This is a genomic window from Algoriphagus boritolerans DSM 17298 = JCM 18970 (genome assembly GCF_900108085.1).
Classification (GTDB): Bacteria; Bacteroidota; Bacteroidia; order Cytophagales; family Cyclobacteriaceae; genus Algoriphagus; species Algoriphagus boritolerans.
The window spans coordinates 1-47,574 of the sequence record NZ_FNVR01000034.1; the positions used below are offsets into that span (position 1 = coordinate 1).

A 47,574-nucleotide genomic window follows, 5' to 3' on the forward strand; every position below is an offset into this window, starting at 1 on the left:
GAACGGTATAAAATTGAAGCCAAAAACGGAGAGTTAAAAAACGCACATGGATTTGGAAGGGCAATAGCTTACGGGATAAATAACATGGAAATGCAAGCCGCCATAGCTTTATTCACCGTCAATGTTAAAAGAATCTTAAAACTAGCCCAGTTATAATCAAAAAATAGTTTACAATCGCTGAAAATCATCAAAATTAGCTCAGTATAGGCTTTTTATAGAGAAAATTTAAAAGCAAGTGGCGAAAAAAAAGAAAGCGACTAAGTCACTCTTGTCCGTGACCTAATCGCTCTCAAAATTTTACCTTCAATTTTAGCTACTTTTTCAGTGGCCTCCTTTTTGAGAAGGAGCTTCTAAGTACCCAGAGCCGGAGTCGAACCGGCACGAGTGTAACCTCATTGGTGTTTGAGACCAACGCGTCTACCAATTCCGCCATCTGGGCATTTCAATCTTTCCAGTTCCTTGCTGAACGGGCTGCAAATATGAGTACAAAAATGATTTCCTACAAACTCATTCCCCGACTTGCTGCATTTTTTTTGAGCTGAATGCCTGAGGCTTTTCTGAAAAAAGAGCCTTGGTAAAGCTCCAGACAGATTTAAAAAGCTCAGAATCACGGTACTGGTTCAGTGCTGCTTCGCTTTGCCAACGGCTATAGGTCATGAAAATATTTTCTGAATGATAATCCTGCCAAAGTTCCAGATGCTCACAACCGGGAAAATTCCGAATCGACTTCTTATTCGCTTCAAAGTTCTCTAAAAAAGCCGGAACCTCTTCTGGTCTAAAAGTCATCCGTACAATTCGTGTCAGCATTATCCTCCAAAATTAATGTAGACTACACTGTCCTGCTTTAGCCCCAGGAGATTTCCTCCATGACCGTGGTTGATGCCGATTTCCAAGATATTCAAACTGTTGAAAAAAGCAAACGGATCACCAGCTTCTACCTGATCATAGCCGGTTTGTAATTTATCCACCGACTCCCGGCCAAACTGGATCGTAAACTTTCCCGGATTCAGCTTTTCAAAAACATCCCTTCGGATATTGGTCAGGAGATTTCCGTAGCAATCGATTCGGATCACATGGCCAATGATATGTTCCCTTGTCGCTTTTGCCTGTCGGGACATCAGTTTTCGGAAATTAGTCAATGGGCCTCCAAAATCCTGTATTGCCGCCCCGCTGGCAACTTTAGCAGCAACGGGAGCCAAAATGTCGCGAGTTGGGAACGTGGAATCCTTCAGATGCATGTCTGCGAACTTTACGAGAATTCCGGGATCTTGATCAGCCAAAAGACTAAGAATTCCATTATTTGGGCCGACAAAAATGTGTTCTTCCAGCTTGATACCTATGTAGCCATGCGTCATCGCGCCTGTGGTATTGATTCCGACCAAGTGAACGGTCCCTTTCGGGAATTCACGGAAAGTGGACCGAAGTACAAATGCCGCATGTTCGATATCATAGGGCACTATGCTATGCGAAATATCAACGATATTCAACTGGGGGTTGATTGAAAGCATTTTGGCTTTCACAGCCGGAACGTAGTAATCTTTATCCCCAAAGTCAGAGAGGAATGTCACCAATGCCATACAAGCAAGTCTATTAAAATTGTGTAATTTTGTTTGAGGGGAGCGAACAAAAATAGAAATTTTATTCTTTAGCATTCAAGGTAAACCTAAATCAATAAACAAGTTTGGTAGAAAAAGTAATCACCCTAGAAAATGTACCCTTGGCGGAGTTTTTGGGCACGGCCAATGAAAATATACGCCAGATTTCTCAGGCTTTTCCCCAAAGTAAAATCGTATCAAGAGGAAACGAGATTCGCATTCAGGGCGGAGCGCCTGAGATTTTGCGGATTAACGATTTGATCAATTTACTTTTGGAGCACTTTGACCGATTCGGTCACCTCACCCCGGAAAACGTCAAGGATTATTTGGACATCGAAGGGATTCCCTTTGAGGAAGTGAACAGAGATCAGGTGATTGTCTTTGGAAACAAGGGTTTGGTGATCAAACCCAAATCTCCCAATCAACGAAAACTCGTCGAGGCAGCCATGAAAAATGACTTGGTTTTCGCCCTTGGACCCGCCGGAACGGGCAAAACCTACATCGCAGTTGCCTTGGCTGTTCGGGCTTTGAAAAATCGAGAAGTAAAGCGAATCATCATCACCCGACCTGCGGTGGAGGCAGGAGAAAATTTGGGTTTTCTTCCGGGAGATCTCCAGGAAAAGCTCGATCCCTACCTGAGACCAATCTATGATGCGCTTCAGGATATGGTGCCACCCGAAAAACTAAAGTACTATCAAGAAACGCGTGTGATTGAAATTGCTCCATTGGCTTACATGCGAGGCCGGACACTACACGATGCATTCGTCCTGTTGGATGAGGCACAGAATACGACTAGTGAGCAAATCAAGATGTTTCTCACCCGAATGGGTCCGAACTCCAAGGTGATCATCACCGGTGATCAAACCCAGGTGGATTTGCCTGTAAGGCAAAAATCCGGACTGGCCGAAGCGCTACGGATTCTAAAAGATGTCAAAGGAATCGGAATTGTCAGCCTGAGTGGAAAAGATGTCATTCGTCACAAACTCGTCAAAGCAATCATCGAAGCCTACGAGGTCAGTCAGGAATTGGAAGATCAGAGAAGACATGAAGCCAACAGTCGAAAAAATAACGGATGAAAGTTCGCTTCAGCTGGCTTTCCAAATCCGGAGGCTTGTTTTTGTTGTCGAGCAAAAAGTGCCCGCTTCAGAGGAATACGATGAGTTTGAAGGAGTTTCTTCGCATTTTTTAGCCAAGTTGGATGGAAAGCCAGTCGGGACAGCCCGATGGCGATTTACTAACTACGGGGTGAAGATGGAACGTTTTGCTGTGGTGAAAGAAGCACGGGGAAGAGGAGTTGGGCAAGCTTTGGTGGAGGCAGTTTTGGAAGACGTAGATTCTAATCCGGATGCAGCCGGAAAAACCAAATATCTTCATTCACAACTTACAGCGATATCCCTTTACTCCAAATTTGGTTTTGAAAAAGTGGGAGAAATGTTTGAGGAGTGTAATATCCAACACTACAAGATGGAATTGGCCTAATCCTTGACTTAACTAAATAAACCAACTCGTAAATTTTATGAAAAAACATATTCTATCACTTTTCATCGCGATGGCCTTGTCGATGACGGCATATTCTCAGCAGGTCATCTCATCTGCGGGAAGTTCCAATCCCAACCTTGGGAATTTTGAAAACGAAGTCAAATTCAACTTTCTCAATCTGATTCTCCTAAGTTCGTTTGAGGTGGGTTATGAGCGTTTTCTAAGTGAAAATCATTCGCTCGACCTTCAGCTTCATATCAATGACAGATTCGGCTATAATCTGGAAAATGACGGCAGGAAATTTAAAACTAATTCCTTCCAAGCGGCGATGAATTTTTATTTCGGAAATAATCCAAACGGGAGATTCCATGTTTATCCACTTTTGAAATTCAGATTTGGCGATTACGAAGATCCATCTTCAGGGACGATTAGCTCCACAGACATGACAGCATTCATTTTAGGTGCCGGTGCAGGGTATAAGTGGGAAGTTTCCGAGCATTTTGCTTTTGGACCTTATGCAAGTGTGGCCAGAAATTTCAGCCAAACCGTATCCAATAAGTTTACGGGAATCGAGCTAAATGCCGGTTTCAGTCTCGGGTATAGATTTTAAACTACACATAAAAATAAATTTAAGAGCCTGGTTTGGGCTCTTTTTTTTTGCCTGCTTTTTCCTAACTTAATCTTAAATTTTTTGGCGTATGAGATTTTCCGACTACCCATTTTTGAGATATCTGCCCTTTTTGATAGTAGGGGTTCTTTTTACTCGTGTCGAATTATCGATTCCAATTCCTGTTTTGATCGGTACCGTGATAGTGTCGTGGGGTTTGTACCTGGTATTGATAGTTCAAAAAGTTGGTCAGAATTCGTTGTCTTCCGCGTTTTTGGGCTATTTCTTGATTTTTTCGCTTGGGTATTCACTCACACTATTGCAAAAAGAGCGGGCAGCTGCTTCAAAGGATGAAAATCTTGGTGACTCAATATCCTATCTGGCACGGGTGACTAAACACGATGTCGAAAAGCCTAACTCATTTGAAAATCAACTTGAAGTGATCGCAACTTTGGAAAGTATGGGCTGGAAAAAGTCTCATGGGAAGGTGCTGGTTTATCATAAAAGTAAAACACCGCTTATTCCCGGTCAGGTCATTTTGGTAGCGAATTCACCGGACAGAATTTCATCCCCTACTTTCCCCAATGAATTTGATTATAGTGGATTTCTCGAAAGAAAGGGCATCCACTACCGACAATTTATCGGGGAGAAGTTTGAGGTTTTTGATTCTTCGGAAGTCAATTCTTTCACTTACCGATTAGCTAATTTTAGGGAAAAACTGCTTGGAATAATTGAGGCAAAAGTACCCAATCGAGCCTCTCAGCAGATAGCCGCGGCGCTACTTTTGGGACAAAAGGAAAATCTGGACAAGGATATCAAAAATGCCTACGCTGAGACCGGAACAATGCATATTCTGGCAGTTTCAGGCCTGCATGTCGGGATTATTTATGCGATTTTGCTTTTTCCGCTGAAAGGAATCCGGATCAAATCATCCCAAAAGAGAATTTACTTGACGACCGTCATTCTGTTGATTTGGGTTTATGCGATTTTGACCGGTTTTTCGCCTTCGGTAATTCGGGCTGCTACGATGTTTTCACTTTTCACTGTCGGACAGATGCGAAAGCGGTGCCCCTCTTCCTTTAATATTCTGGCCTTTTCGGCAATGGTCATGATTACTTTGGACCCGACGGTCATTTACGAAGTCGGATTTCAGCTGTCCTATGCTGCAGTGGCCGGAATTCTTTTAATTCAGCCGTTGATTGTACGATTTTGGCTTCCACCAAATCGGGTTTTGGAATATTTATGGCAATTGACAGCGGTAAGTATTGCTGCTCAGCTGACGACTTTTCCACTCTCAGTTTACTATTTTCATATTTTCCCAACATATTTTCTGATAGCTAACCTGTTCATCATTCCGCTCTCATTTGTGGTGATGTCGGTTGGCATTTCATTCTTGGCTTTAAGTTGGATTCCTTTGCTTGGTGCTGGTCTAGGTGGGATGGTCAGTGGGCTGATTTGGGTTCAAAACTGGATTACCCACACGATACAGCTTTTTCCCGGAGGAAACATGGAGCGATTGACGATCACTTTTTCGGGGATGCTTTTGGTTTGGGGTATGTTGATCATTTGGGCAAACTGGGAATTTGGCAACCGTAAAAAGCTAGTCTACCTGATGATTTGTCTTTTTTTGGTGTGGACTGGAGATCGGTTTTTTCGAGAATTAAACCGACCGGAGCAGGAGTTGCTGATTTTTTCGGGGGAAAAGGGAATTTTGCTGGACTTCAAACTTGGCAACCGGTATTTTTCTTGGAATGAAAGTTTCCCTGCCGAACAAATCAGCTTTTCGGTTGATCCAAATCGGATTGCTGAACATCGGCCCCATCTGATTGATCCCATCCTTGCGTTCGCAGATGATTCACTGACTCACTTTTCGGTTTGGAATTTTGATTTTAATCCGCGCTCCAAAACTTTCTACTGGAAGGGTCAACATCCCAAACAAATCGAGGAAATCTCATCTTTGAAGGTTAGGCAATTGACACAATCAGATTCCTTAAAGGCAAGTATTGCAGCTTTTCGGGTAGTTTTCTGATTCGTAGCTTGTCAGTGGCGATTTATGCCTGTAATTTATCCCCTCAAAGCCCTACTCAACTTATGGAGAACCCTATTCTTACAAGAATTGAAAACCAAATAGGATTCATCACCCTGAATCGACCTGAAAAACGAAATGCATTAAGCCCGGAATTGATCGGGCAATTAGCTTCTGCTTTTAATGTATTTGAAAACGAACCGAGGGTGAAGGTTGTGATTTTGGAAGCCGAAGGCAAGGCTTTTTGTGCAGGAGCGGACTTGGATTACATTCAGCAGATGCAGCATTTTTCCTTTGACGAAAATCTGGCAGACAGCAACCGGCTCAAATCACTTTTTGCACAGATTTATGAGTTCCCCAAGGTAGTAATTTCCCAGGTTCAGGGGCATGCCTTGGCCGGTGGCTGTGGATTGGTGACCGTCTGTGATTTCGCATTTGCAGCTCCGGAGGCACTTTTCGGTTACACGGAGGTGAAAATCGGATTTATTCCGGCCTTGGTTTCGGTTTTTCTTTCCGAACAGATCGGGCAGGCAAAAACAACAGAAATGCTGCTTTCGGGTGAGTTGATTTCCTCCTCCAAATCGGTGTCGCTCGGATTGATCACTGAAGTGGTGGAGCGGGAGTTTTTGGAGAAAAGGACCCGGGAGTTTGCAGAAAAGCTTGCGACAGCTAATTCTCCGTTCTCCATGCAGGAAACCAAGCGATTGCTACGGAGTTTGGGGAAAGCGGAGCGGGATCGAGCTTTAGATTTGGCTGCTGAAGCCAATGCCAAAGCCCGGGGCCACGCGGATTGTGTGAAGGGTATCGCGGCGTTCTTGGGCAAATCCAAACCGAGCTGGTAAGTGAAAGCCGACCTTTATCAGATTCTACGAAAGGTATTTGGACTGGAGGAGTTTCGTCCGGTGCAGAAGCAAGTCATCGATTCGGTGATGGAAGGGAAAGATACGCTTGCGCTTTTGCCGACAGGTGGAGGCAAAAGTCTGTGCTATCAAGTGCCGGGATTGGCCAAAGAAGGAATTTGCTTGGTGATTTCACCTTTGATCGCTTTGATGAAAGATCAGGTGGATAACCTGAAAGCCAAAGGAATCAAAGCTTCTGCGATCTATTCCGGGATGAGTTACCGGGAGATTGACACGACGCTGGACAATTGCATCTATGGCGATTTTAAGTTTCTCTACGTTTCGCCTGAACGCTTGAAGCAGGAGCTTTTTATTGAGCGATTTCGGCAGATGAATATCAATCTGATCGCCGTGGATGAGGCGCATTGCATTTCCCAATGGGGCTATGATTTCCGTCCTCCCTACCTGGAAATCGCCGCTATCCGGATTTACCATCCCAAAGTAAATGTCATTGCTCTGACTGCCTCAGCAACACCCCAAGTCTGTGTGGACATTGTGGAAAAGCTTGAAATGAAGGCTCCCAGAGAGTTTCGTCAGAGCTTTTCCCGGAAAAATCTCAGCTACAGTGTAAGACTGGTTGAAAACAAACAGGAAAAAGGAACCGAAATTCTCAAGCGAATCCCCGGAACTGCCATTTGGTATGTACGAAATAGACAGGCTACGCATCAAATTGCCAAAGCCCTCATGCAGTTGGGTATATCAGCGGCGGCTTATCACGCCGGTATGTCCAATGCTGACCGCGCTAATCGGCAGGAAGCCTGGAAAGCAAATAAAGTGCGGGTGATCGTTAGTACCAATGCCTTTGGAATGGGGATTGACAAGCCCGATGTACGGGTAGTGATTCACAGTGATCTTCCCGAAAATATCGAAAATTACTACCAAGAGGCGGGTCGAGCAGGACGGGATGGTAAGAAGGCTTTTGCTGTATTATTGGCCAATGAGCAGGATTTTGAGTTGCTTCTCAACCGATCCGCTATGGTTTATCCCCCTATTGATTTTCTGAAGCGGGTTTATCAATGCCTCGCCAATTATTTTCAGCTTGCAGTGGGAAGTAATATGCTCAGCAGCTTTGACTTTGATCTTTCTGACTTTTGCCATACGTACGAGTTGGCTGTTTTGGAGACTTTTTATGCCATGAAAGTGTTGGCAGAAGAAGGTTTTGTGGAGGTAAATGATAGCTTTTTCGTCCCTTCAAGAGTACATTTTAGAGTCGATCCCCGCCGATTGTATGAAGTTCAGATCGCTTACGCAAAATTCGATCCCGTAATCAAAATGTTGCTCAGGACTTACGGAGGAAATCTTTTTTCCGAATACATCAAGATTCAGGAAGGTAAGTTGGCCAAATCCCTGGAAATGCGGGAATCAGACCTGATCAAAACACTTCAAGGCATTCAAAAGCTGGAAGTGATGGATTACGATCAGCGTAAAGATCAGCCGCAACTTACTTTTCTGACGCATCGATATGATGCCGGAAAACTCCCATTTAATCATCAACGGATCAAAGCCAGGAAGGAACTGACCCTGCAAAAGGCCAAAAGTATGGTCGAATATGCACAGCAGAGTCGGATCTGTCGCACGCAGTTTATTCAGGAATATTTCGGAGAAAAGACAGATGAGGTCTGCGGAATCTGCGATGTGTGCATCGAAATGAAGAAAAGTAAAGCCCCCCAAACGCAGGAAGAACGATTGAAAGCCAGGGTGTTCGAAACCTTAGCGGAATTTGGGGAGTTATCAGAACAGGATTTGTTAGAAAAGATGCAAAAACCTGCATCCCAATCAAATCTCAAGTTAATTCGGAATTTGGTTGATTTAGGCCAAATTTTCAGATCTTCGGACGACATCCTTTCTTTACAATCACATGAGTAGTTTTCTCGATGACCTTTTCAAAAAAGTATTTAAGCCGACTGAGCAGGGGCCTATGAAGGTCAAGGAAAATTTCACAGTGAAAGAAATCGATCAGGCAGACTTGGATTCCTGGATTGGATCGGAGGAAGCAAAGCAACTATTTGCGTTGGTTTACAAAAACTACCACTTCAAGCGGACAGGAATCAATAATCGGCCGGAAGTTCATATTTTCAATTCTCCTTATGCAAATGGATTTGCGCTGAGTTATGAAAAACCCTTGGATCCAAAATCATTTTCGAGGCTTTTCTTGGCTTTTAGTCAAAGGCTTTTAGCTTTGGGATATGAGCAAGTTTCGCTTGATCGGAAATTGGAAGAAATCAATGATCAGGTGAAGGTCACCGAAAAGTTTTACTTCAAGCCTCCGTTACAGGTTCCGGCTGCAGGGAAATTGATTTCGCAGCTGTTTGGAAATGTCGCGCTGGAGAAAGTTATTGTTGACAATAGACCCAGTTATATCAAATTACTGGCGACAGTTTATTCCGATCGCCTTTATCAGGATGCCAAGCCCTTTGACCAATTGATGGATGGGATATTTGAAAAACACTAAAATGGACAGAAATACCTTAAGAAACCAATTAGAAATTTATCGCACACCCTACGAAGAAGAATCTGCATTTATTTCGGATTTTTCAGAGTTAACTTTGGATGATAATGCCTACCTCAGGGAGCGTTTAGAAGGTCATTTTACTGCTTCTGCCTGGATTGTCAATAAAAGAAGAACCCATACGCTATTGACTTTGCACCGTAAATTGGGCCGTTGGCTTCAGTTGGGAGGACATGCTGACGGAAATGAAAATCTGATTGAGGTGGCACTCAAAGAGGCCAAGGAAGAAAGTGGGCTGAATTCCTTGCACTTGGTTGATTCCACGATTTTTGATTTGGATAAGCACATTATTCCAGAAAGGCCTCACGTTCAAGAGCATTTTCACTATGACGTTCGCTATCTGTTTGAGGCAGATATCAACGAAAAGCTGATCCTGAGCGATGAAAGTATTTCCTTGGCTTGGATTACATTCGATTCCGTGGTGGATATGATCGGCTACAATCCGTCCATTCTTCGGATGCTCGAAAAAACCAGTAAATCAGAAATCCTGCTTTGATGGAAGTGCAAGATCCTGCAAATCTAAAGTCTCTATTCCCTTTTTCTACGCCCATTCAGATTCGGTTTTCTGACATCGACGGTTACCTGCATGTGAACAATGGGATCTATTTCAGCTATTTTGAGCATGCGAGGGCTGTTTTTCTCTACCAGGTGTGCGATTGGAATGTGATGACTATCGGTACGGTCGTGGGCCGAATCGAGATCGATTACATCCGTCCGATTCATTTGGAGGATCAGGTTGAAGCCTTGGTTAAATGCACCCGGATCGGCAATTCTTCCTTTGATTTGGAGCAATTCCTCATCGGAACGGACAGCAAGGGAGTGTCTCAGGTTTTTGCCAAATGCAAATGCATTATGGTTTCGGTGGAGATGAAGACCATGAAGCCTGTTTCTGTTCCTGAAGAATATCGGTTGAAGCTGGCCGTGTCCTAAATTGCATTTTCCCTATCTTTGCCGAAAATTTACGCTGTGAAGAACCTTTGGATTTTGGGCTTGCTTTGTGTGAGCCTTTTCGCCTGTAGCCCTAGTGAGGAAGAACTGCTGAAATCAGGAATTGAGAAAATGGATGCGCAAGCTTGGCCTGAGGCGGTGACTTATTTCGATCAGCTTTTGGAGAAAAATCCAAACAATGCTATCGCACTAAATGCAAAAGGTGTCGCACTTTTTCAGCAGGGGAAAATCCAAGAAGCAATTCCTGTTTTTGATCAGGCAATTCAGGCGGATTCGACCAGTTACAAAGCTTGGTTTAACCGGGGAAATGCAAAAATGGCCCTGGAAAATTACAAGCAAGCACTGGCAGATTTCAATATTGCCACGGCATTGGATGCAACACAAACCGATATTTATTTCAATCGGGGTACTGCTTTGCTGAATATGGAGGAATACGAAGATGCAATGCTTGATTTCCAAACCGTCCTTCAAGCCAATCCCAATCAGGCCGAGGCTCATTTCCGTAAAGCGAAAGCTGAATTGGGAATGAACGATCCGATTCATGGGTTGGAATCGCTCACCAACACCGTCAACCTCGATCCTAAAAATGCCGAAGCCTACTACCTGCTCGGTGTGACACGCATGAGCGCTTTGGGTCAGAAAAATGAAGGTTGTGCAGATCTGAAAATGGCGCTTTCGCTGGGCTATGCAGAGGCACAAACTTGGATCACAGATTTTTGCGAATAAATGGCTGAAATCGGGAAAGATATTGAGAAGGCAAAACTGCTGCTACAGGAAGGAAAGTTAGTGGCCATTCCGACCGAAACAGTCTATGGGCTGGCAGGAAATGCGCTCGATGCGGAAGCTGTGGCCATGATTTTTGAGACCAAAAACCGACCCGCTTTTGATCCCCTGATCCTGCATACTTCCTCGATTGAGCGCGTGGAGGATTTTGTTTCTTCTTTTCCTGAGAAACTTAAAGTATTGGCAGAAAACTTCTGGCCGGGACCCTTGACTTTGCTTTTGCCGCGGAAACCGATCGTTCCCGATTTGGTGACCTCCGGCTTGGATCGGGTTGCTATTCGGGTTCCGAATCATCCCCTGACCTTGGCTTTGCTCGAATCTCTTGATTTCCCTTTGGCAGCCCCGAGTGCCAATCCTTTTGGCTACATCAGTCCGACTGCGCCAGTACATGTGGCGGCACAGTTAGGTGAAAAGATTCCTTACATTCTCGATGGAGGAGCCTGTGAAGTAGGTTTGGAAAGCACGATTGTGGGAATAGAGGAGGATGAAATCGTGATTTATCGATTGGGTGGATTGGATATTTCTGAGATCGAAAAACTCGTTGGACCAGTTAAAATCAAAGATCACAGCTCTAGTAATCCTGCTGCCCCAGGCCAATTGGACAGTCATTATGCCCCGAGAAAGCCGTTTGTTTTGGGCGAATTGAAAGAATTGGTGAGTGAAAGTTTGACTAAAAATGTTGATTTCTCAGTGCTAAGTTTTTCTGATTTTTTTCCTGAGATTTCAGCTGAAAGTCAAATTGCGCTTAGTCCAGAGGGAAATCTACTCGAAGCTGCGAAAAACCTTTTTTCTGCGATGCGAAAGCTGGATGAAGGAAAATCAACAGTTATTTTGGCAGAATTGCTGCCTGAAGAAGGCCTTGGACGGGCAATCAATGATCGGCTGAGAAGGGCGGCTGTTAAGTAGTAGGCAGTCGCAGTCATCAATTGATCAATGTTGAGCGAAGTTGAAGCCTGGCATAGTATTCATTTGCAGTTGCTAATTTTTCAATTCTGCAATCCGGCAGGGCGGACAAGATCTTCCAGTTTTTCAATCCATTCAATCGATTACGGAAATTCAAATCAAAGATTTAGCAAAATGAAGAGACACAAAAGTCGACTTTTGCCCGAAATAGGCTTAAATTCAGGCTCTTTTTAAGAGAAAAATTTGATAACCCATTAAACTAATCTTATGAGTTCAACCGTAAAAAATGTCGATAGCCTTAATTTTGCAGGTAAAAAAGCCCTTGTCCGAGTGGACTTCAATGTCCCTTTGAATGAGGATTTTACTGTTTCGGATGATACCCGAATCCAAGCGGCAGTTCCAAGTATCAAAAAAATTCTAAAGGACGGAGGTTCGGTCATTCTGATGTCTCACCTTGGCCGCCCAAAAGGAGGTCCTGAGGAGAAATATTCGCTCAAACACATTTTGTCAGCCGTAGAAACGGCTCTGGGCACCAAGGTTCAGTTTGCTTCAGATTGCATAGGAGAAGAAGCTGAACGTAAAGCTGCCGGATTGAAAGCAGGCGAAGTGTTACTTTTGGAAAACCTTCGATTTTACAAGGAAGAAGAAAAGGGCGATAAGGATTTTGCAAAAAAATTGTCCAAACTCGGTGACGTTTACGTCAATGATGCCTTTGGTACAGCTCACAGGGCACATGCTTCCACGGCAGTGATTGCTGAATTTTTCAAAGACAAACTGGCCGGATACCTGATGGAATCTGAATTGACTAATGCAGATAAGGTTTTGGGCAATCCGGAGAGACCTTATACTGCGATCATGGGAGGAGCAAAAATTGCGGACAAAATTTTGATCATCGAGCGATTGCTGGAGAAGGTTGACAACCTAATCATCGGTGGCGGGATGTCCTACACTTTTTCCAAAGCGCAAGGTGGTACAATCGGAAATTCCCTTTTGGAACCCGATAAGATAGATTTTGTGCTGGAATTGATGAAAAAGGCAAAGGCGAAGGGAGTGAATCTTATTCTGCCTGTCGACACAGTCATTGCAGATGAGTTTTCAAACACTGCTAATCAGGGAATGGCAAAAAATGGCGAGATTCCTGATGGCTGGATGGGATTGGATATCGGGCCAAAAACCCGAGAACTATTCGGAAAGACCATTCTGGAATCCAAGACTATCCTTTGGAATGGTCCAATGGGTGTATTTGAAATGGAGTCATTTGACAAAGGAACCAAAGCAATCGCTGAGTATGTGGCTGAAGCTACCCGCAACGGTGCCTTCTCGCTGATCGGTGGTGGAGATTCCGCTGCAGCTGTGAATAAGTTTGGCTACACCGATCAGGTTTCTTATGTCTCCACTGGTGGAGGGGCATTGCTTGAGCACATGGAAGGAAAAGTACTTCCTGGAGTAGCTGCTTTGGCGGAGTGATTTAAAAGTGAAATAAATCCAGACCCTTCAGGCTTTTGAAACCTGTCAGGTCTAAAAAGGAAAGGCCAGCTTCTTAGTTGGCCTTTTTCATTTTGGACAAGTTTAAAATTCAATCTCCACCATCACCGGAAAGTGATCCGAAGGGTATTTTTTCCCATAATTATCTGTCAGTATTCCATGTCGGTTAACCTGTATTTTTCCCTGCACAAAGATGTGGTCAATGATGCCGTCCGGCATTCTTTCCCAATCAAATCCTGTAAAGGTTCCGGCAGGACCATAGGAGGGAAGTTTTGAGACTAAGCGCGCATCTTTCCAACTCGGATCAGCCAAGATGGTAGCGTAGGCGGCATTGTCTGGGGTGACATTAAAATCTCCTATCCAAATTACCGGAAGTTTTTCAAGGTTGATCTCCTGGATTTTTGATGCAACCAACTTGCTGCTTTCCTCACGGGCTTGCTGTCCGATGTGGTCGTAGTGAATGTTAAAGACATAAAATCGGGCTCCATCTTTGGACTTGAATCTTCCCCAGGTACAAATACGATTGAGCGATGCATCCCAGCCCTTGCTTGGAATTTCCGGTGTTGGGGAAAGCCAAAAGGTACCGGAGTCTTCCAGCTGATACAGTTTGGGATCATAGTGAATGGGGGAGAATTCTCCTTTTTCCTTCCCGTCATCCCGTCCGACTCCGATGGATAAATAGCCCAAGCCCTCATTGATTTGATTTAATTGGTGGACAAGCGTTTCTTGAGTTCCAAACAGGCCAATTTGATGAAATCGGATCAGACTTAACACATGGGGTAATCTGTCTTTCCAGAGATTTCCCTCATCTCCGGGGTTATCCCAGCGAATATTGAAAGTGGCGATTCGGTGGCTTTGCGCCAGCAGATTTTCTGAAAAACAAAAAATCAGGACAATAGCTAAAAAGAGGGTTGAAATTTTCTTTTGGGACATAATTCAGGAACTATTTCGTGGAAAATGGCTTAAACTGTTTAAAGTTGCATGCTAATTTGAAGAAATGAAATCGAGTGCAAGAAAATGTTATTGGCGGAAGGTACTTTTCTCATACGAGATTCCATCTGGCCTTTGAAAATCAAATTGTAAAAGATGAAAACCTTTTATCCAAAAGACCTTAATCCTGTAGAGGTTCAAAATCTGCTTCAAGGTGCAGTGGCACCCCGCCCCATTGCTTTTGCAAGTACGGTAGACAAGGCAGGAAATTTAAATTTGAGCCCTTTCAGTTTTTTCAACATGTTCAGTGCCAATCCACCGGTTTTGGTTTTTTCTCCTTCGCGTCGTATTCGGGACAATACCACCAAGCATACGCTGGAAAATGTTTTGGAAGTACCTGAAGTGGTGATACATATTGTAGGCTATGACCTTGTGGAGCAGATGTCACTTGCAAGCACCGAGTATCCTAAAGGAGTCAACGAATTTGAAAAAGCGGGATTGACGCCTGTCAAGTCTGAGCTGGTTTTACCACCGCGGGTGAAGGAAGCCGCAGTGGCATTGGAATGTACCGTGAAGGAGGTAAAAGCTTTGGGAAATGGTGGTGGGGCCGGTAATCTTGTCATCTGTGAGGTGATTGCCATTCATATCAATGAGTCAATTCTGGATGAAAAGGGAGTGATTGATCCTTTTAAATTAAGTCCCGTTGCCAGACTTGGTGGAAGTTGGTATTCCAGGATTACTCCTGATTCGCTTTTTCAGATTCCAAAGCCGCTTACAAACCTTGGAATGGGCGTGGATGCAATCCCGGAAGTGATCCGAACGAGTCCTATTTTGACAGGAAATAACCTGGGAAGACTGGGGAATGTGATGGAGTTGCCTTCGGAAGAGGAAGTGCGTAATTTTTCGAATTCTGAAGAAATTCAGGAAATGCGAAGCCGATTTAAGAATGATCCGGAATCTTGGCTGGACCATCTTCATTTGAGAGCAAAGGAAGAGTTGGAAGCTGGAGATGTAGCCACTGCTTGGAAATACCTGCTCCAGAAGCAATAAAAAAGAAACCCTACAAAAATCGAATTCTTTAAGGGCTTTTAATACTAAACTCTCCAAGGGTTTCAGATCCCTTGGAGAGTTCTCAAATTTATTTGATAACAATGTCCTGAGGCATTCTCACCTGAATTCCCTGGTAGTTCTGAAGATTTTTGACTTTTTCGATTAAGTGGTAGTTTTCTCCCAACTGAGCCTGTAGGATTCTTGTCTGTACTTTATCTCCAAAGGAGCTAAAGAATTCTTCAAACCAGGGCTTTTTAGCTGGGTAATAAACCACACGATAATCGTCACCTGCGTCGATTTTGCCAGCGGCGATTTCTATGGCTGTATCTAGTCCGCCAAGAATATCCACTAATCCTCTCTCTTTTGCCTGAGTCCCAGTCCATACGCGTCCTGAAGCTACTTTTTTCACTGAATCGACATGCATTCCCCGACCTTCAGCCACACGGGAAATGAAGGTTTCATAGCCATCTTCGATGCTGGATTGAATGATTGTTCGTTCGACCTCAGTCAGGTCTCTGGCTGGATTCATAAAGTCAGAAAGCTGACCGGTGGATACGACGTCTGTTGTCACGCCAAGTTTATTGTTGATCAATTCCTTGACATTAAACCAAAGTCCGAAAATGCCGATCGAGCCTGTGATTGTATTCGGCTGAGCCACAATGGTATCCGCCGGAGCGGAGATGTAATATCCTCCTGAGGCGGCGACTTCACCCATGGATACGATGAGCGGTTTGGCTTTTTTGGCCTCGGTCATTTCCCTCCAAATTACGTCTGAGGCTACGATCGATCCTCCCGGTGAATTCACACGAAGGACGATGGCTTTGATATTTTCGTCTTTTCTCGCTTTGCGGATTTCTTTGGCAAATTTTTCAGAACTTATCACCCCATCTGCACTTCCGCCCACGATCTGACCTTCTGCAATGATTACCGCAATTCTGTTTTTTGAGGTAATGTTTGTTGATTTTACAACCGAACCCAAATCAGTGGCATTGATGGTCGGGATATCATCATCTTCTCCCAAGCCAAGTTTTTCCCGAAGCTTAGCCTGTACTTCATCTTCATAAGCAAGAGCGGTAGCGAGCTTGTAAGTGACAGCATCCTCAGGCTTCCGAACCAACATTTCATTATTGGTCCGTTTTAGACTGTCAAGTGCTATTCCACGTGATTTCGCAATTTCAGCAACTGCAAGATTATTGATATCGTCAAGGAAAAATTGAGTTTGAAATCTGTTTTCATCACTCATTTTATCCAAAATGAAGGGCTCTACGGCACTTTTGAATTCTCCTACTCGGAATACTTCCGGCTTGATCCCGACTTTTTCAAAAAAACCTTTGATGAATACGGTTTCAGAAGAAAATCCATTGAAATCTATAGCCCCAAGCGGATTCAGGTAGATTTCATCTGCCACTGAGGCGAGAAAATAGCCCCCTTCGCTGTACGCTTCGTCGTAAGTGAGGATAAACTTTCCGGATTCTTTGAAATCAATCAGCGCCTCTCTCAATTCAAGAAGGCCGGCCTGGCCTGCCAGGATTAATCCCGTATTCAGGTAGATTCCCTTGATGTTTTCGTTGGTTTTGGCCTCAGCGATGGCTTTTTTCAGGTTGACAAGACCGGCACTCCTATCTCCCCCGAAAGGATTGCCAAAAGCCCCCAAATCAAGGTCATCTTCCACAGTTCGCTCTACCAGCACCCGTCCATTCAGGTCCAAATGAAGTACCGTGTTTTCTTTAACAGAGACTTCCTGATCCGACGAAGCTGCAATTATTCCAATGATGCCAAAGAACACCAACGTACTGAGAATGGTAAAAATGAAGAGGCCGACGATTACGGCCAATACATTGCCTAGAAATTTCATGATTATAGAATTTGAATTCGAAATTTGCCCTTTTTACCTGACCTTTACAATTGTAAAAGTGACAAACGATGCAAACTGAGGTTGTATTAAGTTTAGGAGGAAACAAAGGTGATCGGGAAAAGTTGCTTTTTCGGACAGTCGAATTGCTCCATGATCATTTTCAAGTATTCAAAGTTTCGAAAATCTACGAAACGGCTGCCTGGGGTAGTGTGGCCAAAGGTGATTTTTTAAATCAGCTAGCAGTAATTTCTACAGCGTTTGATCCTGAAGAGGTGCTTGAAATCATTCAGGAAATAGAATCGGATCTTGGTCGGACGCGCGAAGAGCTTTGGGGCGACCGGACGATGGATATTGATATTTTATATTTTGGAAAAGAGATCATTCACTCAGATCGCCTGAGAATTCCTCATCCTTTTATTGCTGAGCGGAAATTCGTTCTGGTTCCTTTGTGCGAATTGCTTCCCTCTATGGTTCATCCGATTACAGGTAAGAATTCCCTTCAAATGCTTGAAGAATGCAGGGATCAGAGTGGGGTGAATGTATGGGTAAAATAGCTTTTGCAAAGCGAGTATAAAAAGTAAAATCCCGCCTAAAAGCGGGATTTGGAGGTTTTAGATGCTGGATACTTCCGCTTCCGGATGGATTTTTTTGACTAGACCCTGGAGAACTTTTCCCGGGCCACACTCGACAAACTGAGACGCTCCGTCTTTCACCATGTTTTGCACAGACTGCGTCCACTTGACAGGCGCAGTCAATTGCATGATCAGGTTATTTTTGATCACTTCTACATTGGAGACTGCTGTGGTACTCACGTTTTGGTACACAGGGCAGGTGGGCGAGGAGAATTCGGTCTCTTCGATCGCTTTTTGGAGTTTTTCCCGTGCAGGTTCCATCAGTGGAGAGTGGAATGCACCTCCCACAGGCAAGGGCAATGCACGTTTGGCGCCTGCTTCTTTCATTTTGATGCAGGCCACTTCGATTCCTTTGTTTGATCCGGAGATTACCAGCTGACCCGGGCAATTATAATTGGCCGGAACGACGATTTCGTCGGTGATTTCCTTACAGATTTCTTCAACCTTTTCGTCAGACAATCCCAATATCGCTGCCATGGTGGAGGGATTGATTTCACAGGCTTCCTGCATCGCAAGTGCGCGCTGGTAGACGAGCTTAAGCCCATCTTCAAATGCCAGCGCCCCATTGGCTACCAAGGCTGAGAATTCACCGAGGGAATGACCTGCTACCATGTCCGGAGCGAAATCAGGTGTGGTTTTGGCGAGAATTACAGAATGTAAGAAGATGGCCGGTTGCGTTACTTTCGTCTGTTTCAGTTCTTCCTCCGAGCCGTCAAACATGATGTCGGTGATTCTGAAGCCCAATAGTTCATTTGCTTTTTCGAAAAGCGCTTTGGCTTCAGTGTTTTCTTCGTAAAGTGATTTTCCCATTCCCGGGAATTGGGCTCCTTGGCCCGGAAAAATGAATGCTTTCATCGGCTGAATTTTGTTTGGTGTGCAAATATAGGGCTTTTCTATTTTTTAGATTTTGGAGTAGAAAAAATCAAAATCGATAATGAAATACCCCATAAAAATATCCAGGGATTACAAAAACTTCGCTTTTTCTTCGGGACTTGGTAACCGACAGGTGTTTTTTTTACCAAACCAGCGGTAGCGGTTTTTTCCTATCCAATCATAAATGCCGTCCCGTAGACTTGAGGGTAAAAAAATAAGTAAATAAAAAAGTGGCCAAAGCCCCGGGAGGTTTTTGGCAATTTTCAATGCAGCAGTGCTTCTGAAATAGACCTGACCGTCTTCGATCAGGACTAGGGAGTCTAAGTATTCCGAATTGACCTCAAACCTTGAGAGCAGCTTTTTCCCTGCTTCCTCTTGCAATGCTCCCACCAAAAACCGGTTCTTTTTATCCCTTTTAATGATAAAGTCTATGGAAGCATTGCAGAGGTTACATACTCCGTCAAAAAGGATGACAGATTTTCCCGAAATCATCTGAGAATTTGAATAGTACCTTTTAATTCACGTTCGCGTTGAGTAGGGTCAAGGACATCAAATGTGACTTTTCCGGAATAGAAATAAGTGCTCGCAGGGAGTTCATTACCATTTTTGTCTCGTCCATCCCAACGAATAAAGATGTCATTTTCGTTGGATTCCAGGCTGTTGTAGCTGAATACCTCGGTGCCCCAACGGTTTACAATGAAAATCTCAACTCCTGTGACGAATCTTGGGCATTGGGAGAAAGGATTGTCAAAGGCAATGAAGGTGTCGTTGTTTCCATCGCCGTTTGGAGTGAACGCATTCGGAAGATTATATACCGGACAGTTGTCCACGCAGACTACATTGCTGGGTTCGCTTTCATTGCCTGAACGATCTACTGCGGTGATGTAATAGCATCCACGATAATTGGGGAGATTGGTAATAATGGTATTCAGATTCAAGGATGAGAACTCCCGTACCAGGTTGAAGACACCTTCTTCACCATCGGGAGTAAAGTAAAGCCGATATCCGCTCAGTTCATCATCACAGTCCCCTGAAAAATCAGGTGTCCAGCTCAACTCGTGCTCAAAAAGGTTGCTATTGCATGGTTGCTCGGCTACATAAGCTGCGCATTCAGGTCCTTCAAAAGTCAAAACAGGAGGACAGGGGAGCCTGTTGTCATCCGGCATAGCACAGGTGATTTGTGATTTGTTTTCCAATGGATAAACCAATCCCGCCACATTATAGGCGCCTTTGGTGATGACATAATAGCAATATTCCAATTCTTTGATCAGTGGAACACCATTGAAGCTACCGTCGTCCAGATAGGTAAAGCCATCCTGAGTTACATCTACCTCAGCAATTTTCACAAAAGTATCCGCATCCGAGGCTTCGGCATCCGTTCTGTTGCGGTAGACTTCATGTTTGAATTCTCCGATTTGATTGTTCCAAGGGACATTGAAAGTCCAATTAAGCTCAATAGCCTCGTTGATGATCGTAGGCTCTAGCCTAACAGATGAAGCGGAGGAAGAGGTATCAATTTTTGTATTGTTATCAAGCAAAACGACCAGGTAGTTATAGACCAGGTTTTCGGTATTCAGCCCGGTATCCGTAAACAAAGTATCTGAAGTAACTCCCAGTGAAATTTGATTAGTCTCTCCTGTAAAACCTTCACTTCGAAGTAATTCATAGGTATATGGACCTGGAAATTGGACCTTGTCAATGTCATAGGGGGGAGTCCATTTTACAAATATTTCACCCGAGTTGGTGTCCGTTTCTTCAACACTGACATTGGTGATGATCGGCACATCTACATCGATGGTGATGCAAATTTCCTCCGAAACGATACTTTCACCGGATCTTGGCTCTGGGAATCCTGCCACCAAACGGTAGCAATAGGTATTACCTGGAGCCAAACCTTCGCCCCCATTCAGATCATTGAAGGAGAAAGTCTCCATATCGGTGATACCAATTAATTCATAGCCGGGACGAATTCCTGTTTCACAGCTATCAGGTTGGTAAGGATCAGAGTTGATCCTTCGCCAGATCTGCATTTCATTGGCTGAACTGGCGCATACATAGGGATCCCAGTTTAGCTCTGCGTTTCGTCCTTGCAATTGTTCGATTTCATTCCATACCGGAGGTGGTCCTACGACTTTAATGCGCCAAGTTTTGATGTCTACTAATTTGGGTCCTGATCGAGGTTGATCGGTGATTCGGACACGCACTTCATATTCTCTCGCTCTGACGTGGTTGCAGACCGTTTGCCAAGTAAAATCCACGATGCCAGGCTGTGGTTGGAATTCATTTTCGGGATCATAAGAAGCGGGAGAAGTGGTGATTTCCATGGGCTCGCCGAAGACTTCAATTTTGATGGGGTCTCCGTCGGGATCGGAACCTTGGATGATTTCTTCGATTAAGGTCCCTGCCTCGACGCAGAGATCGGGAGGCAGTATCAGTTCGGGTCTTCTGTTATTTGAGTTTTCGATGATGATCTGCATATCCCGAATTACATATCCGATTTCCTTGAAAACACCATCTATTTTGCGCCATTCAATAATTTTAAATGCCACATTGAACTGACCGGCAGTTCCAGGAGCATCCCAAATGAGATCACCAAAGACTGGATCAATACCAAAAAGTGCAGGTGTAGCCCCTGATTCTTGACTGGTGCTAAATTCCGGCACGTCGGGATCACGGTAATTGTTGACATTTCTTTGGAATGCCTGCTTAGGGGTTTCCAAACGATAAGAAAGGCTATCCCCATCCGGATCAAAAGCACCGGGGTTGTGAATGTAGCGGACATTTACCGCACCATTGTCCACAGGAGGAATTGTCAAAACGGGAGAATTATTTATCCCAAAAAATGGGTCAATATTTATTTCAGTTTCTACATAGAAAGGCGTATCCACTGAGTTGTCCATGTTTAATGTCAGGTCATTCCGATTGAATTCCTGAAACCGGATTTTGTATTTTCCGGGGCCTTGAAAGGTGTGTGTGATGACAAAGGTGTTTTTTTCGATTTGGTCTCCAAGATCTTCTACCAATGAAAAATCGCTTTGTGTATTTAGTTGTTCTTCTCTTCCGTCCCCAAAGTTGATCGTTCCCGGACCAAATACCACACTGGATCGGGTATCGGTATAACCAACCACGGTAATTCTATACGTGAGCGTCTGAACTGAGATCCGCTCCGCAATGATTTCTCCTGCTCGAATGTGCGTGGCATAAGCTGCTGAGGTACCTAAAATCAGGTAAATGAAAAAGATTCCGAGGGAAAATTTGAGCTTCATAGTTGGTTGACTTTGATAATACTTCTTCTAAAAACGAGGAGAAATCCTAATTGTTGATTCGTCGGGAATGGAAATTCATTTTAACCTATACGAAATAACCGGAAGTAAGGAGATTTTCACCGAAAATTCAAACAATAAAAATAAACCAGCTGTTTACTTCATGATTTTGAAAGGGGCTAAAAGACAAATCAATTGACTATTTAGAACCTTTTAAAATAACAGAATGGAATTCGATCGCATTGTTTGCTACCTGATCCGCACGTAAATTTGGCAGCATAAAATTTAAGACTTTCGTTCTAAACTAATCGCAAATCTGTATGAGTTGGGTTACCAAAACCTTAAACAGCACCTTGGGCAAAAAACTACTGATGGCCCTGACTGGATTGTTTCTGATTTTATTTCTTGTGGTTCACCTGGTCGGAAACCTTCAGCTTTTGCTACCCGATGAGGGCGAAGCTTTTAATAAATATGCCGAGAGCATGGCAACAAATCCCTTTATCAGAGTAGTGTCTATCGGAAATTTTGCTTTCATTCTTCTTCATGTGATTTATTCCATTTTGCTGACCCGGCATAATAGAAAATCCAGACCGATTGGGTATGCGGAGAGTGCGGCCTCGACCAATAGTACATGGTCTTCCCGCAACATGGGAATATTGGGTACTGTTATCCTGATTTTCTTGTTGGTTCACCTGAAGGGATTCTATTACGAAATCAAATTTGGGGAAATGCCCTTCATCGATTATGAGGGTGTTAGTTACAAAAATGTTTTCGCCATTGTTGCCGCAGCCTATTCCAATGTGTTGTATGTAGCATTCTATGTGGTGTGTATGGGTTTCCTAGCTTTCCACCTCTCTCATGGTTTCGCCAGTGCTTTCCAGACGCTGGGATTAAACCACGTGAAGTATTCTCCATTGATTAAGAAAGTTGGAATTGGATTTTCAATTCTTGTTCCAACCTTATTTGCGCTGATTCCAGTTGTGATGTATATCCAATCGCTTTGATTGGGTGAAAAATATAGTTGTAGTTAAATAAATCTGACGTAGATGATACTAGATTCCAAAATACCTGCTGGTCCTTTGGCAGAAAAATGGACAAAGCACAAGTTTAACAGCAAGTTGGTCAATCCGGCAAATAAGAGAAAGTACGAGGTCATCGTGGTGGGTACAGGTTTGGCAGGGGCGTCTGCTGCTGCTTCGCTTGCGGAGTTGGGTTACAATGTCAAGGCATTTACATTTCATGACAGTCCTCGAAGAGCGCACTCTATTGCTGCTCAGGGTGGAATCAATGCTGCCAAAAACTATCAAAACGACGGAGACTCAGTATTCAGATTATTCTATGATACCATCAAGGGAGGAGACTATCGTGCACGTGAGGCCAATGTCTACCGACTTGCAGAAGTATCCGTTAAAATTATAGATCAGTGTGTGGCGCAAGGTGTTCCTTTTGCCAGAGAGTATGGTGGGCTCCTTGCCAACCGGTCTTTCGGTGGGGCGCAGGTTTCCCGAACTTTCTATGCACGTGGTCAAACAGGACAGCAATTGCTTTTGGGTGCCTATTCAGCACTTAGTCGTCAGGTGGCCAATGGGAAAGTAAAGCTTTACCCGAGATCAGAAATGATGGATGTGGTCATGATCGATGGCCATGCCAGAGGTATTGTGACGCGAAATTTGATTACAGGTGCAGTGGAAACCCACTCAGGCCACGCAGTTTTACTCTGCACAGGAGGCTACGGTAACGTGTTTTATCTTTCTACTAATGCAATGGGTTCCAATGTAACAGCGGCTTGGAGAGCTCACAAGCGCGGTGCCTACTTTGCGAACCCTTGCTTTACTCAGATCCACCCGACCTGTATTCCAGTTTCGGGTGACCATCAGTCCAAATTGACTCTGATGTCCGAATCACTCAGAAATGACGGTCGTGTGTGGGTCCCTGCTACCAAGGAGACTGCTGAGAAACTCAGAAAAGGTCAGGTGAAAGTAAACGACATCAAAGAAGAGGACAGGGATTATTTCCTGGAGCGAAAGTATCCATCCTTTGGAAACTTGGTGCCTCGTGATGTGGCTTCCCGAAATGCAAAATATGTCTGTGACGAAGGTAGAGGAGTCAACGAAACCGGAGAGGCAGTATTTCTGGACTTCCGTGAGGCGGTCAAGCGTGATGGTAAATCAATCATCGAATCCAAGTATGGAAACCTCTTCGATATGTACAAGCAGATCACAGGGGAAGATCCTTATGAAGTTCCGATGATGATCTATCCGGCTGTTCACTACACGATGGGGGGACTTTGGGTAGATTACAACTTGATGACGACTATTCCTGGTTTGTATGCTTTGGGAGAAGCTAACTTCTCTGATCACGGTGCCAACCGTCTCGGTGCCTCAGCGCTGATGCAAGGCTTGGCCGATGGATATTTTGTGATTCCGTATACAATAGGCGATTATTTGGCGTCTACTCCGCCAAAGCCGGTAGATACTACTCATCCTGAGTTTGAAAAGGCAGCGGCTGAGGTTAAAAGTAGAGTGGAGCAACTTCTGAAAATCAAGGGGAAAAAGACAGTCGATTACTTCCATAAAAAATTGGGTAAAATCATGTGGAATGAGTGTGGAATGGCTAGATCTGCCGAAGGTTTGAAAAAGGCAAAAGCTGAAATCAAGCAATTGAAAAAAGATTTCTGGTCAGATGTGAAAGTGCTTGGAACCAATGAAGAGCTGAATCATTCCCTTGAAAAAGCACACCGGGTGGCAGATTTTATCGAATTGGGTGAATTGATGATCGATGATGCCCTCAGCAGAGAGGAATCTTGCGGAGGCCACTTCAGAGAGGAATACCAAACTCCGGAAGGAGAAGCGCTACGGGATGACGAGAACTTCGCCTACGTTGCGGCTTGGAAATACATGGGTGAAAATCAGGAAGAGGAGCTTTACAAAGAGCCTTTGATTTTCGAAAACGTAAAGCTTACCCAGCGTTCTTACAAATAATCTTAAGACAAAAATTCATAGCAATATGCAATTGACTTTAAAAATCTGGAGACAAAAAAACGCATCGGACAAAGGTGGTTTTGTAACCTATCCAGTAAAGGACGTTTCCAAAGACATGTCCTTTTTGGAGATGTTGGATGTGCTGAATGAAGGATTGATTGAAAAAGGAGAAGATCCCGTTCATTTTGACCACGATTGTAGAGAAGGTATCTGTGGGACTTGTTCGCTGTATATCAACGGCAAACCCCATGGCCCGCTGCAGACGACTACCTGTCAGCTCCACATGAGATCATTCTCAGACGGACAGACCATCACGATCGAGCCATGGAGAGCCAAAGCCTTTCCGATTGTGAAAGATTTGGTGGTCAACCGATCTGCTTTTGATCGAATCATTCAAGCGGGTGGCTATGTGTCCGTAGGGACAGGTGGTGTGCCTGATGCCAATGAGATCCCAATTCCTAAAAATATCGCCGATCTGGCAATGGACGCAGCTCAATGTATTGGTTGTGGTGCCTGCGTAGCAGCCTGTAAAAATGCATCAGCGATGCTTTTTACCTCTGCCAAAATCTCCCAGCTTGCATTGCTTCCTCAGGGTCAAGTAGAGCGTAAAACCAGAGCAGAAAAAATGGTGGCTCAGATGGATGCAGAAGGTTTCGGAGCATGTACCAATACAGGTGCTTGCGAAGCAGAATGTCCAAAAGGGATTTCGATTACAAACATTGCGCGAATGAACAGAGAGTATTTCTCTGCTGTATTAAGTAGCGAAAACATTTAATTTCGATAAATTCAAAATGAAAGCCAGACCTAAGGTCTGGCTTTTTTTTTCATTATTCTAAGACAAAATTGAATTAATATATCATTTTATCCTTATAAACAGAATAAAATTGGGTTTAATCCTTAAAATTTTTAACTTTGAAAAATTATATTTTAAAATCAATTTGAGTCAAATCCAAAAAAGTAATGCATTTCATAGATCTGGGGATCTTCATAGCCTACATGCTAGCCATGCTCGGTGTAGGATATTATTTCATGCGAAAAAACTCCAGTCAGGAAGATTACTACGTAGGTGGGCGTTCGATTGGTAGCTGGCATATCGGTCTATCGGTAGTTGCTACGGATGTAGGTGGTGGCTTTTCGATAGGTTTAGGAGGATTGGGATTTGCGATGGGGATTTCGGGTTCCTGGATGCTTTTCACCGGTTTAATTGGAGCTTGGTTGGCAGCTGTGATTCTTATTCCACGAGTAAAATCGGATTCTGCATTTGCCCGTTTTTTCACCTTCCCACAGATTATGGGTCATCTTTTTGATTCTGCTGCTGCCAAAGTAGCCGCTGTCATTTGCTTTTTGGGCTATCTCGGATTCACTTCCTCTCAATTGTTGGCAGGTGCCAAACTCGCCTCCGGTACATTCGAAGGAATAGACCTGCATACGGCACTTTTGATCATGGGAGTAATTGCGGTTGTGTACACGGTGATGGGAGGTCTCAAGGCGGTGATTTATACCGATACGATCCAATGGATTATCTTAATGCTGGGTTTGATGCTGATCGGTATTCCAATGGCTTTCTCCTATGTGGGTGGTTGGGATGGAATCACCCAGACATTGCCTCCCGAATTCTTTTCATTTACCAATCTTACTTGGCAGGATCTCGTCAATTGGGGGATTACGATTATCCCGATTTGGTTTGTGGGAATGACCTTGTATCAGCGAATTTTTGCAGCCAAAGAGGTGAAATCAGCCAAGAAAGCCTGGTTTATCGCAGGACTTTTTGAATGGCCCATTATGGCTTTTTTGGGTGTTTCTTTGGGACTTCTTTCCAGAGTAGCAGTAGACCAGGGTGTGCTGGAAGGATTTACAGCGACTATGGACCCCGAAATGGGACTTCCTGTCCTGCTAAGTCAGATTTTGCCTGCCGGGATTTTGGGATTAATGATGTCGGCCTACTTTTCTGCTGTACTCTCGACGGCTGATTCTTGCTTGATGGCTGCTTCAGGCAATCTTTCCACAGATCTGATCGGAAAATATTTAAAAAATAAATCCCACAAACAGGAAGTACGCATCAGTCAAATATTGACCCTGGGAATTGGAATACTGGCAGTGGTGTTAGCTTGGCAAATGACAGAAGTGCTCAGTTTGATGCTGTACTCGTACGCCTTTATGGTTTCAGGATTACTCGTGCCTGTGATCGCGGGGCTTTTCTTCAAGCAGAGAAATCCTAAAGCGGCAGTATCCTCCATGATCTCCGGAGGAATGGTTACTGCTGGACTTACAGTTTTAGAAATACCTTTGCCTTTGGGATTGGATCCCAATTTTTTTGGGATTTTGATCTCACTTATCGCCTTTTGGGCAGTAAATAAAATTTCAAAAAATGACAAAAATCACGACTATGACCACACTAGAGACACTCTCAGCGATAGATAATGCAACTTTTCTCCAAAAAAATGAGATCGCTGATTTCCTTTTTGATCACCTGGGAAAATATGGAGATCCTAAGGAAGATATCATGAAATGCCTGGATTATGCCTTGGACGCCGGAATGCAGGCTGGAGGCTTTGTGATTTTGGCTAGAGAAGATGGGAAGATCTTAGGAGCGCTTGTGATGAATAAAACCGGGATGTCCGGTTACATCCCTGAGAATATTTTGGTCTACATCGCAGTAGACGCCCATCAAAGAGGAAAGGGGATTGGTGGGCAACTCATGGATATGGCAATCAAAATGGCAAATGGGGCCGTTGCACTGCACGTGGAGGCAGATAATCCAGCCCGCAAGCTGTATGAGCGATTGGGATTTACCAATAAGTATCTGGAAATGAGACTAAATCGGAAATAATATGGCTACTTTAAAATTAAATCTCGAAAAGCTCAAAGTTAATTTTGAGTTTCTGAAGGAGCTTTTTGATCAGAAGGATGTAAGCTGGGGAGTTGTTTCTAAGCTACTTTGCGGGAATAAGCTGTTCCTTCAGGAATTGATCAATCTTGGCATAAAGGAGATCCACGATAGTCGAATTTCCAACTTGGCAATGGTCAAACGGCTCAACCGATCTGTTCAGACGGTCTACATCAAACCGGTTTCGAAGAAAAATGTGTCCCAAATGGTGGAGTTTGCCGACGTCAGCCTAAACAGTGAATTGGAAACGATCCGGATGATCAGTCAGGAAGCAGTCAGACAAGAAAAACTGCACAAAATCATCATCATGGTCGAGACGGGAGATCTTAGAGAGGGAGTTTTGGGCGAAAACTTGGTGGATTTCTACGAAGGGATTTTTGAACTGCCAAATATCGAGGTGATTGGGCTCGGAACCAATCTGAACTGTCTCAACGGGGTAATGCCCAGCACAGATAAGCTCATCCCGCTTTCGCTTTACAAACAGATCATCGAGTTGAAATTTGGAAAAGAGATTCCCTGGATTTCAGCGGGCACCTCGGTTACCATCCCGCTTATGCTTTCTCACCAGCTTCCAAAAGGAATCAATCATTTCAGAGTGGGGGAGACCTTGTACTTCGGAGTGGATCTGGTCGAGGAAAAAATCATTGAGGGAATGCATGGTGACGTGTTTGAACTCGAATCAGAAATCATTGAACTCCAGGAAAAGCCGCTGGTACCGATTGGTGTTTTGGGCACCAATCCCCAGGGAGAAATTGCCGAAATTGATGAATCTCTCTACGGAAAGACCTCATTTCGGGCAATTTTGGATATAGGATTACTCGATGTGAACCCCAAATATTTGATTCCAAATGAGTCTGAAATCGAAATTTTGGGAGCTAGTTCTGATATGTTGGTCGTCAATCTGGGAGAGAATAAAAATAACCTAAAAGTAGGTGAAACACTGAAATTTAAGCTAAAATACATGGGGGCTTTAGCTTTGATGAATTCCAATTATATCGAGAAATCGGTAATTTGATCAAAGATTGTTTTCAGGACTAAGTCCTGCTCTTGGCATTGTTTTGGGAATCCAATACTTGAAACAAACCCAAGTAGACATGAAAAAAATATTTTTGGTACTCTCAATCGTAACTTTGCTGGGTGTCAATGCTAAGGCCCAATCGGGGATTGGAATCAGAGGTGGTGCCAGTTTCTTCAATTTTGGAGGAGAAGATGTTTCCGAAAACGACTACACCAACCGCGCGGGATTTCATGCGGGTATTTATGCAAGTATTCTCGGTGCCGGACCTGTCTCCATCGAACCCGGCGTTTACTATTCAGTCAAAGGCACTCAAAATGATGATATTGCAAATACACGGGCGATATTGGATTACGTGGATGTGCCGGTTTTGCTCAGGCTAAAATTTGGTGAGGGATTCAATGTTTTTGCCGGACCTCAAGTGTCCTTTTTGACCAATTCCAGGTTTGAGGGAGATTTTGGTGGATCCACCCTATCGCTGGATACCGATTCGATCAAGGATACCGATGCAGGACTGGTCTTTGGACTTGGCTATAATCTTCCTAAAGGATTGAATATTCAAGGTTCCTATGACTATGGAATGACTCCACTATTCAAAAATAGTGACGCTGATGTATATAACAGGGGCTTTAAAGTCTCCTTAGGCTATACTTTTTAATTTGAGCGTTGGATTGAAGGGGTTGCGAAAGTGGCCCCTTCTTTTTTTCTTATTCCATATTGGAAATCCAGGCTTTGATCAATTCAAGGCCTTTTTTGTCTACTGTGGTCCGGCCTAGTTCAGGCATTGCAATCCCGGCCTGAGTAGAATTCATTCGATGAACCAGAATAGATTCATCAGGTTTACCGGGAACAATATCAAATTTGAAACCTCCTGCACCACTTCCAGCTGCAACCGGTGTTTTGTTAATGCCCAGTTTCATTGGATCTTTTTGATCATAAGTGAGAAAAAGTCCGGATGTACTCGCCGGTCCCTCGGCACTATGGCAATGTGCACAATTAATGTCCAAGTAGGCCATCGCCCGCTGGGCTAAAGCCTGACTTTCATCCTCGTAGTTGACCATACCGGGATGCTTTGAAGCCCCTTTAAAACCTTCCAGTTTTCCTGTTTCTGTCAAGAACTCCAATTGATTGGACGGGCTTTGGACAAAGTCAAGACTGTGGTTCAAATGCTTGGTTTGAAAGCCAATCGGTGCCATGATTTCATTTTTATTGTGGCAGCCTTTGCACTGGTTTTTATTTGGGACTAGGTAGCTGACTAGTTGTTGTTTTCCCTGGAGATCCACATACGAGATCTCAAATTCCCCACCGATTACTTTTAGGACAGCGTCCGACTGACTTTCGTTCCAGACATAAGGATAGGCTTGCCAACCATTTTCCTCACGGATCATCAGGCGGGTTTCGATAATTCTCCGGTCACCCTGGGGATTGCGGAAATCCGCTGGGTAAAAGAAGTTTTTTACCAAGACAGAACCCAAAGGAAGACTTAGATCGTCTCCTTCCAGTTGTGCTTTTTCTCCCTCCGGGATATACACAAATCTACTTTTGAAGGCATTGTCTGTAAAAAGTGAGGAGGCCGGTTGGTAAAAGATGAGGTCCGCAACAGGCTTAAGGTTTTTAATGTCTCCTTCAAAAAAACCATAAGTCGAAAGCCTGAGATAAGGGAAAATCCCATCGGCAGTCTCTTCTTCCAAGACTGTTTCCGGACTTAAGGACTCTTGTTGGACTTGCTTTTGACAGGAGAAGAAAAAAATCATCCCAACCATCAGGTGGCTGATGGTAAAAATCCAATTTCTGTTTCCAAGATTCTTGCTCTTCATTTCGCAATGTTTAAAGTGCTGCCAGCCGAGAAACTTCTGTTTTCACTTCAACCTTACAGTTTTGAAAGGGTTGGTACTCCCTGAATGAGTCAATGTTTTCTTCCCCTTCTGTCAAGACAAATCTGGTGAATCGAAGATTTTCGATTTCAGGTTCTTGTATGCATACTCTCATGGGATTCATGTCGATGGTTGTACCCGGTTTTTTGTCCCAAATCCCATCGTAGATGATATCTTGACTTTTGCCAAATCCATAAGCATTATATACCAAAACCAGCTTTCCCAGTTCTCGTGAGAAGTCCGGGAATTGATACCAATTTCGCTCGTAATGATTGTCATGGACATAGATGTCAGTAGTGTAAGGAGACCAATTTGGAGCCTCTGCCGGGAATCCGGTGATCTGATAGCTTGCGATGGCGATGCCGGTAGTTTTATTTCGAAGAATCCGATTTCCAAAGACTTCCACCTCTTTGGCTGCAAGCAGTACAATTCCGGACCCCGGCGGAATCATCGTGACGGTGTTGCCATTAGGTCCGTCTCCAAGGGGAGTTGCAAAATTTTCATGATTATTATCGATGACATCATTGTCGTAAATTTTGGTGCCTTTTCCATCGGATTTTGGGAGTCCGGGAAGGTTGAAAACCAGGATTCCTCCGGCATTGTCCCGAGCTGTATTCCCAAATACTTCGGCGTTATCGCAGTTTTCGATTTCGATTCCGGCAACATTTCCGAAGGCAAGCGAATTTTTGACTACGATATTTTCCGATTGGCCCACATAGATTCCGGCATCTTTGGAGTGAGAGGCGATGCATTCATCGATTAGGACATTCTTGCATTGGACAGGATAGATGGCATAGGTGCCATTTTTGGATTTGTCCCCATTGGTCCAGGTGACATTGATTTTCCTGAACGTCACACCATCTGCGTGTTGCGCTTTGATTCCATCTCCGGGGGCATCTTCGATACTTAGATCCTCAATGCTGATGTCATTGCCGACCAGTTTTATGCCTTCTCCACCGGTCTTTAGATTTCGGAAAGAAATTACTGTTTGATCCATTCCGGCTCCTTTGATTTTGATTCCGGATTTGTTGTCGAGAATCAATTGGGTTTTCATTTCATAGAAGCCGGCCGGAATATCGATCGTGCTTGAATCTTCTGCCATGATGAAAGCTTCAATTAGTTTATCGACTTCATCTTGGGAAACCCGCGTCAATTTGGACGAATCAAAGGATTGCTCTGTGGTACTGCTTCCGCAGGAAAAGAATAGAAGCACTGCGGTTATTCCTACGAGTGATTTCAGATAATTTCTCATAGTATTTTGGGTTTAAGGTGTTTTTTTACAAACCTACCGTTAAACTAAAGAAGAATCTTTTGAGAAATGTCAATAAATCAAATTTTTGCTCTGATCCGGCTGAGTGTTTCGATACTCATGTCAAGGTAAGACGCAATCTGACCTACTGATGCCCGCTGAATGATCTTTGGCCGATACTCCATCAGGTCGAGGTAGCGGTCACGAGCTGATTTGAATTTTGTGAAAATTAGCCGCTCCTCCAAGGTGATGTAGTACTGTTCAAGGATCAGTCTGTAGGTTCGCTCCAGGTCGCGATGTTTTTCAAAAAGCCCCATAAGCGATTCATACTTGATCCTTGCAACCTTTGTCTTTTCCATCGCCTCGATATTTTCATAGGAAGCTTTTCTGGAAATGAACGAATGCATTGCCGTCAAAAACTCTCCTTCCAATGAGAAGGAGACCGTAATATCTTTGTTTTCCCGAGTGTAAAAGCTTCTCGCCGAACCCTCTGTGATAAAGTACAGGTGATTGCACACCATTCCTTCCTGTTCCAGCAAGCCACCCTTTTCTACAAAAACCGAATCCAATTCCTTTTCGAAAGCTTTTTTTGCACCATCACCCAGGTCAGGAAATTGGTCAAACATATTGAAGTTTTTTCTCATAGCGGATTTAAAAAAGTTGAGGTTAAAACAAGAAATGGATAATCTTGCGTTTGTTAAATGTAATTTATAAAGATTTGATTCATGAGAAAAATTTTGATGGTATTCTTTCTGGTCGGATTGGCGGCCACAGCACAGGCACAGTTTGGGCTAAGGGCGGGTTTTAACTCTGCTAATTTCTCTGATACCGATTTTGATGCAAAATCAGGGTTTCATTTAGGTGCTTATTACACGATCGGTTCCGGTTTTCTGGCATTTGAGCCTGGACTACAATATTCCCAAAAAGGGTATCAGGGAACAGAAGCCGGCACCGGAAGGTCCGTGGATGAAAAGTTGGGATACATCGATATCCCGGTCTTGGCTCGATTAAACTTGATTCCTGCACTCAATATTTTTCTAGGTCCTCAGGCCTCCCTGTTGCTTTCCAGCGAATACAAATTGGGGGAGGATGTGTTTGACAGCTCAGAGGCGATAAGAGGCTATGATCTTGGTGGGGTCGTGGGTGCTCAGGTAAAGTTACCTATGGGACTGAATGCTCAGGCGAGCTATGACTTTGGGTTCACCTCACTTAACTATTATAATGTGGATGTGAAAAACCAAGTCTTCAAGATTTCCTTGGGATATACATTCGGAGGAAGTTCAGGAGATTAAGTGTTTCAAGATCCCGACTTACCGGTCGGGATTTATTTTTTAATCCGGTTTGGGTTCTCCTCGATAAAGGATTTCCAGCCTTCATTTCTGCCTCGGGTCTGAAGTCTTCCCTCATGAAAATGGTGACAGAGCGCAACTGCGAGCGCATCGGTAGCATCCAGCATCTTCGGTAGCTCAGTTAGGCTAAAAAGAGTCTGAAGCATCGCTGCCACTTGCTCCTTGGATGCATTTCCATTTCCGGTGACTGATTGTTTTACTTTCTTTGGTGAGTATTCGGTAATCGGGATTTCACGTGCCAAAGCCGCCGCCATCGCCACTCCCTGTGCACGCCCCAGTTTCAGCATGGATTGCACGTTTGCACCATAAAAAGGTGCTTCCAATGCCATCGTATCAGGCAGGAATTCATCAATAATCCCAGTCACCCGCTCAAAGATCTTTTTTAGCTTGAGTTCATGGGTTTCGTACTTTTTCAGGTGGATGACACCGTATTGGAGGACTTTATATTTTTTGCCTTCGGTCACGATCAGCCCGTAACCCATGACATTGGTACCAGGGTCAATCCCAAGTATGATTTTTTCCTTTGGCTCTTTTTTCTCTTCTTTACTCACCTTCGCAAGTTAGCCGAAAAGATGATCAGTTTTTACCTCCTTTGGACCGGATGCTATGTTGTTTTGCTCAGCCGACTGTCTGAAAAGTGGCTAAAATTCAAACCAAAGGCTACTATCTCCAAGGAATTCCCCTCGGTGACCTTACTGATCCCTTTTAGAAATGAACTGGGAAACCTGCCGGATCTTGTCAAGGAATTCTCTAAAATCGACTACTCCGAACTGAGAATTATCCTTGTCGATGACCATAGTGAGGATGGGTCGTTCGACTTTTTACTGGAAAAGTTTCATTCCGATCACCGGGTCAGAATTCTTCAAAGTCCGGGAGTTGGGAAAAAGGAAGCCATTGAATTTGGCCTCGATGCTGCAGATAGTGAGCTGATTCTTTGCTCCGATGCGGATTGTAGCTTTTCAAAAGTTTGGGTAAAGGAAATGGTGACGCCTTTTTCTGACCCTAAAGTCCAATTCGTGGCTGGACCGGTCATCAGCATCGGGCGAACTCACTTTTTTCAGAGATTTCAGCAGATCGAGTGGTCGAGTATTTTGCTCCTTACCCAGTATTTTTTCAGTCAAAAGCGGCCACTCATGTGCAGCGGAGCCAATCTTTGCTATCGAAAGTCGGCCTTTGAAGCGGTGCAAGGCTACGACCAAAACCGACAACACCTCTCAGGGGATGATGAGTTTTTGCTTAAAAAGATCTCCGCACATTTTGGAGGACAAAGTTGTGTTTACCTTCCGTTTTTGGAAAACCTGGTGTATACCAAGCCTCAAGAGTCCTTTTCTTCACTTCTCAATCAGCGGATACGATGGGCTGGAAAGTGGAAGGTCCATCGGGACCTTGTGCATGCACTTTCTGCCTTTTTCTCCTTTTTAATCCAGGTTATATGGGTTGGAACCGTGTTTTTGTTGAGTTTGGGCAGTTTTGGGGTGTTGACTTTTTTCACAGTCTGGGCTGTAAAAGTGCTGTCGGAGAGGAGGACCATGGGAAAAGTCCTCCGGGGGTTTGAATTGGACTTTTCTCTTATCGACTTTCTCAAAACCGGAATTATTCATCCGATTTATGTCATTTTTGTCGGGCTTGGGGCTGTTCGCGGAAAATTCACCTGGAAGGGTCGTAGCAATTGAAGAATCCTTAATTTAGCCTTTGAATTGAAAACTATGAGTGACGAGGAATTTGACCTGCTTGATGAGCTGTACTTTGTTCAGAATTATGATTTCATCAAAGAATCCTTGGGATGGGAGGATGAATTGCTTTTAAAAACGCTGAATTCACTTTATCAAAATGGCATGATCAAATGCCTGACCACGCCTGATACCGAGCGATTCGATGCAGTGGACGTTTTTTCCGAAGGAAAAAATCTCTTCTACTTAGCCACAAAAAAAGGCCTTATGGCCCATAACACCCTATAATCCTTGATCGACGAGACTTACAGATACCAACGAAAAGAACTTGAACTCAAAGCCCTCCTTGAGATCACACAGGCTATCAACGAAAATCAATCGGAAGGAACCTTAGTCAATATTTTCAAATTCACCTGTCTTGTCCATCTTGATATCAAATCGCTGATTTTATATGTTTTAAATAAAGATGTCTTTGAGCGAAAGATTTCCCATGGAGTGAAACGAAAAGTGCCGGTAACACTAGACTCTGAGTCCATAATTGACAAAAAAGAATCCGGTCAGCTTCAAATTCAACTCAGCGAGGAATATACCTTTGAAGAACTGGAAACCTACCTTCCGGTCTATCACAAGGATAAAATGCTTGCAATTCTTTTTATCAAAAGAAAATCTGCGGAAATGGAGTTGGATTTGGACTTCACCCAAGCGCTGGCCAATATCCTGGTGGTGGCATTGGAGAATAAACGATTTGCACGAAGGCAGCTGGAGCAGGAGGTGCTAAACCGGGAAGTGGCGATTGCGTCTCAAGTTCAGCAGATGCTTTTCCCCTCCTCACTTCCAAATACGGATGCACTGAAAGCCAAAGTCACCTATTTCCCCCATAACCTAGTCGGCGGGGATTATTATGACCTCATCCAAAAATCCGAGGATGTGCTTTATTTCTGCATTGCGGATGTCTCGGGCAAGGGGATTTCGGCGGCATTACTGATGTCAAACTTTCAGGCGGCATTGAGAACCTTGCTGCGAAGTGATGCGGATTTCAAAGTAATCATTCATCAGCTGAACTATACCCTGATTGAGAATACCAAAGGAGAGCGGTTTATCACGTTTTTTCTCGGAGAGTATAATCGTAAAACAAAAAAGCTTCGCTATGTGAATGCCGGTCACAATCCACCGATTCTCTGTTGGGAAAATGCCATGAAAAGCGAGCTTCTTAAAGCAGGGACGACAATCCTTGGTGCTTTTGATGAATTGCCGTTTTTGGAAATCGGAGAGCGGGAAAAGCTTGATAATTTCACGATACATCTCTACACCGATGGCTTGACAGAGTCAATGAATCCGGAAGAAGAGGAATTTGGGGAGGAACGATTTCAGAGGTTTGTAGACAACCACTTATGCGTAAATCCAGAGGATTTTCACCGGGAATTTTTTGAACAGATGCAGGCATTTACCCAACAAGTACCCTTGCGTGATGACCTCACGCTTCTCAGCCTTAGATTTCGGTAAATCATGGTATGGCACACTGTTCCTAGGGCTGTTCAACTGGCTTTTCCCAAAAGAATTTGGAGTGGTGAAGATTCAGAAAATCAGGTTTTCCTCACATTTGATGATGGACCGGTTCCCGGAGTGACGGATTTTGTCTTGAATGAACTGTCCAAGAGAGATCAGAAAGCCACTTTTTTCATGGTAGGGGATAATCTAAAAAAATATCCGGATTTGGGAAAAACAGTTTTGGACTCGGGTCATCGGATCGGTAATCATACCCATAATCACCTGAACGGGTGGAGAACTTCCAATGCGAAATACCTCGAAAACATTCAGGAGTTTGATCAGGAATTGGAAAATTCACTGGGTATCCATACCGACTTATTTCGTCCACCTTACGGATTGATCAAGAGTACTCAGGCTAAAGCTGTCCTGAAATCCAAAAGGCTGGTCATGTGGAATATGCTATCCGGAGATTATGATCAGCGGATCGAGCCCTCTAGGATTTTGTCCAAAAGTATCAAGAATACCAGATCAGGAAGTATTGTGCTCTTTCATGATCAGCAGAAAACCAAAGAAACTATTCGTGAGATTCTGCCGGAATACCTTGATTTTCTGAAGGAAAGTGGATTGAAAACCAGCCTTTTGTAAAGATGATCTGGGCAGGATTTTTCTCAGGAATATTGGTGATCCAATACATTCTTCTATTGATTTTGTTGAAAGCAAACTGGAAGAATTATTTCGTCCAGAAAAGCAAGAAGCCTAAAGTGACGGTATTGATAGCCGCTCGAAATGAAGAAAAGTACATTCCAAGATTACTTCGGAGTTTGGAATTGCTCGATTACCCTGCCGAGTTGCTTGAAATCCTCATTGCCGATGACCAAAGTGAAGATAAAACGGCTCAAATCGCATCGGATTGGGTGAGGTTGTCGGATAACAGAAAACTCATTACGATAAGACCGGATCAAGGAAATACGAAGCAACTGAATGGTAAAGCAAATGCACTGGCTATTATGAGTGAGCAAGCCTCAGGAGCGTTTTATTTTTTTACCGATGCAGATTGCGAAGTGCCCAAAGACTGGATCAAAGAAGGAATCAACTGTTTCGATAAGGATACAGGACTGGTGATAGGGATCACTCAAGTCAAAAGCAGAAGTCTGTTTGAAAAAATGCAGGAGATTGACTGGTGGAATACCTTGGGTATAGTCAAAATCGTAACAGACTTGGGCCTGCCTACCACCGGACTGGGCAATAATATGGTAATCCGAAAAAAGGCCTATCATGCCTGTGGTGGATTCGGGAAGATTCCATTTTCACTGACAGAAGACCTTGAAATATCCAAAGCAATCCACAGCCTTGGCTTTAAAATCAGACACCAAGTCAGTGAAGCTTTTCTGGTCAAAACCAAAGCCGAAAAAGATTTAACGGCGCTTCTCAAGCAGCGAAAGCGCTGGATGGCAGGTGCGATGACACTTTCCTTTTCATGGAAAATCATCCTGGGCCTTCAGGTTGCATTTTATCCGGCAATCTTGGCCCTCATTGGAATGGACTGGGGGATTGGATTGTCAATTTTAGTGATTAAAATACTTTTTCAAAGTCTGTTTGTGCATATTTTCTCCGGAAAAGTAAGACAGCAAACAGACTTTTGGGCATTGTTTCTCTTTGAATTTTACCAGATTTGGAACTTTAGCCTGACGATTCTTTATTACTTTTGGCCCGGGCAAATAGAATGGAAAGCCCGAAAATACCCATGAACCTCATAGAAACCCACGCGCATATTTATTCTTCTAAGTTTGATTCTGACCGGGATGAGGTCATCGATGAAATCAGAAAAGCAGGGATTGAGCGAATTTATATGCCCAATGTGGATGTAGAGTCAATCGACCGCATGCTTGAATGTGAATCGCGGTATGGTGATATGTGCATTCCGATGATGGGAATGCATCCCTGCGATGTCAAGGAGGATTTTGAGCAGGAGCTCTATGTGATGGAAGATTGGCTCAATAAGCGATCATTTGCGGCTGTAGGTGAAATTGGGACAGATCTGTATTGGGATAAAAGCAGCTTTGAACGACAAAAGGAAGCGCTGACTATTCAGCTGGGTTGGGCAAAAGAAAAGAACTTACCCATTGTATTGCATTGTAGGGAATCCATCGATGAGACGATTGAGATCATAGAAAAAGCTCAGGATGGCTCCCTCACGGGTATTTTTCATTGTTTCACCGGTTCATTGGATCAGGCTAAAAGGATTATTAAGCTGGGGTTCCTGCTGGGCATAGGAGGAGTTTCTACCTATAAAAATGGAGGACTTGATCAGGTAATTCCTTTTATTGGATTAGAAAATCTGGTTTTGGAAACTGACACTCCCTATTTGGCTCCGGTTCCTTACAGAGGCAAAAGAAACACACCGGCTTATTTACCTGTAATCGCCCAACGGGTGGGGGATTTGCTTCAGATCTCTTCGGAAGAGGTAGCGATGATTACCAAAAAAAATGCGTTGGATTTATTTAAGGAAATCATTAGATGAATTATAAAATTGTCCGCCTCAATACCGGTTTGAAAACAGCAAATACAGCTTCTGTTTTGATTATTTACACCGGTGGTACGCTTGGCATGGCCTATGATGAGTCAGGGGCACTAGTTCCTTTTAATTTTGGTCAGATTCTGGAGAAGATTCCGATTCTTTCCAATATGGATATAGCGATTACAGTGATCTCATTTCCCGAGCCAATCGATTCATCCAATGTCACCATGCGGCATTGGATAGATATGGCCTACATCATTTATGAGAATTACGACAGCTATGATGGCTTTGTGGTTTTACATGGGACCGACACGATGGCTTATTCTGCTTCGATGTTGAGCTATATGCTTCAGGGACTTAATAAACCGGTAATTTTCACTGGTGCGCAGTTGCCGATATCGGCGATGCGGTCGGACGCGAGGGAGAATTTGATGACCTCTTTAGAAATTGCTACTGCAAAAATTAATAATATACCCATTGTGCCTGAGGTTTGTATATTTTTCAATCACATGCTTTTACGGGGAAATCGATCCAAAAAAGTTCAAAGCATTCATTTCGATGCTTTCGAATCCGAAAATTACCCTTCGCTTGCGGAAGCCGGAATTGTAATCGACTATAATATGAATGCGATACGTCCGTTTGACCCCAAGCGTAAATTGGTCAAAATGAATCATTTGAATAATAGGGTAATGGTTCTCAAGTTGTTTCCCGGGATAACGGATAAGATCATGGACGCTTGCTTCAACATCGATGGTCTCCGTGGAGTAGTCTTGGAGACCTATGGTTCCGGCAATAGCCCATCAGAGGCTTGGTTTATGAAATCTCTGGATAGGGCGATAAAAAGGGGCCTGATCATATTGAATGTCTCGCAGTGTAACGGTGGACGAGTGATCCATGGTCGATACGAAACGAGTAAGGAATTGCTTGCCGTTGGTGTAGTAAGTGGGGCAGATATGACCACCGAAGCTGCTGTGACCAAGATGATGTTTTTATTGGGACAGAATTATACCCGGGATGAAATATGTTTTAAGCTGACCCAGTCCTTGGCGGGAGAGATCACCGTCTGATTTTCTTGGAATTTTGAGTATCAGTTTGGAAACGGCAGGAATAATAATTTTCTTTGCACTCCGATTCTCAAATCATCGAAAATCAGATACAGAGAGGTGTCCGAGTGGCTGAAGGAGCACGCCTGGAAAGTGTGTATACCCCTCAAGGGTATCGAGGGTTCGAATCCCTCTCTCTCTGCGATAAACCAGCTTTGGCAACGAGGCTGGTTTTTTATTTTTTAGGTAAAAGTGGAATGACAGTGTTTATTGTTTATTATTTGTAAATTCGTAAAAGGTGTTATAGCAGCATACCCTTGGAAAAAATAGTTTGCTCAACCTGCATTTTAAATTCAAAAAGTCCTTTACAGATAGAAAAAAGAAATTTCTTTTCGACGAAACCGTAAAAAGGGTTGGTTTAATTGGTAAAAAATAGATAAGCTTGGGACTTCATATAGGTATTTTCATGCATTTGCTAAAAAACACCATTATATTAAAACCATGAGTGGTTTTTCTGAATTTGAAAAAATAATTTCAACATTCCATTCATGTAAAAATTGCCTTAAATTTGATTTAAACAGGGGAATCATTCAAAAAAGTTAAAAGACGCTCTTGTTTTTTGAATTTAAAAAATCATAACTTTAAAACTCGATTTTAATCTGGAAACCATTTAACCTTTATCAAAAGTCTAATTCAAAACACATTATGAGAAAGTTAATCGCTTTGTTCATGCTCGCAGGTATCATGTTTGTTCCTGTCTTTGCTAACGCACAAGATGCACCAGCAGATACTGCTGCTACAGAAGAAGTAACCCCAGCACCTGAACCTGCTGCTTCACCAACTATTGTTGACGACGAGATTGTCGCTGAGGAACAAAGCTTCCATCAGGTGATCAAAGAAAAATTCATTGAAGGTGATCCCCTTTACATGACCCCGGTATTGATCTGTTTGATCCTAGGTCTTGCGATTGCTTTGGAAAGAATTATTTCCTTGAACTTGGCTACTACCAATACCAAGAAATTGATCTTGAAAGTGGAAGATGCATTGTCAACAGGTGGTATTGAAGCTGCTAAAGACATCACCAGAAACACTAAAGGTCCTGTTGCTTCAATCTTTACTCAAGGCCTAATGAGATACTCTGAAGGTATTGAAATGGTCGAGAAATCAATCATCGCTTATGGTTCCGTTGAAATGGGTCGTTTGGAAAAAGGCTTGGTTTGGATCTCCCTATTTATCTCCCTAGCTCCGATGTTGGGTTTCATGGGTACTGTGATCGGTATGATTGCTGCATTTGACGCGATCGAGGCTGCGGGTGATATTTCTCCTTCATTGGTTGCGGGAGGTATTAAAATCGCTCTCTTGACTACAGTTGCTGGTTTGATCGTTGCGATTATCCTTCAGTTGTTCTACAACTACCTCGTGTCAAAAATTGATTCTTTGGTTAACGACATGGAAGATGCTTCTATCTCTTTGGTAGACGTATTGGTTAAGCACAAATTGACCGGTAAGTAATCCGTAAGTCATCATTTTTGTCTAAATCAAATCCAAAAAAATTAACTAAGAATCGATACTATGGATACTTATGATATCATGCTCTATGTGAGCTACGTCTTAGTGGGAATCGGAGCGGTATTTTCCATTCTACTTCCACTTATTAAATCACTTGACGATCCTAAAAGTTTGCTAAAAACCGGACTTGGGGTATTGGCGATTTTGGTTCTATTCTTTATTTGCTACAGTATCTCCAGCAACGAAGTATTGCCAAAATTCGAGAGTGATCCGTTTAATCTGACCCCTGCCATGTCTCAAATGGTGGGCGGTTTGATGATCACCACGTATGTATTGACAATCGTTGCCATCGTAGGCATCGTGATTACAGAACTCAACAAAGCTATCAGGTAACAAAATGGCAAGAAAGAAAACCAGAACGACCACGGAGGTAAACGCAGGTTCGATGGCTGACATCGCTTTCCTGCTTTTGATCTTCTTCCTCGTTACGACTACGATCGCTTCGGATAAGGGTATTTTAAATATTCTTCCTCCGAAATTGGATCCAAATGTTCCTCCACCTGATATTCAGAAAAATGAGCGAAATATTTTCAATATTTTGATCAATGCAAATGATGATCTGTTGGTAGAAGGTGAATATAGAAGAACTCCTGAAGCTTTAGATCAGGATATCAAAGACTTCATTTTGAATTTTGGTGCACCTGATGAAGAGGCAACAGCCTTATTCAATTCTTTACCAGCTTCACTTCAGGCCAAAGCACTCCGTCGGCCTGAGTCTTCCGATCATCCCGGAGAAGCAGTAGTTTCTATCAAAACAAACCGTGGTACAAGCTATGAGCTTTACTTGGAGGTTTTTGATCTTGCTAAGAAAGCCTACTTCGAGATTTACGGGGAACGAGTAGGTTTGACAGCCGATGAGTACCGGGCACTGACCGGTGATGACGAGGCCTCAAAACTCCTTCAAGATAGGGGTAAGGAAGGTATCCCGATGGCAATTTCCATTGCAGAACCAGATAAAATAGGAGGAAACTGATATGTCTAAGTTTAAGAAAAAACCGAAAGCTGATCCAGGTGTTTCGACAGCCTCCCTTCCAGATATTGTATTCATGCTCTTGTTCTTCTTTATGGTGACCACTGTGTTAAGAGAACAGGACTTACTGGTGGAGCAAAAAATACCTCAAGCTACTCAGCTTCAAAAACTTCAAAATAAAACCTTGATTTCCTATTTGTATATTGGAAAGCCAAAAAATACAGGTTTGTATGGGTCTGAACCGCGAGTTCAAGCAAATGACGTCTTGATTAGTGCTCCTGAAATCGTCCAGTGGGTCAATCAAGAGCGGGATATGCTTCCTGAGGCGGATAGAGGATTAATCACAATTTCTATGAAAATAGACAAGGATGTTAAAATGGGTCCTATCTCTGATGTTCAGACTGAATTGAGGAATGCCGACGCCCGAAGAGTGCTCTATGCTTCCACAGGAAGAGTAGTCAATTAACGATTCAATTTCTATATTTAAAGCCATTCGCCTAGCGGATGGCTTTTTTGTTTGGGAAAAAATGAAACTAACGCTAACGAATAAAAATAAGGTTCAGGGTGCATGGGCCATGTATGATTGGGCCAATTCTGTCTATAGTTTGGTGATCACTTCCACGATTTTTCCGGTGTATTACAATAGTGTCACCAGGGGAATTGACGGTTCGGATAGCGTTGATTTTTTTGGATTTGAGGTTGTCAATACGGTTTTGTACTCCTATTCAATTTCTTTTTCTTTTTTGGTAATCGCAATTTTGTCTCCCTTACTTTCAGGTATTGCTGATGCCTCCGGCAAAAAGCTATTTTTTATGAAGTTATTCGCTTATCTGGGGTCAATTTCCTGCATTGGATTATTCTTTTTTGATGGCAATAATCTGGAATTTGGAATAATATGCAGCGTCCTAGCCAGTATTGGATACGCTGGAAGTATCGTTTTTTACAATGCCTATTTACCTGAAATCGCAGCCGAGCATGAATATGATTTCCTTAGTGCTCGCGGATTTGCCTTAGGATATATTGGGAGTGTGATTTTGCTGGTATTTAACTTGCTTATGATTCAATCTCCGGAGTCGTTTGGAGTGCCGGAGGGTAGTTTTGCACCACGTTTCTCTTTTTTGATCACAGGACTGTGGTGGGCCGGATTTTCTCAGATACCATTTCGAATGCTACCCAAAAATCCATACAAAAAAAATATTCAAAGTAGGTTCCTGCTAAAGGGGTATCAGGAAATCCAAAAGGTCTTTTCACAGGTCAAACAAATTCCTGTGATGAAGCGCTTCTTGGTAGCATTCTTTTTTTATTCTATGGGAGTACAGACTGTGATGTACTTGGCAGCTTCATTTGGAGATAAAGAATTGGGATTGCCCGGTGATCAGTTAATCCTTACCGTGCTGATTATACAGTTTGTTGCCATCGCTGGGAGTTACCTTTTTGCTTTTGTTTCTAAGCTTTATGGAAATATAGCCAGTTTGATGATCATGGTGTTGATATGGATTGGGATTTGTGGCGCAGCATATTATGTTTATACTGTTTACGAATTTTATGCCTTGGCATTTGTTGTCGGGATGGTCATGGGTGGAATTCAGTCCCTTTCCCGATCTACTTTTTCGAAACTGATTCCTGATGAAACTACCAAACATGCATCGTTCTTTAGTTTCTATGATGTGACCGAAAAACTCGCCATTGTAATTGGGACGTTCACCTATGGTGCGATCGAACAGTGGACAGGAAGTATGCGGAATAGTGCCCTTTCTTTGGGGGTGTTCTTCCTCTTTGGTTTGGGGTTCCTGATTTTTGTGACTATCCCAAAATATTCAATTGCTCCTCAAAAGATTTAGCTATGCTGAAGATTATACCAGGTTGGCAAGTAAAGCTGCTCGATGCCAATCACATTCAAACTACTGGGATTTCCAGCTTAGAATTGATGGAACGCGCGGCAAAAGGCTTCGTTGACTGGTGGAATGGTAAAGGTTTTGATCATTCAGCCCCTGTAAATATCTTTTGTGGTGCCGGTAATAACGGAGGAGATGGTTTTGCCATTGCCAGATTATTGGACACGTCAGGATTTAAAGTTTCTGTTTTGAAGTGTTTTGACGAATCCGCAAAGTTGAGTTCAGATGCATTAGTGAATTTCAAACTTTTGCCTGATGGAATTCGAGTTATGGATTGGAATGAATTTGACAAAAGTAAGGATGGGATAGTAGTTGATGCATTTTTAGGTGTAGGATTAACGGGTGAGTTGAGGTCAACTGCTAAAGCGATCATTCAAAAAATTAATTCCTTTGATGGAAAAGTCATTTCTGTAGATATTCCCAGCGGACTACCCTCAGATGATCTCTTATCGGGAGCATGTGTACGAGCTGATTTTACAGTCACCTTTGCTTTCCCAAAGCTCTCTCTTCTTTTCCCGGAACATGCTGCCGTGACAGGAGAGCTGATTTTAGTGGATATTGGCATTGCGGATACCGAATATGACCTGTTTGATAGCACTTCTTATTATCTAAGAAAAGAGGATGTTCCTTTCTTTCATCGAAAATTTCACCGATTTTCCCATAAAGGGGATTTTGGAAAGGTGCTGATTGTAGCCGGAAGTGAAGGTAAAATGGGTGCTGCTATCTTATCCTGTAAAGCTGCGCTTCGTAGTGGCTCTGGTTTGGTAACTGCCTTGATGCCGAAATCAGAGCGGCAAATCATCCAAATCGCTGTACCGGAAGCCATGTGTCAGTTTGAGCTTCCAACCGATTTATCAAGATTTGATGCAATTGGAATTGGACCCGGCTTGGGAGTGATGGGGAAATCAGCATTACTTGAATCAATCTTTCATCGATTCAAAAACCCGATGGTGATTGATGCGGATGCATTGACCATTCTGTCTGAGAACCCGGATTTGGTCCACTTAATACCTAAAGGAAGTATTTTAACCCCGCACTTGAAGGAATTTGATCGGCTTTTGGGAGATACTTCAAATCATCTGGCAAGGCTCGAAAAAGCAGCTGATTTTTGTCGGAGCCTAGAGCTTAACTTACTGATAAAAGGTGCCAATTCAGTAATTTGTCTAGCAGATGGAAGACAGGTTTTTAACTCTTCCGGTACTCCATATATGGCGACTGGTGGTTCGGGAGACGTGTTGACCGGAATGCTAACTTCCTTCCTGGGTCAGGGATATAGCTCTGCGAATGCAATGTTTTGTGGGGTGTATCATCACGGACTTGCCGGGGAAATTGCCGGAGAACATTACCTAAGAGGAACTATAGCATCGGACCTGATTGATGCCATTCCCGAAACATTTGTCCAACTGGGGATTTCCTGAAAATATATTACAATCTTCAAACTTAATTTTTTAAATGCGGGTTTTCAAACCATAGATTTTTGAAATGAAGAAAGAAAAAGCGATTCTTTGGACACTCGCCGCCATCAATTTTATTCACATAGTAGATTTTATGATTCTCATGCCGCTGGGGCCGCAGCTGATGAGAATTTTCGATATTGGACCGAGTGAGTTTAGTTTATTGGTTTCATCATACACCTTCAGTGCGGGGATTTCCAGCTTTTTTGGAGCTTTTTTTCTGGATCGATTTGACCGGAAAAAAATTCTGATCTGGGTGTATGTTGGATTTACGATTGGAACGCTAGGTTGTGCTTTGTCACCCAGTTATCCGGTACTTTTAGCTGCACGGGTGATTTCCGGTATTTTTGGAGGATTGACTTCCGCTTTGATTTTGGCAATCATCGGCGATCTGATTCCAGATGAGCGAAGGGGAAGTGCGATGGGTTTGGTCATGGCTGCGTTTTCTTTTGCCTCAGTGATGGGAGTGCCACTCGGTCTTTTTCTGGCGAGTTTGTCCAATTGGCACATGCCTTTCTACATTTTGACCGGTTTGGCATTCCTGAGTTTGGGGATGATTTACAAATTCATTCCTCCGATCCGGGAGCATTTGAGCAAAGAAATCAAACGGCCACATCCCATGGAAGTGATTTCCAGAGTGACCAGCAACAGCAATCAGATGCGTGCCATTACGCTTTCGGTGATGATGATGTTTGGTCAGTTTATGATTATTCCTTTCCTGAGTCCTTACAATGTGGCCAATGTGGGCTTCACTGAAATGGAACTGACCTATATCTACATCGCGGGTGGGGCATTTACTATTTTCACTTCCCCTTGGGTAGGACGCTTGTCTGATAAGTATGGCAAACTGAAGATTTTTACCATTTTTATGGTATTCAATTTAGTCCCGATCGGAGTGATCACGCATTTGGGAGTCACGCCAATCCCCTATGTATTGCTGATCACAACGATGTTTTTTGTAACCTCTAATGGTCGGTTTGTACCCGCCACAGCGATGATCACAGGGACGGCTAAACCCGAAAATCGAGGAAGTTTTCTGAGTTTTAACTCTGCCGTTCAGCAAATGGCAGCGGGCCTGGCATCGCTGATTGCCGGATTGATTATTGGTGAAAATGAACTGGGTCAATTGACCAATTTCAATATTGTGGGCTATTTGGCCATTTTCTTCAGTGTACTGTGCATTCCCCTGGCAAGGAGGGTGAAGGTGGTGAGTTAATAGAATAGTTACCGTTTATCCTCAAATCGGTTTATTTCTCGGGCAAATTCAAAGAAATAATTTTTTTTACTGTCGTCCGACTAATTCCACAAAGTACAGAAAGTGCTTCAGATTAATTTTAGAGGGCCTTTTTTATTCTTTTCAAAAGCACCCCCTACCCAGAGAAGAACAATTCTGTTTGTACATTTTTAAGATCCTTTTGAAATATACTTTTAAAATAGGCCTCTGTGTGAAGCAGAAACTTTTCAAGGCTGACATAAGAGCATAGATTTTTCGCCGCCACCATCACCATGGTGGAAAAGTCCTCGGCTTCCTTAACCCGTTTATGTAGCACCGTGAACAGCAGATTTAGGATCAGGGCCACCCATATCTGAATTTTGATTCCGTTTTCACTGTCCGACAAAAAGTATTTCAGCTCAAAATTCTGCTTGATTTGCTTGAAAAGCACTTCAATGACCCATCTGTTTTTATAAAGCAGGGCTATGGTCAGGGCATCAAGCCCTTTGAGGTTGGTGATAAACTCCAGTATTTCACCACTTTCCGGGTCGCTGTAAGTCAC

48 protein-coding genes, 2 tRNA genes and 1 pseudogene are annotated in these 47,574 nt (G+C 43.4%); 38 read left to right on the forward strand and 13 right to left on the reverse strand.

The genetic code is table 11. From position 1 onward, the window contains the following. Nucleotides 1-156: pseudogene (locus C4S61_RS19035) on the forward strand (IS5/IS1182 family transposase); the annotation flags it as partial. A 199-nt stretch (nucleotides 157-355) separates the two neighbouring features. Here the strand turns inward: C4S61_RS19035 and C4S61_RS19040 are convergent. The 3 genes from C4S61_RS19040 to C4S61_RS19050 form a co-directional block, all read right to left on the reverse strand. Then, nucleotides 356-439, reverse strand: a tRNA-Leu gene (locus tag C4S61_RS19040). A gap of 68 nt (nucleotides 440-507) precedes the next feature. Continuing rightward, a complete protein-coding gene (locus tag C4S61_RS19045) occupies nucleotides 508-807 on the reverse strand; it encodes a putative quinol monooxygenase (RefSeq protein ID WP_103926381.1) in 300 nt (99 codons plus the stop codon). After that, nucleotides 807-1,577, reverse strand: coding sequence for an SAM hydrolase/SAM-dependent halogenase family protein (locus tag C4S61_RS19050; RefSeq protein ID WP_103926382.1), 771 nt, complete (start codon nucleotides 1,575-1,577; stop codon nucleotides 807-809). The genes C4S61_RS19045 and C4S61_RS19050 overlap by 1 nt, the downstream gene beginning before the upstream one ends. Before the next feature lie 104 nt (nucleotides 1,578-1,681). Between C4S61_RS19050 and C4S61_RS19055 the strand changes: the two genes are divergently transcribed. The 12 genes from C4S61_RS19055 (at nucleotide 1,682) to C4S61_RS19115 (ending at nucleotide 13,216) form a co-directional block, all read left to right on the forward strand. Continuing rightward, entirely contained in the window at nucleotides 1,682-2,671 is a 990-nt protein-coding gene (locus C4S61_RS19055) for a PhoH family protein (protein ID WP_103926383.1), read from the forward strand. Further along, nucleotides 2,640-3,074: a GNAT family N-acetyltransferase gene (locus C4S61_RS19060; protein ID WP_103926384.1), complete on the forward strand. Its 435-nt coding sequence runs from the start codon at nucleotides 2,640-2,642 to the stop codon at nucleotides 3,072-3,074. Before C4S61_RS19055 ends, C4S61_RS19060 begins: the two co-directional genes overlap by 32 nt. A 37-nt stretch (nucleotides 3,075-3,111) precedes the next feature. Next, entirely contained in the window at nucleotides 3,112-3,684 is a 573-nt protein-coding gene (locus C4S61_RS19065) for an outer membrane beta-barrel protein (protein ID WP_103926385.1), read from the forward strand. Between the two features lie 88 nt (nucleotides 3,685-3,772). Continuing rightward, nucleotides 3,773-5,710: a ComEC/Rec2 family competence protein gene (locus C4S61_RS19070; protein ID WP_103926386.1), complete on the forward strand. Its 1,938-nt coding sequence runs from the start codon at nucleotides 3,773-3,775 to the stop codon at nucleotides 5,708-5,710. Nucleotides 5,711-5,772: 62 nt separating this feature from the next. Beyond that, nucleotides 5,773-6,549: an enoyl-CoA hydratase/isomerase family protein gene (locus C4S61_RS19075; RefSeq protein WP_103926387.1), complete on the forward strand. Its 777-nt coding sequence runs from the start codon at nucleotides 5,773-5,775 to the stop codon at nucleotides 6,547-6,549. Next, entirely contained in the window at nucleotides 6,550-8,472 is a 1,923-nt protein-coding gene (locus C4S61_RS19080; protein ID WP_103926388.1) for a RecQ family ATP-dependent DNA helicase, read from the forward strand. After that, nucleotides 8,465-9,058 carry a hypothetical protein gene (locus tag C4S61_RS19085; RefSeq protein WP_103926389.1) on the forward strand — a complete coding sequence of 198 codons (594 nt, stop codon included), beginning with the start codon at nucleotides 8,465-8,467 and terminating at the stop codon, nucleotides 9,056-9,058. The genes C4S61_RS19080 and C4S61_RS19085 overlap by 8 nt, the downstream gene beginning before the upstream one ends. A gap of 1 nt (nucleotide 9,059) precedes the next feature. Further along, entirely contained in the window at nucleotides 9,060-9,611 is a 552-nt protein-coding gene (locus C4S61_RS19090) for an NUDIX hydrolase (RefSeq protein ID WP_103926390.1), read from the forward strand. Further along, complete coding sequence (locus C4S61_RS19095) at nucleotides 9,611-10,045, forward strand: acyl-CoA thioesterase (protein ID WP_103926391.1); 435 nt, start codon at nucleotides 9,611-9,613, stop codon at nucleotides 10,043-10,045. Before C4S61_RS19090 ends, C4S61_RS19095 begins: the two co-directional genes overlap by 1 nt. 36 nt (nucleotides 10,046-10,081) lie before the next feature. Continuing rightward, complete coding sequence (locus tag C4S61_RS19100; protein WP_235010115.1) at nucleotides 10,082-10,789, forward strand: tetratricopeptide repeat protein; 708 nt, start codon at nucleotides 10,082-10,084, stop codon at nucleotides 10,787-10,789. Continuing rightward, nucleotides 10,790-11,752, forward strand: a complete 963-nt coding sequence (locus C4S61_RS19105) for an L-threonylcarbamoyladenylate synthase (protein WP_103926392.1) — start codon at nucleotides 10,790-10,792, stop codon at nucleotides 11,750-11,752. It abuts the gene before it with no gap. Nucleotides 11,753-12,016: 264 nt separating this feature from the next. Beyond that, complete coding sequence (locus tag C4S61_RS19115; RefSeq protein WP_103926394.1) at nucleotides 12,017-13,216, forward strand: phosphoglycerate kinase; 1,200 nt, start codon at nucleotides 12,017-12,019, stop codon at nucleotides 13,214-13,216. Between the two features lie 102 nt (nucleotides 13,217-13,318). Here the strand turns inward: C4S61_RS19115 and C4S61_RS19120 are convergent, their stop codons facing one another. After that, nucleotides 13,319-14,167, reverse strand: coding sequence for an endonuclease/exonuclease/phosphatase family protein (locus C4S61_RS19120; protein ID WP_103926395.1), 849 nt, complete (start codon nucleotides 14,165-14,167; stop codon nucleotides 13,319-13,321). Nucleotides 14,168-14,320: 153 nt separating this feature from the next. Between C4S61_RS19120 and C4S61_RS19125 the strand changes: the two genes are divergently transcribed. Beyond that, nucleotides 14,321-15,214, forward strand: a complete 894-nt coding sequence (locus C4S61_RS19125; protein ID WP_103926396.1) for a flavin reductase family protein — start codon at nucleotides 14,321-14,323, stop codon at nucleotides 15,212-15,214. Between the two features lie 88 nt (nucleotides 15,215-15,302). Here C4S61_RS19125 and sppA read toward each other — a convergent pair whose 3' ends face one another. Beyond that, nucleotides 15,303-17,069, reverse strand: a complete 1,767-nt coding sequence (gene sppA / locus C4S61_RS19130; protein ID WP_103926397.1) for a signal peptide peptidase SppA — start codon at nucleotides 17,067-17,069, stop codon at nucleotides 15,303-15,305. A gap of 68 nt (nucleotides 17,070-17,137) precedes the next feature. On the opposite strand from sppA, the gene folK reads away from it, so the two are divergent. After that, on the forward strand, nucleotides 17,138-17,623 hold the full coding sequence (gene folK / locus C4S61_RS19135) for a 2-amino-4-hydroxy-6-hydroxymethyldihydropteridine diphosphokinase (RefSeq protein ID WP_103926398.1): 486 nt from the start codon (nucleotides 17,138-17,140) through the stop codon (nucleotides 17,621-17,623). A 57-nt stretch (nucleotides 17,624-17,680) separates the two neighbouring features. Here folK and fabD read toward each other — a convergent pair whose 3' ends face one another. The 3 genes from fabD to C4S61_RS19150 all read right to left on the reverse strand — a co-directional run bounded on the left by fabD (nucleotide 17,681) and on the right by C4S61_RS19150 (nucleotide 21,840). After that, complete coding sequence (fabD, locus tag C4S61_RS19140; RefSeq protein WP_103926399.1) at nucleotides 17,681-18,556, reverse strand: ACP S-malonyltransferase; 876 nt, start codon at nucleotides 18,554-18,556, stop codon at nucleotides 17,681-17,683. A 108-nt stretch (nucleotides 18,557-18,664) separates the two neighbouring features. Then, on the reverse strand, nucleotides 18,665-19,066 hold the full coding sequence (locus C4S61_RS19145) for a thiol-disulfide oxidoreductase DCC family protein (RefSeq protein WP_103926400.1): 402 nt from the start codon (nucleotides 19,064-19,066) through the stop codon (nucleotides 18,665-18,667). Beyond that, the gene (locus C4S61_RS19150) at nucleotides 19,063-21,840 is read right to left on the reverse strand and encodes a T9SS type B sorting domain-containing protein (RefSeq protein WP_103926401.1); all 2,778 of its coding nucleotides are present in this window, start codon (nucleotides 21,838-21,840) and stop codon (nucleotides 19,063-19,065) included. The genes C4S61_RS19145 and C4S61_RS19150 overlap by 4 nt, the downstream gene beginning before the upstream one ends. Before the next feature lie 317 nt (nucleotides 21,841-22,157). Between C4S61_RS19150 and C4S61_RS19155 the strand changes: the two genes are divergently transcribed. The 7 genes from C4S61_RS19155 (at nucleotide 22,158) to C4S61_RS19185 (ending at nucleotide 29,378) form a co-directional block, all read left to right on the forward strand. Further along, on the forward strand, nucleotides 22,158-22,841 hold the full coding sequence (locus C4S61_RS19155) for a succinate dehydrogenase cytochrome b subunit (protein ID WP_103926402.1): 684 nt from the start codon (nucleotides 22,158-22,160) through the stop codon (nucleotides 22,839-22,841). Between the two features lie 42 nt (nucleotides 22,842-22,883). Further along, on the forward strand, nucleotides 22,884-24,818 hold the full coding sequence (locus C4S61_RS19160) for a fumarate reductase/succinate dehydrogenase flavoprotein subunit (RefSeq protein ID WP_103926403.1): 1,935 nt from the start codon (nucleotides 22,884-22,886) through the stop codon (nucleotides 24,816-24,818). A 25-nt stretch (nucleotides 24,819-24,843) separates the two neighbouring features. After that, complete coding sequence (locus C4S61_RS19165) at nucleotides 24,844-25,593, forward strand: succinate dehydrogenase/fumarate reductase iron-sulfur subunit (RefSeq protein ID WP_103926404.1); 750 nt, start codon at nucleotides 24,844-24,846, stop codon at nucleotides 25,591-25,593. A gap of 185 nt (nucleotides 25,594-25,778) precedes the next feature. Next, nucleotides 25,779-27,239: a sodium:solute symporter family protein gene (locus C4S61_RS19170; RefSeq protein WP_103926405.1), complete on the forward strand. Its 1,461-nt coding sequence runs from the start codon at nucleotides 25,779-25,781 to the stop codon at nucleotides 27,237-27,239. Beyond that, nucleotides 27,205-27,648 carry a GNAT family N-acetyltransferase gene (locus C4S61_RS19175; RefSeq protein WP_103926406.1) on the forward strand — a complete coding sequence of 148 codons (444 nt, stop codon included), beginning with the start codon at nucleotides 27,205-27,207 and terminating at the stop codon, nucleotides 27,646-27,648. The genes C4S61_RS19170 and C4S61_RS19175 overlap by 35 nt, the downstream gene beginning before the upstream one ends. Before the next feature lies 1 nt (nucleotide 27,649). Continuing rightward, nucleotides 27,650-28,720: an alanine racemase gene (locus tag C4S61_RS19180; protein WP_103926407.1), complete on the forward strand. Its 1,071-nt coding sequence runs from the start codon at nucleotides 27,650-27,652 to the stop codon at nucleotides 28,718-28,720. Nucleotides 28,721-28,799: 79 nt separating this feature from the next. Next, the gene (locus tag C4S61_RS19185) at nucleotides 28,800-29,378 is read left to right on the forward strand and encodes a porin family protein (protein ID WP_103926427.1); all 579 of its coding nucleotides are present in this window, start codon (nucleotides 28,800-28,802) and stop codon (nucleotides 29,376-29,378) included. A gap of 49 nt (nucleotides 29,379-29,427) precedes the next feature. On the opposite strand, the gene C4S61_RS19190 is transcribed toward C4S61_RS19185, so the two are convergent. The 3 genes from C4S61_RS19190 to C4S61_RS19200 form a co-directional block, all read right to left on the reverse strand. Next, nucleotides 29,428-30,537, reverse strand: coding sequence for an SO2930 family diheme c-type cytochrome (locus C4S61_RS19190; RefSeq protein ID WP_235010116.1), 1,110 nt, complete (start codon nucleotides 30,535-30,537; stop codon nucleotides 29,428-29,430). Between the two features lie 10 nt (nucleotides 30,538-30,547). After that, the gene (locus C4S61_RS19195) at nucleotides 30,548-31,846 is read right to left on the reverse strand and encodes a parallel beta-helix domain-containing protein (RefSeq protein WP_103926408.1); all 1,299 of its coding nucleotides are present in this window, start codon (nucleotides 31,844-31,846) and stop codon (nucleotides 30,548-30,550) included. 77 nt (nucleotides 31,847-31,923) lie between these two features. Next, nucleotides 31,924-32,487, reverse strand: a complete 564-nt coding sequence (locus tag C4S61_RS19200; protein ID WP_103926409.1) for a Crp/Fnr family transcriptional regulator — start codon at nucleotides 32,485-32,487, stop codon at nucleotides 31,924-31,926. 81 nt (nucleotides 32,488-32,568) lie between these two features. Here C4S61_RS19200 and C4S61_RS19205 point away from each other — a divergent pair, with 81 nt between their 5' ends. Then, entirely contained in the window at nucleotides 32,569-33,135 is a 567-nt protein-coding gene (locus C4S61_RS19205) for a porin family protein (protein ID WP_103926410.1), read from the forward strand. Between the two features lie 32 nt (nucleotides 33,136-33,167). On the opposite strand, the gene ruvC is transcribed toward C4S61_RS19205, so the two are convergent. After that, on the reverse strand, nucleotides 33,168-33,743 hold the full coding sequence (gene ruvC / locus C4S61_RS19210) for a crossover junction endodeoxyribonuclease RuvC (RefSeq protein ID WP_103926411.1): 576 nt from the start codon (nucleotides 33,741-33,743) through the stop codon (nucleotides 33,168-33,170). Between the two features lie 21 nt (nucleotides 33,744-33,764). Between ruvC and C4S61_RS19215 the strand changes: the two genes are divergently transcribed. The 15 genes from C4S61_RS19215 to C4S61_RS19285 all read left to right on the forward strand — a co-directional run bounded on the left by C4S61_RS19215 (nucleotide 33,765) and on the right by C4S61_RS19285 (nucleotide 47,015). Further along, a complete protein-coding gene (locus C4S61_RS19215) occupies nucleotides 33,765-34,865 on the forward strand; it encodes a glycosyltransferase (protein ID WP_103926412.1) in 1,101 nt (366 codons plus the stop codon). A gap of 33 nt (nucleotides 34,866-34,898) precedes the next feature. Further along, nucleotides 34,899-35,150 carry a hypothetical protein gene (locus tag C4S61_RS19220; RefSeq protein ID WP_103926413.1) on the forward strand — a complete coding sequence of 84 codons (252 nt, stop codon included), beginning with the start codon at nucleotides 34,899-34,901 and terminating at the stop codon, nucleotides 35,148-35,150. A gap of 3 nt (nucleotides 35,151-35,153) precedes the next feature. Continuing rightward, a complete protein-coding gene (locus C4S61_RS19225) occupies nucleotides 35,154-36,365 on the forward strand; it encodes a PP2C family protein-serine/threonine phosphatase (protein ID WP_103926414.1) in 1,212 nt (403 codons plus the stop codon). Nucleotides 36,366-36,368: 3 nt separating this feature from the next. Next, on the forward strand, nucleotides 36,369-36,995 hold the full coding sequence (locus C4S61_RS19230) for a polysaccharide deacetylase family protein (RefSeq protein ID WP_103926415.1): 627 nt from the start codon (nucleotides 36,369-36,371) through the stop codon (nucleotides 36,993-36,995). A gap of 2 nt (nucleotides 36,996-36,997) precedes the next feature. Next, on the forward strand, nucleotides 36,998-38,098 hold the full coding sequence (locus tag C4S61_RS19235; RefSeq protein ID WP_103926416.1) for a glycosyltransferase: 1,101 nt from the start codon (nucleotides 36,998-37,000) through the stop codon (nucleotides 38,096-38,098). After that, nucleotides 38,095-38,871: a TatD family hydrolase gene (locus tag C4S61_RS19240; protein ID WP_103926417.1), complete on the forward strand. Its 777-nt coding sequence runs from the start codon at nucleotides 38,095-38,097 to the stop codon at nucleotides 38,869-38,871. The genes C4S61_RS19235 and C4S61_RS19240 overlap by 4 nt, the downstream gene beginning before the upstream one ends. Then, nucleotides 38,868-39,935 (forward strand): asparaginase, encoded by a 1,068-nt coding sequence (locus C4S61_RS19245; protein ID WP_103926418.1) that lies wholly within the window; start codon nucleotides 38,868-38,870, stop codon nucleotides 39,933-39,935. Before C4S61_RS19240 ends, C4S61_RS19245 begins: the two co-directional genes overlap by 4 nt. Before the next feature lie 90 nt (nucleotides 39,936-40,025). Next, a tRNA-Ser gene (locus C4S61_RS19250) sits at nucleotides 40,026-40,113 on the forward strand. 503 nt (nucleotides 40,114-40,616) lie between these two features. Continuing rightward, complete coding sequence (locus C4S61_RS19255) at nucleotides 40,617-41,423, forward strand: MotA/TolQ/ExbB proton channel family protein (protein ID WP_103926419.1); 807 nt, start codon at nucleotides 40,617-40,619, stop codon at nucleotides 41,421-41,423. 60 nt (nucleotides 41,424-41,483) lie between these two features. Beyond that, nucleotides 41,484-41,813 (forward strand): hypothetical protein, encoded by a 330-nt coding sequence (locus C4S61_RS19260; protein WP_103926420.1) that lies wholly within the window; start codon nucleotides 41,484-41,486, stop codon nucleotides 41,811-41,813. A 4-nt stretch (nucleotides 41,814-41,817) separates the two neighbouring features. After that, nucleotides 41,818-42,453, forward strand: coding sequence for an ExbD/TolR family protein (locus tag C4S61_RS19265; protein WP_103926421.1), 636 nt, complete (start codon nucleotides 41,818-41,820; stop codon nucleotides 42,451-42,453). Nucleotide 42,454: 1 nt separating this feature from the next. Continuing rightward, nucleotides 42,455-42,916, forward strand: a complete 462-nt coding sequence (locus tag C4S61_RS19270) for an ExbD/TolR family protein (RefSeq protein WP_103926422.1) — start codon at nucleotides 42,455-42,457, stop codon at nucleotides 42,914-42,916. Between the two features lie 61 nt (nucleotides 42,917-42,977). Further along, nucleotides 42,978-44,291 carry an MFS transporter gene (locus C4S61_RS19275; RefSeq protein WP_103926423.1) on the forward strand — a complete coding sequence of 438 codons (1,314 nt, stop codon included), beginning with the start codon at nucleotides 42,978-42,980 and terminating at the stop codon, nucleotides 44,289-44,291. Nucleotides 44,292-44,293: 2 nt separating this feature from the next. Beyond that, nucleotides 44,294-45,763 (forward strand): NAD(P)H-hydrate dehydratase, encoded by a 1,470-nt coding sequence (locus C4S61_RS19280; RefSeq protein ID WP_103926424.1) that lies wholly within the window; start codon nucleotides 44,294-44,296, stop codon nucleotides 45,761-45,763. Between the two features lie 64 nt (nucleotides 45,764-45,827). Beyond that, the gene (locus tag C4S61_RS19285; RefSeq protein ID WP_103926425.1) at nucleotides 45,828-47,015 is read left to right on the forward strand and encodes an MFS transporter; all 1,188 of its coding nucleotides are present in this window, start codon (nucleotides 45,828-45,830) and stop codon (nucleotides 47,013-47,015) included. 154 nt (nucleotides 47,016-47,169) lie between these two features. On the opposite strand, the gene C4S61_RS19290 is transcribed toward C4S61_RS19285, so the two are convergent. Further along, on the reverse strand, nucleotides 47,170-47,574 hold a 405-nt coding region (locus C4S61_RS19290; protein WP_146064444.1), incomplete at its 5' end, for a transposase.

What these genes read in the sequence shown, in the direction of transcription:
- C4S61_RS19045 (WP_103926381.1), bottom strand. Translation starts at nt 807, where the DNA reads ATGCTGACACGAATTGTACGGATGACTTTTAGACCAGAAGAGGTTCCG.
- C4S61_RS19050 (WP_103926382.1), bottom strand. Translation starts at nt 1,577, where the DNA reads ATGGCATTGGTGACATTCCTCTCTGACTTTGGGGATAAAGATTACTAC.
- C4S61_RS19060 (WP_103926384.1), top strand. Translation starts at nt 2,640, where the DNA reads ATGAAGCCAACAGTCGAAAAAATAACGGATGAAAGTTCGCTTCAGCTG.
- C4S61_RS19065 (WP_103926385.1), top strand. Translation starts at nt 3,112, where the DNA reads ATGAAAAAACATATTCTATCACTTTTCATCGCGATGGCCTTGTCGATG.
- C4S61_RS19070 (WP_103926386.1), top strand. Translation starts at nt 3,773, where the DNA reads ATGAGATTTTCCGACTACCCATTTTTGAGATATCTGCCCTTTTTGATA.
- C4S61_RS19075 (WP_103926387.1), top strand. Translation starts at nt 5,773, where the DNA reads ATGGAGAACCCTATTCTTACAAGAATTGAAAACCAAATAGGATTCATC.
- C4S61_RS19085 (WP_103926389.1), top strand. Translation starts at nt 8,465, where the DNA reads ATGAGTAGTTTTCTCGATGACCTTTTCAAAAAAGTATTTAAGCCGACT.
- C4S61_RS19090 (WP_103926390.1), top strand. Translation starts at nt 9,060, where the DNA reads ATGGACAGAAATACCTTAAGAAACCAATTAGAAATTTATCGCACACCC.
- C4S61_RS19095 (WP_103926391.1), top strand. Translation starts at nt 9,611, where the DNA reads ATGGAAGTGCAAGATCCTGCAAATCTAAAGTCTCTATTCCCTTTTTCT.
- C4S61_RS19105 (WP_103926392.1), top strand. Translation starts at nt 10,790, where the DNA reads ATGGCTGAAATCGGGAAAGATATTGAGAAGGCAAAACTGCTGCTACAG.
- C4S61_RS19115 (WP_103926394.1), top strand. Translation starts at nt 12,017, where the DNA reads ATGAGTTCAACCGTAAAAAATGTCGATAGCCTTAATTTTGCAGGTAAA.
- C4S61_RS19120 (WP_103926395.1), bottom strand. Translation starts at nt 14,167, where the DNA reads ATGTCCCAAAAGAAAATTTCAACCCTCTTTTTAGCTATTGTCCTGATT.
- C4S61_RS19125 (WP_103926396.1), top strand. Translation starts at nt 14,321, where the DNA reads ATGAAAACCTTTTATCCAAAAGACCTTAATCCTGTAGAGGTTCAAAAT.
- sppA (WP_103926397.1), bottom strand. Translation starts at nt 17,069, where the DNA reads ATGAAATTTCTAGGCAATGTATTGGCCGTAATCGTCGGCCTCTTCATT.
- folK (WP_103926398.1), top strand. Translation starts at nt 17,138, where the DNA reads ATGCAAACTGAGGTTGTATTAAGTTTAGGAGGAAACAAAGGTGATCGG.
- fabD (WP_103926399.1), bottom strand. Translation starts at nt 18,556, where the DNA reads ATGAAAGCATTCATTTTTCCGGGCCAAGGAGCCCAATTCCCGGGAATG.
- C4S61_RS19145 (WP_103926400.1), bottom strand. Translation starts at nt 19,066, where the DNA reads ATGATTTCGGGAAAATCTGTCATCCTTTTTGACGGAGTATGTAACCTC.
- C4S61_RS19150 (WP_103926401.1), bottom strand. Translation starts at nt 21,840, where the DNA reads ATGAAGCTCAAATTTTCCCTCGGAATCTTTTTCATTTACCTGATTTTA.
- C4S61_RS19155 (WP_103926402.1), top strand. Translation starts at nt 22,158, where the DNA reads ATGAGTTGGGTTACCAAAACCTTAAACAGCACCTTGGGCAAAAAACTA.
- C4S61_RS19160 (WP_103926403.1), top strand. Translation starts at nt 22,884, where the DNA reads ATGATACTAGATTCCAAAATACCTGCTGGTCCTTTGGCAGAAAAATGG.
- C4S61_RS19165 (WP_103926404.1), top strand. Translation starts at nt 24,844, where the DNA reads ATGCAATTGACTTTAAAAATCTGGAGACAAAAAAACGCATCGGACAAA.
- C4S61_RS19170 (WP_103926405.1), top strand. Translation starts at nt 25,779, where the DNA reads ATGCATTTCATAGATCTGGGGATCTTCATAGCCTACATGCTAGCCATG.
- C4S61_RS19175 (WP_103926406.1), top strand. Translation starts at nt 27,205, where the DNA reads ATGACCACACTAGAGACACTCTCAGCGATAGATAATGCAACTTTTCTC.
- C4S61_RS19180 (WP_103926407.1), top strand. Translation starts at nt 27,650, where the DNA reads ATGGCTACTTTAAAATTAAATCTCGAAAAGCTCAAAGTTAATTTTGAG.
- C4S61_RS19185 (WP_103926427.1), top strand. Translation starts at nt 28,800, where the DNA reads ATGAAAAAAATATTTTTGGTACTCTCAATCGTAACTTTGCTGGGTGTC.
- C4S61_RS19190 (WP_235010116.1), bottom strand. Translation starts at nt 30,537, where the DNA reads ATGAAGAGCAAGAATCTTGGAAACAGAAATTGGATTTTTACCATCAGC.
- C4S61_RS19195 (WP_103926408.1), bottom strand. Translation starts at nt 31,846, where the DNA reads ATGAGAAATTATCTGAAATCACTCGTAGGAATAACCGCAGTGCTTCTA.
- C4S61_RS19200 (WP_103926409.1), bottom strand. Translation starts at nt 32,487, where the DNA reads ATGAGAAAAAACTTCAATATGTTTGACCAATTTCCTGACCTGGGTGAT.
- C4S61_RS19205 (WP_103926410.1), top strand. Translation starts at nt 32,569, where the DNA reads ATGAGAAAAATTTTGATGGTATTCTTTCTGGTCGGATTGGCGGCCACA.
- C4S61_RS19215 (WP_103926412.1), top strand. Translation starts at nt 33,765, where the DNA reads ATGATCAGTTTTTACCTCCTTTGGACCGGATGCTATGTTGTTTTGCTC.
- C4S61_RS19220 (WP_103926413.1), top strand. Translation starts at nt 34,899, where the DNA reads ATGAGTGACGAGGAATTTGACCTGCTTGATGAGCTGTACTTTGTTCAG.
- C4S61_RS19230 (WP_103926415.1), top strand. Translation starts at nt 36,369, where the DNA reads ATGGTATGGCACACTGTTCCTAGGGCTGTTCAACTGGCTTTTCCCAAA.
- C4S61_RS19235 (WP_103926416.1), top strand. Translation starts at nt 36,998, where the DNA reads ATGATCTGGGCAGGATTTTTCTCAGGAATATTGGTGATCCAATACATT.
- C4S61_RS19240 (WP_103926417.1), top strand. Translation starts at nt 38,095, where the DNA reads ATGAACCTCATAGAAACCCACGCGCATATTTATTCTTCTAAGTTTGAT.
- C4S61_RS19245 (WP_103926418.1), top strand. Translation starts at nt 38,868, where the DNA reads ATGAATTATAAAATTGTCCGCCTCAATACCGGTTTGAAAACAGCAAAT.
- C4S61_RS19255 (WP_103926419.1), top strand. Translation starts at nt 40,617, where the DNA reads ATGAGAAAGTTAATCGCTTTGTTCATGCTCGCAGGTATCATGTTTGTT.
- C4S61_RS19260 (WP_103926420.1), top strand. Translation starts at nt 41,484, where the DNA reads ATGGATACTTATGATATCATGCTCTATGTGAGCTACGTCTTAGTGGGA.
- C4S61_RS19265 (WP_103926421.1), top strand. Translation starts at nt 41,818, where the DNA reads ATGGCAAGAAAGAAAACCAGAACGACCACGGAGGTAAACGCAGGTTCG.
- C4S61_RS19270 (WP_103926422.1), top strand. Translation starts at nt 42,455, where the DNA reads ATGTCTAAGTTTAAGAAAAAACCGAAAGCTGATCCAGGTGTTTCGACA.
- C4S61_RS19275 (WP_103926423.1), top strand. Translation starts at nt 42,978, where the DNA reads ATGAAACTAACGCTAACGAATAAAAATAAGGTTCAGGGTGCATGGGCC.
- C4S61_RS19280 (WP_103926424.1), top strand. Translation starts at nt 44,294, where the DNA reads ATGCTGAAGATTATACCAGGTTGGCAAGTAAAGCTGCTCGATGCCAAT.
- C4S61_RS19285 (WP_103926425.1), top strand. Translation starts at nt 45,828, where the DNA reads ATGAAGAAAGAAAAAGCGATTCTTTGGACACTCGCCGCCATCAATTTT.